53 protein-coding genes and 1 tRNA gene (2 of these 54 cut by a window edge) are annotated in these 56,781 nt (G+C 70.7%); 22 read left to right on the forward strand and 32 right to left on the reverse strand.

Going from position 1 to position 56,781, the window contains the following annotated elements; translation table 11 throughout:
• The 5 genes from DI005_RS16805 to DI005_RS16825 all read right to left on the reverse strand — a co-directional run.
• Positions 1–445, reverse strand: partial view of a S49 family peptidase gene (locus DI005_RS16805; RefSeq protein WP_112266035.1) — the 5' portion only. Its footprint begins 398 nt before the window's first position; only the first 445 of its 843 coding nucleotides appear in the window; it begins with the start codon at positions 443–445; its stop codon lies off the left edge, out of view.
• Positions 446–454: 9 nt separating this feature from the next.
• Positions 455–1,762: a histidine kinase gene (locus tag DI005_RS16810; protein WP_113642788.1), complete on the reverse strand. Its 1,308-nt coding sequence runs from the start codon at positions 1,760–1,762 to the stop codon at positions 455–457.
• Positions 1,763–1,851: 89 nt separating this feature from the next.
• The gene (locus DI005_RS16815; protein WP_113642745.1) at positions 1,852–2,706 is read right to left on the reverse strand and encodes an Fpg/Nei family DNA glycosylase; all 855 of its coding nucleotides are present in this window, start codon (positions 2,704–2,706) and stop codon (positions 1,852–1,854) included.
• 13 nt (positions 2,707–2,719) lie between these two features.
• A complete protein-coding gene (locus DI005_RS16820; protein ID WP_112266031.1) occupies positions 2,720–3,160 on the reverse strand; it encodes a DUF983 domain-containing protein in 441 nt (146 codons plus the stop codon).
• Positions 3,161–3,214: 54 nt separating this feature from the next.
• Positions 3,215–4,840, reverse strand: coding sequence for a sigma-70 family RNA polymerase sigma factor (locus tag DI005_RS16825; protein WP_112266029.1), 1,626 nt, complete (start codon positions 4,838–4,840; stop codon positions 3,215–3,217).
• Positions 4,841–5,031: 191 nt separating this feature from the next.
• Between DI005_RS16825 and DI005_RS16830 the strand changes: the two genes are divergently transcribed.
• Both DI005_RS16830 and DI005_RS16835 read left to right on the forward strand, forming a co-directional pair.
• Positions 5,032–5,104 (forward strand) — tRNA-Gly (locus DI005_RS16830).
• A gap of 196 nt (positions 5,105–5,300) precedes the next feature.
• Entirely contained in the window at positions 5,301–5,906 is a 606-nt protein-coding gene (locus DI005_RS16835) for a lytic polysaccharide monooxygenase (RefSeq protein WP_113642746.1), read from the forward strand.
• Positions 5,907–6,019: 113 nt separating this feature from the next.
• On the opposite strand, the gene DI005_RS16840 is transcribed toward DI005_RS16835, so the two are convergent.
• Entirely contained in the window at positions 6,020–6,874 is an 855-nt protein-coding gene (locus DI005_RS16840) for an NAD(P)H-binding protein (protein ID WP_113642747.1), read from the reverse strand.
• A 153-nt stretch (positions 6,875–7,027) separates the two neighbouring features.
• Here DI005_RS16840 and DI005_RS16845 point away from each other — a divergent pair, with 153 nt between their 5' ends.
• On the forward strand, positions 7,028–7,645 hold the full coding sequence (locus tag DI005_RS16845; protein ID WP_113642789.1) for a TetR/AcrR family transcriptional regulator: 618 nt from the start codon (positions 7,028–7,030) through the stop codon (positions 7,643–7,645).
• A 210-nt stretch (positions 7,646–7,855) separates the two neighbouring features.
• Here DI005_RS16845 and msrA read toward each other — a convergent pair whose 3' ends face one another.
• Positions 7,856–8,515, reverse strand: coding sequence for a peptide-methionine (S)-S-oxide reductase MsrA (gene msrA / locus DI005_RS16850; RefSeq protein WP_113642748.1), 660 nt, complete (start codon positions 8,513–8,515; stop codon positions 7,856–7,858).
• Positions 8,516–8,601: 86 nt separating this feature from the next.
• Between msrA and DI005_RS16855 the strand changes: the two genes are divergently transcribed.
• The gene (locus DI005_RS16855; RefSeq protein WP_113642790.1) at positions 8,602–9,609 is read left to right on the forward strand and encodes a hypothetical protein; all 1,008 of its coding nucleotides are present in this window, start codon (positions 8,602–8,604) and stop codon (positions 9,607–9,609) included.
• Here the strand turns inward: DI005_RS16855 and DI005_RS16860 are convergent.
• The 3 genes from DI005_RS16860 to DI005_RS16870 are packed head-to-tail and all read right to left on the reverse strand — an operon-like array spanning position 9,551 to position 15,423.
• Entirely contained in the window at positions 9,551–10,777 is a 1,227-nt protein-coding gene (locus DI005_RS16860; RefSeq protein WP_228713582.1) for an acyltransferase family protein, read from the reverse strand. The genes DI005_RS16855 and DI005_RS16860 overlap by 59 nt on opposite strands.
• A 20-nt stretch (positions 10,778–10,797) precedes the next feature.
• Complete coding sequence (locus DI005_RS16865; RefSeq protein WP_113642749.1) at positions 10,798–13,968, reverse strand: glycosyltransferase; 3,171 nt, start codon at positions 13,966–13,968, stop codon at positions 10,798–10,800.
• Positions 13,969–14,010: 42 nt separating this feature from the next.
• Complete coding sequence (locus DI005_RS16870; protein WP_112266756.1) at positions 14,011–15,423, reverse strand: cyclopropane-fatty-acyl-phospholipid synthase family protein; 1,413 nt, start codon at positions 15,421–15,423, stop codon at positions 14,011–14,013.
• 69 nt (positions 15,424–15,492) lie between these two features.
• On the opposite strand from DI005_RS16870, the gene DI005_RS16875 reads away from it, so the two are divergent.
• On the forward strand, positions 15,493–16,794 hold the full coding sequence (locus DI005_RS16875) for a hypothetical protein (RefSeq protein ID WP_113642750.1): 1,302 nt from the start codon (positions 15,493–15,495) through the stop codon (positions 16,792–16,794).
• A 191-nt stretch (positions 16,795–16,985) separates the two neighbouring features.
• Positions 16,986–18,239 (forward strand): flagellar basal body protein FliL, encoded by a 1,254-nt coding sequence (locus DI005_RS16880; RefSeq protein WP_112266017.1) that lies wholly within the window; start codon positions 16,986–16,988, stop codon positions 18,237–18,239.
• 402 nt (positions 18,240–18,641) lie between these two features.
• Here DI005_RS16880 and DI005_RS16885 read toward each other — a convergent pair whose 3' ends face one another.
• The 4 genes from DI005_RS16885 to DI005_RS16900 are packed head-to-tail and all read right to left on the reverse strand — an operon-like array spanning position 18,642 to position 23,474.
• Positions 18,642–19,313, reverse strand: a complete 672-nt coding sequence (locus tag DI005_RS16885; protein ID WP_113642751.1) for a response regulator transcription factor — start codon at positions 19,311–19,313, stop codon at positions 18,642–18,644.
• A complete protein-coding gene (locus DI005_RS16890; protein WP_233520165.1) occupies positions 19,310–20,419 on the reverse strand; it encodes a sensor histidine kinase in 1,110 nt (369 codons plus the stop codon). The genes DI005_RS16885 and DI005_RS16890 overlap by 4 nt, the downstream gene beginning before the upstream one ends.
• A gap of 9 nt (positions 20,420–20,428) precedes the next feature.
• The gene (locus DI005_RS16895; protein ID WP_112266011.1) at positions 20,429–21,313 is read right to left on the reverse strand and encodes a hypothetical protein; all 885 of its coding nucleotides are present in this window, start codon (positions 21,311–21,313) and stop codon (positions 20,429–20,431) included.
• 40 nt (positions 21,314–21,353) lie between these two features.
• Complete coding sequence (locus DI005_RS16900; RefSeq protein WP_113642752.1) at positions 21,354–23,474, reverse strand: molybdopterin oxidoreductase family protein; 2,121 nt, start codon at positions 23,472–23,474, stop codon at positions 21,354–21,356.
• 95 nt (positions 23,475–23,569) lie between these two features.
• On the opposite strand from DI005_RS16900, the gene DI005_RS16905 reads away from it, so the two are divergent.
• Together DI005_RS16905 and DI005_RS16910 are read left to right on the forward strand one after the other, a co-directional pair.
• The gene (locus DI005_RS16905; protein ID WP_112266007.1) at positions 23,570–24,094 is read left to right on the forward strand and encodes an RNA polymerase sigma factor; all 525 of its coding nucleotides are present in this window, start codon (positions 23,570–23,572) and stop codon (positions 24,092–24,094) included.
• Positions 24,087–24,974, forward strand: coding sequence for a VOC family protein (locus DI005_RS16910; protein WP_113642753.1), 888 nt, complete (start codon positions 24,087–24,089; stop codon positions 24,972–24,974). The genes DI005_RS16905 and DI005_RS16910 overlap by 8 nt, the downstream gene beginning before the upstream one ends.
• An 83-nt stretch (positions 24,975–25,057) precedes the next feature.
• Here DI005_RS16910 and DI005_RS16915 read toward each other — a convergent pair whose 3' ends face one another.
• Together DI005_RS16915 and DI005_RS16920 are read right to left on the reverse strand one after the other, a co-directional pair.
• Positions 25,058–26,833 carry a gamma-glutamyltransferase family protein gene (locus DI005_RS16915; protein ID WP_113642754.1) on the reverse strand — a complete coding sequence of 592 codons (1,776 nt, stop codon included), beginning with the start codon at positions 26,831–26,833 and terminating at the stop codon, positions 25,058–25,060.
• A gap of 33 nt (positions 26,834–26,866) precedes the next feature.
• Positions 26,867–28,174 (reverse strand): UDP-glucose/GDP-mannose dehydrogenase family protein, encoded by a 1,308-nt coding sequence (locus tag DI005_RS16920; RefSeq protein WP_112266001.1) that lies wholly within the window; start codon positions 28,172–28,174, stop codon positions 26,867–26,869.
• Between the two features lie 147 nt (positions 28,175–28,321).
• Between DI005_RS16920 and DI005_RS16925 the strand changes: the two genes are divergently transcribed.
• Positions 28,322–29,080, forward strand: coding sequence for an SDR family NAD(P)-dependent oxidoreductase (locus tag DI005_RS16925; RefSeq protein WP_113642755.1), 759 nt, complete (start codon positions 28,322–28,324; stop codon positions 29,078–29,080).
• A 5-nt stretch (positions 29,081–29,085) separates the two neighbouring features.
• Here DI005_RS16925 and DI005_RS16930 read toward each other — a convergent pair whose 3' ends face one another.
• Positions 29,086–30,723: a TM0106 family RecB-like putative nuclease gene (locus tag DI005_RS16930; protein ID WP_113642756.1), complete on the reverse strand. Its 1,638-nt coding sequence runs from the start codon at positions 30,721–30,723 to the stop codon at positions 29,086–29,088.
• Positions 30,724–30,734: 11 nt separating this feature from the next.
• Here DI005_RS16930 and DI005_RS16935 point away from each other — a divergent pair, with 11 nt between their 5' ends.
• On the forward strand, positions 30,735–31,229 hold the full coding sequence (locus DI005_RS16935) for a DUF6474 family protein (protein WP_112265995.1): 495 nt from the start codon (positions 30,735–30,737) through the stop codon (positions 31,227–31,229).
• 129 nt (positions 31,230–31,358) lie between these two features.
• Here the strand turns inward: DI005_RS16935 and DI005_RS16940 are convergent, their stop codons facing one another.
• The 6 genes from DI005_RS16940 to DI005_RS16965 all read right to left on the reverse strand — a co-directional run bounded on the left by DI005_RS16940 (position 31,359) and on the right by DI005_RS16965 (position 37,720).
• A complete protein-coding gene (locus tag DI005_RS16940) occupies positions 31,359–32,291 on the reverse strand; it encodes a TauD/TfdA family dioxygenase (protein WP_113642757.1) in 933 nt (310 codons plus the stop codon).
• A 148-nt stretch (positions 32,292–32,439) separates the two neighbouring features.
• Positions 32,440–33,402 carry a glycine betaine ABC transporter substrate-binding protein gene (locus DI005_RS16945; RefSeq protein ID WP_112265991.1) on the reverse strand — a complete coding sequence of 321 codons (963 nt, stop codon included), beginning with the start codon at positions 33,400–33,402 and terminating at the stop codon, positions 32,440–32,442.
• Complete coding sequence (locus tag DI005_RS16950) at positions 33,399–34,178, reverse strand: ABC transporter permease (RefSeq protein WP_112265989.1); 780 nt, start codon at positions 34,176–34,178, stop codon at positions 33,399–33,401. Before DI005_RS16950 ends, DI005_RS16945 begins: the two co-directional genes overlap by 4 nt.
• Positions 34,175–35,335 (reverse strand): ABC transporter ATP-binding protein, encoded by a 1,161-nt coding sequence (locus DI005_RS16955; protein ID WP_112265987.1) that lies wholly within the window; start codon positions 35,333–35,335, stop codon positions 34,175–34,177. The genes DI005_RS16950 and DI005_RS16955 overlap by 4 nt, the downstream gene beginning before the upstream one ends.
• Entirely contained in the window at positions 35,328–35,975 is a 648-nt protein-coding gene (locus tag DI005_RS16960) for an ABC transporter permease (RefSeq protein ID WP_110334393.1), read from the reverse strand. Before DI005_RS16960 ends, DI005_RS16955 begins: the two co-directional genes overlap by 8 nt.
• Positions 35,972–37,720: a BCCT family transporter gene (locus DI005_RS16965; RefSeq protein ID WP_112265984.1), complete on the reverse strand. Its 1,749-nt coding sequence runs from the start codon at positions 37,718–37,720 to the stop codon at positions 35,972–35,974. The genes DI005_RS16960 and DI005_RS16965 overlap by 4 nt, the downstream gene beginning before the upstream one ends.
• Before the next feature lie 251 nt (positions 37,721–37,971).
• Here DI005_RS16965 and DI005_RS16970 point away from each other — a divergent pair, with 251 nt between their 5' ends.
• The 5 genes from DI005_RS16970 to DI005_RS16990 all read left to right on the forward strand — a co-directional run bounded on the left by DI005_RS16970 (position 37,972) and on the right by DI005_RS16990 (position 43,045).
• The gene (locus DI005_RS16970) at positions 37,972–38,496 is read left to right on the forward strand and encodes a hypothetical protein (RefSeq protein WP_233520166.1); all 525 of its coding nucleotides are present in this window, start codon (positions 37,972–37,974) and stop codon (positions 38,494–38,496) included.
• Positions 38,497–38,549: 53 nt separating this feature from the next.
• Entirely contained in the window at positions 38,550–39,260 is a 711-nt protein-coding gene (locus tag DI005_RS16975) for a YcnI family protein (RefSeq protein WP_113642758.1), read from the forward strand.
• Positions 39,257–39,823: a copper resistance CopC family protein gene (locus tag DI005_RS16980; RefSeq protein WP_113642759.1), complete on the forward strand. Its 567-nt coding sequence runs from the start codon at positions 39,257–39,259 to the stop codon at positions 39,821–39,823. Before DI005_RS16975 ends, DI005_RS16980 begins: the two co-directional genes overlap by 4 nt.
• Positions 39,824–39,825: 2 nt before the next feature.
• Positions 39,826–40,848: a copper resistance D family protein gene (locus DI005_RS16985; RefSeq protein WP_112265978.1), complete on the forward strand. Its 1,023-nt coding sequence runs from the start codon at positions 39,826–39,828 to the stop codon at positions 40,846–40,848.
• A 190-nt stretch (positions 40,849–41,038) separates the two neighbouring features.
• A complete protein-coding gene (locus tag DI005_RS16990; RefSeq protein WP_233520167.1) occupies positions 41,039–43,045 on the forward strand; it encodes a tetratricopeptide repeat protein in 2,007 nt (668 codons plus the stop codon).
• A gap of 154 nt (positions 43,046–43,199) precedes the next feature.
• Here the strand turns inward: DI005_RS16990 and DI005_RS16995 are convergent, their stop codons facing one another.
• On the reverse strand, positions 43,200–44,087 hold the full coding sequence (locus tag DI005_RS16995) for a phosphotransferase family protein (RefSeq protein WP_113642760.1): 888 nt from the start codon (positions 44,085–44,087) through the stop codon (positions 43,200–43,202).
• Positions 44,088–44,104: 17 nt separating this feature from the next.
• Positions 44,105–45,412, reverse strand: coding sequence for a helix-turn-helix transcriptional regulator (locus DI005_RS17000; protein WP_228713629.1), 1,308 nt, complete (start codon positions 45,410–45,412; stop codon positions 44,105–44,107).
• A gap of 406 nt (positions 45,413–45,818) precedes the next feature.
• Here DI005_RS17000 and DI005_RS17005 point away from each other — a divergent pair, with 406 nt between their 5' ends.
• The 3 genes from DI005_RS17005 (at position 45,819) to DI005_RS17015 (ending at position 47,587) form a co-directional block, all read left to right on the forward strand.
• Positions 45,819–46,100, forward strand: coding sequence for a hypothetical protein (locus DI005_RS17005; RefSeq protein ID WP_228713627.1), 282 nt, complete (start codon positions 45,819–45,821; stop codon positions 46,098–46,100).
• Positions 46,101–46,113: 13 nt separating this feature from the next.
• The gene (locus DI005_RS17010; protein ID WP_113642761.1) at positions 46,114–46,566 is read left to right on the forward strand and encodes a hypothetical protein; all 453 of its coding nucleotides are present in this window, start codon (positions 46,114–46,116) and stop codon (positions 46,564–46,566) included.
• Positions 46,567–46,948: 382 nt separating this feature from the next.
• On the forward strand, positions 46,949–47,587 hold the full coding sequence (locus DI005_RS17015) for a TetR/AcrR family transcriptional regulator (RefSeq protein WP_112265970.1): 639 nt from the start codon (positions 46,949–46,951) through the stop codon (positions 47,585–47,587).
• A 41-nt stretch (positions 47,588–47,628) separates the two neighbouring features.
• Here the strand turns inward: DI005_RS17015 and DI005_RS17020 are convergent, their stop codons facing one another.
• Positions 47,629–48,816, reverse strand: a complete 1,188-nt coding sequence (locus tag DI005_RS17020; protein ID WP_112265968.1) for an amino acid deaminase/aldolase — start codon at positions 48,814–48,816, stop codon at positions 47,629–47,631.
• An 85-nt stretch (positions 48,817–48,901) separates the two neighbouring features.
• On the opposite strand from DI005_RS17020, the gene DI005_RS17025 reads away from it, so the two are divergent.
• The gene (locus tag DI005_RS17025) at positions 48,902–50,209 is read left to right on the forward strand and encodes a D-arabinono-1,4-lactone oxidase (protein WP_113642762.1); all 1,308 of its coding nucleotides are present in this window, start codon (positions 48,902–48,904) and stop codon (positions 50,207–50,209) included.
• Here DI005_RS17025 and DI005_RS17030 read toward each other — a convergent pair.
• From DI005_RS17030 to DI005_RS17050, 5 genes are read right to left on the reverse strand one after another with little or no spacing between them, the layout of a single operon-like run.
• A complete protein-coding gene (locus DI005_RS17030; protein WP_113642763.1) occupies positions 50,176–50,496 on the reverse strand; it encodes a hypothetical protein in 321 nt (106 codons plus the stop codon). The two genes, DI005_RS17025 and DI005_RS17030, sit on opposite strands and share 34 nt — an antisense overlap.
• The gene (locus DI005_RS17035; RefSeq protein ID WP_146770511.1) at positions 50,490–50,783 is read right to left on the reverse strand and encodes a hypothetical protein; all 294 of its coding nucleotides are present in this window, start codon (positions 50,781–50,783) and stop codon (positions 50,490–50,492) included. Before DI005_RS17035 ends, DI005_RS17030 begins: the two co-directional genes overlap by 7 nt.
• The gene (locus tag DI005_RS17040) at positions 50,776–51,147 is read right to left on the reverse strand and encodes a YbaB/EbfC family nucleoid-associated protein (RefSeq protein ID WP_112265960.1); all 372 of its coding nucleotides are present in this window, start codon (positions 51,145–51,147) and stop codon (positions 50,776–50,778) included. The genes DI005_RS17035 and DI005_RS17040 overlap by 8 nt, the downstream gene beginning before the upstream one ends.
• Before the next feature lie 40 nt (positions 51,148–51,187).
• Positions 51,188–51,850, reverse strand: a complete 663-nt coding sequence (locus DI005_RS17045) for an NAD(P)H-binding protein (protein ID WP_112265958.1) — start codon at positions 51,848–51,850, stop codon at positions 51,188–51,190.
• Positions 51,851–51,869: 19 nt separating this feature from the next.
• Positions 51,870–52,511, reverse strand: coding sequence for a hypothetical protein (locus DI005_RS17050; RefSeq protein ID WP_112265956.1), 642 nt, complete (start codon positions 52,509–52,511; stop codon positions 51,870–51,872).
• Between the two features lie 313 nt (positions 52,512–52,824).
• Between DI005_RS17050 and DI005_RS17055 the strand changes: the two genes are divergently transcribed.
• The 3 genes from DI005_RS17055 (at position 52,825) to DI005_RS17065 (ending at position 56,130) form a co-directional block, all read left to right on the forward strand.
• A complete protein-coding gene (locus DI005_RS17055; RefSeq protein ID WP_112266751.1) occupies positions 52,825–53,895 on the forward strand; it encodes a CoA ester lyase in 1,071 nt (356 codons plus the stop codon).
• Positions 53,892–54,752 carry a CoA ester lyase gene (locus DI005_RS17060; protein ID WP_255565711.1) on the forward strand — a complete coding sequence of 287 codons (861 nt, stop codon included), beginning with the start codon at positions 53,892–53,894 and terminating at the stop codon, positions 54,750–54,752. Before DI005_RS17055 ends, DI005_RS17060 begins: the two co-directional genes overlap by 4 nt.
• A 376-nt stretch (positions 54,753–55,128) precedes the next feature.
• Positions 55,129–56,130 carry an LLM class flavin-dependent oxidoreductase gene (locus DI005_RS17065; protein ID WP_228713573.1) on the forward strand — a complete coding sequence of 334 codons (1,002 nt, stop codon included), beginning with the start codon at positions 55,129–55,131 and terminating at the stop codon, positions 56,128–56,130.
• Here the strand turns inward: DI005_RS17065 and DI005_RS17070 are convergent.
• Positions 56,098–56,781, reverse strand: partial view of an amidase gene (locus DI005_RS17070; RefSeq protein WP_113642764.1) — the final stretch only. 699 nt of this gene lie beyond the right edge of the window; 684 of the gene's 1,383 nt are visible here — the last part of the coding sequence; its start codon lies off the right edge, out of view — the gene reads right to left on this strand; the stop codon is at positions 56,098–56,100. The genes DI005_RS17065 and DI005_RS17070 overlap by 33 nt on opposite strands.

A 56,781-nucleotide genomic window follows, 5' to 3' on the forward strand; every position in this document is an offset into this window, starting at 1 on the left:
CGAACCGGTCGAGCAGGCCGGTGAACCCGAAGCCGCCGCTGATCACGCCGATCGAGCCGACCAGCGAGGTCCGGTGGGCGAAGATCTCGTCGGCGGCGCACGCCAGCCAGTACCCGCCGGAGGCGGCGAGGTCCTCGGCGAACGCGAGCACCGGCACGTTCTTCTTGTCGGCCAGTTGCCGGATGCGCTCCGCGATCAGCCCCGACTGCGTCGGCGCGCCGCCGGGAGAGTTGATCTGCAGGGCGACCGCTTTGAGCCGATCATGATCGAAGGCCCTGGTCAGCGCGGTCTCCACCGCGGCGAGGTTGATCACTCCTCTCGCCAGCGGCGTCGGCTGTGGGTTGATCACGCCGTGCAGCTTCACGACGGCGACCACGTCCTTGCGGTCGGTCTTGTCACCGATCATCGGCAGGCGGGAGGTCAGCCGCTGTGTCGTCGTACCCATGCCCCCACACTAGCCAGCTTTGGGGGTGCTGGTCGGCAACGCGGACCGGGCGGTGGACCCGTTGCGCCTCGCCGGCTGGGCCGGGACGTCGGCGGCGAACTTGAGCATGTCCGGCCGCACGCCCCTGACGAACTTGGGCACCCGCATGGTCACCTTCATGCCCGCGCCGGGAGCGGTCTCGACCATCAGCGAGTACTTGTTGCCGAACACCTGGCTCATGCGGCGGTTGATGCCGGTCAGGCCGATGTGAGCGCTGCTGCGGGAGTCGCGCATGCCGTCGAGCAGCTCGGGATCCATGCCGACGCCGTCGTCCTCGACGCTGATCTCGGCCTCGGTGCCGTAGTCCTGCGCGGTGACCGTGACAGTGCCGCCGCCGGGCTTGTTGGCGATGCCGTGCTTGACGGCGTTCTCGACGAGCGGCTGGATGAGCAGGAACGGCACGACCACCGACTGCACCTCGGGCGCGATCTTGAGCCGCACGTTGAGCCTGCCGCCGTAGCGGGCGCTCTCGATCGTCAGGTAGCGGTCGATGTTGCGCAGCTCGTCGGACAGCGTCGTGAACGTGCCCTCGGTGCGAAAGCAGTAGCGCGTGAAGTCGGCGAAGTCCTGCAGCAGCTCCCTCGCCTCCTCCGGGTCGGTCCGGATGAGCGAGGAGATCGTGTTCAGTGCGTTGTAGACGAAGTGCGGGGAGATCTGCGCGCGCAGGGCCTTGATCTCGGCCTGGTGCAGCTGGTGCTTGGTCTCCTCGAGCCTGGCCGCCTCGAGCTGGGTGCCGACGAACCGGGCGACGGCGTCGGCCATGTGCACGATGCGCTTGCCGCGCGTACGGCCCACGACGATCAGCACGGCGTCGGTCTTGCCCTCGACGATCAGGGGCACGATCACCGCGGTGCGCATGCGGCACGTACCGCGGTGGTTGCAGGGCATCTTGTCGTGCGAGACGACCTCGCGGCGGTGCTTGCGGATCGCCGTGCCGATGGTGTCGACGAGGTCGACGTAGTGGTCGTTGGCCTCGCCGTCCCAGGAGAGCAGCGTGCCCTCGCCGTCGGTGATGCCCACCGCGATGCACTTGAGCAGCTGGAGCAGGCGGGTGGTGACCTTGTCGGCGACCGCCTGGTCGAGGCCCTCGCGCAGCTCCAGCGGGGCCTTGGACATCAGGTACACGGCTTCGAGGACGGCGTCGTCGATGGCGGCGTCGTCGATGGCGCCGCTCGGCTTGCGGTTCTTGATGAGAACGACAACCAGTACGACGACCGCGACCACGGCGACACCCCATGGGATGACTTGAGTGGTCAGCAGCCCGGACACGGCGTCAATGCTCTGCGCTCCACGGCCCCCATGCAAGGGTTAGCCGTACACTTTCTGTGCGTAATTCGCGACTGCGGGTTGTCACACACCGTTGCCACTCACTTGAGCAGTCGGGACATGCGCCGGTCGGCGAGGGGCTTGCCGCCGGTCTGGCACGTCGGGCAGTACTGGAACGCCTTGTCGGCGAAGGACACCTCGCGGACCGTGTCTCCGCACACCGGGCACGGCAGTCCCGTACGTGCGTGCACGCGCAGCCCCGAGCGCTTCTCGCCCTTCAGCCGGGCGGCGTCCTGGCCCACCGAGCGCTCGACGGCGCCGGTGAGCACCTCGCGGACGGCCTCGGCGAGCCGGTCGATCGCCTCGCCGGTGAGCTTCGCGGGCGTCGCGTAGGGCGAGAGGCGCGCGGTGTGCAGGATCTCGTCGGAGTATGCGTTGCCGATGCCGGCGAGCACGCGCTGGTCGGTGAGCACCGTCTTGAGTCGCGCCGTCTGGCCCTTCAGCAGCTTCGCCAGTCCGTCTCGGTCGAGGTCGAGCGCATCGGGGCCGAGCCGCGCGATGCTGTCGACCTCCTTGGGGTCCCGCACGATCCACACCGCGAGACCCTTCTTGGTGCCCGCCTCGGTCAGGTCGAAGCCGGGGCCGCCGAGGTGGACCCTGAGCGCGATCGGCCCCTTCCCGCCTGGCCGCGGCGGAGCGGGCGAGAGCGAGTCGGACCAGCGCAGCCAGCCTGCCCGCGCGAGGTGCACGATCAGATGCAGGTCGCCGCAGGCGAGGTCGAGGTGCTTGCCGTGCCTGCCCGCGCCGGTCACCTCCCGGCCGTGAAGCTCGGTCCACGGCGGGGTGACGGTCTTGAGCACGCTGAGCGAGGCGACGTCCACCCTCGTCACGGTGCGGCCGACGGCGTGCTCCCGCAGGTGGTACGCGAGCGCTTCGACTTCCGGTAACTCGGGCATGGCTCACTCCACGCTACTCGACGGGGTGCAGCGGCCCCTCGAAATCCGGCAGGTCGTGCCGGGCGATGGACTTGGCGACCCGGTTGATCTCGCCGCGCACGGTGAAGATCCCCCGGATGGTGCCGACCCAGCGCTCGGAGGGCCGCTCGCCGGTGACGTCGCCCTCGGTCTCGGCGACGACCGTCCACGGCCTGCGCAGCACCCAGCGCAGGGGGAAGAACAGGGCGACCAGCACGACGGCCAGCGGCACCCAGGAGGGCACCCGGACGTCGTCGGGCATCCACACCACGAGCACGACGGCGAGCGCGACGGCCACCGCCGCCATGACGACGCCGGGCGCGTAGCTCGCGGCGACGTCGTGTTCGAAGTCGTCGGCCGTGGCGGGGCGCCGCCACTCCATCTGGCCGCGAATGATCCATTCCCGGCCGTCAGAACCCCGGACCAGCCGGTTCATCGCTTCCTCCGCAAGCCCGCCCGAGCACGTTCCTCTGAGACGTTACCGTGATCTTCAGCCGCGCGGGAAGCCCGCTTCCGGCTGCTGTCGTTCACACGCCCAGTGGTGGTGACCGTTGGCGGGCGCCCAGGCCGGCGGTCCGCTCGGGCAGGACGGCATGGTCCCGGATGGTGTCGTGGTCGACTCAGGCGGCGACGTGGTGAGCCCAGGCGACGTCGAGTGTCCCGACGACCTCGAAGGCGGCTCGGTCTTCGAAGGCGGCTCGGTCTTCGAGGGTTTCTCCGGCTTGGCGGGCTTCTCCGGCTTCGACGAGCCAGGACCGGACGTCTCGGTGGTGGACAGCGGCGTGCCGGTGGTGGACCGGGGCTGTCCGGGCAGGTCGCTGCGAGGCTTGTCCTTCGCCTGCCCCGGCGGAACGTGGGTGCCGGGCAGCTCCGTGCTCTTGCCCCGCGACCGACCTTGGCTGGCCTCGCTCGCGATCTCCGCGCCGGGAGGCAACGAGTACTCCGTGACGCCCTGGTGACCGACCGGCTCCACCTCCCGGAGGACGGGCCCGGCTTCCGGCCTGCCCTGCTGAGGAGCGCCGGGGTCGGAGGACCGGCTGCCCGGCTCGGTCGACGGCAGCGGCGAAAGGGGATCCGAAGTGGACTCCGCGATCTGCAGCTCGACGGCGTTGCCGTCGCTCGGCAACCCGATCGGGTCCTGCATCCCGTCGTCGACCGGGCCCGCCGCGACCCCGACCGCGCCGATCGCGGCCGTCGAGGCGAGCGCGATCCCGAGCTTGACGTTGGCGCCGACCGCGGCGAGCGCGGAGCCGCCGATGCCGCCACCGGCCCCGCTCGCGATGGTGCCCGCCGCGCCGCTGACGGCGCTCACCCCGCCGACAGTGCCCGCGCCCGACCCGGCGCTGACGGCGAGGCCGACGCCGGGCACCAGCAGCACGATGACGCCGGCGTGCGCCCGCAGCGACGAGCACACCTCCATGAGCTCGTCGTGGGTCGACCGGCACGACGAGCAGGTGCCGAGATGAGTCTTGATCTTGCGGGCCTCGGAGCCGGTGACGCTGCCCGCGGTGTAGCCGCCGAGCTTCTCCATCACCGTGCGGCAGCCGTCGGAGCTCCGGTTGACCGCGAGGTGGGCCTGCAGGTACGCGGCGCGCAGGCCGAGCCGGGCCCTGCGCGCGAGCGCGGCGGTGGCGTTGGGGCTCAGGCCGAAGTGCGCGGCGGCGTTGGCGGGCTGAACGCCCTCGACCTCGGTCTGCCACAGCACGGTTTTCCAGCGTTCCGGGAGGGTGGAGAACGCGCGCGTGATGAGCGTCGCCTCGGCGGTGCGGTTCTGGGAATCGGCGCCTGCGCCGGCCCGGCTGGTCAGCTCGTCGTCGGTCACCGGGACGTCGCGGCGGGCCCCGTGCCACTCCCACGACACGCGGCGCGCGACGGTCAGCAGGTACGCGCGGACGTTGTCGCGGGGGCCGTTGCCCCTGCGCACGGCCTGCAGCACCCGGAAGAAGGTCTCGGCGGTGATGTCCTCGGCTTCCGACGCGTCGGAGGCCAGACCACGGGCGAGCCTGCGCACGGCGGCCGCATGGAGCTCGAACAGCTCGCCGAACGCGGCATCCTCGCCGAAACGCAGTCGGGCGAGCAGTGCCGGCTCATCGGATCCGGAAACCGCACGGTCCATCCAGCCAGGCACCCCCTCTGGGCCGTAGCCCTTTCGGTTGAACGTTGAACACCATACGGAGCCACGGCAGCGCCGTCACCCCTTGTACTACGGACGTGACCAAATGCCCACATTCAGGCATGGGCGGGTGCCTCGCAACCCCGGATCGGGGTCGGTATAGACTGTGCGGGCACCACCGGAAAGCGGTGCAGGCGGACGTAGCGCAGTTGGTAGCGCATCACCTTGCCAAGGTGAGGGTCGCGGGTTCGAGTCCCGTCGTCCGCTCTCACTCTTTCAAAGCTCCCCCGCGCGGGGGAGCTTTTTTGCTGCCCCGGCCCGGCCAATGGACTGCTCCATTCGCACTTGGTATGGACCAATCTGCCGAAGCGTCGCGTCTCCCCTTTGCTCCGGTTAGTGGTCTACACCAATCTGCGAGCTGAGGGAAAATCGCCGACATCGCTTCCGGTGAGAGGAGAGGACGATGTCCGGCACCCGCACCCGCCGCGCGGCGGCGATCGCCGCACTGGGCCTGATTCCGCTCGGCGCCTCCGTCGCTCTGGCGCCCAGCGCGTCGGGTCACGGTTACACGCAGAACCCGCCGAGTCGCTCACTGCACTGCCAGCAGGGCGCGGTGAGCGACTGTGGTCCGATCCAGTGGGAGCCGCAGAGCGTGGAGGGCCCGAAGGGCTTCCCCTCGGCGGGTCCCGCCGACGGCAAGATCTGCGCCGGCGGCAACGACCAGTTCGCCCAGCTCGACGATCAGGCGAAGCCGTGGCCGCGAACGCCGATGCCGAGCGGACAGAACTTCGAGTTCGAGTGGACGCTGAAGGTCCCGCACGCCACGTCGACGTTCCGCTACTTCGTGACCAAGAACGGCTGGAACCCGGATCAGCCGCTCACGCGCGCCCAGCTCGAACCGGAGCCGTTCCTGACGGTCGACTTCGGCGGCCAGCGCCCGCCGACCACGGTCAACCACACGGGCCGGCTGCCGGCGGGCAAGTCGGGCCACCACATGGTGCTGGCGGTCTGGGACGTCGCCGACACGGCGAACGCCTTCTACGCGTGCTCGGACGTGACCTTCAGCTGAGCCCGAGCCCCAACCCCAACCCCAACCGCAGTGAAGGCCACCTTGCCTGCGTTGAACGCAGTGATGGTGGCCTTCACTGCGGTTGGGTGACCCGCGCTGTTCGGCGAAGCGCTTCAGGCGGTGATGTCGGCTGCGAGCCGGTTGGCGACGCTGGCGGGTTCGCGGCCGAGGAGTTCGGCCAGCAGCGGACTGGCCTCCGCGAAGTAGTTGGCTCGGCTGGCCCGATAAAAGCTGAGCAGGAGTCGGGCCAGCTGCTCCGGGGCACCGCGTGCGATCCGGTCGGCGACCCACTGTTCGTCGCCGGGCACGACGCGCGTGATCGGGCGGCCGGTGAGAGCAGAGGCGATCCCGGCGACATCGGCGAAGGTGACGGCGGTCGGCGCGGTGAGGTCGACGGGGCCGTCCAAGGTTCGGTCACCTGTGAGGATGACCGCCGTGGCCTCCGCTATGTCGTCCCGGTCGGTATACGGGACGGGACCGTCCGCAGGCTGGGCGATCTCTCCGGTCTCCTGCCACGGGCCGAGCACCTGGTCGAGCGGGCCGTAGGCGCCGTTGCGGAGCGCCGTCCAGGCGACGGGTGACTCGGCGAGGATCGCCTCGGTGGCGACGTGAAGGGCTGACGGCGGGTACGGGTTGCCGGGAACAGCGCCCTGCTGACTCGTGTAGAGGATCCGGCGGACACCGGCCGCGACGGCCGCCTCGATGGCGTTGCGATGCAGGCTGACCAGATCGGCCGACGGATCGTTGCCGGACACCAGAAGCACCTGCTCGGCACCGGCGAACGACTCCCGCAATGCGGCCGGGTCCTCATACGAACCTTGCCGCACGCGGACACCGCGGTCGGCGAGGTGCTGCGCCTTGGCGACATCACGGACGCTGACGCCGATCCGGTCGGCGGGCATGCGCTTGAGGAGGTGCTCGACGGTGGCCCCGCCCAAACCCCCGGTGGCCCCGGTGACAACGATCATGCTTGCGGCCTTTCCCTGCGTACCCGCATCCGACCTGGCGTACGGCGTTCCCGATAAATTGACCTGGCAGGTCAATTTAGCGTTCCCTGGTCACGGTAGGTAAACTGACTCACGAAGTCAAATTACGGTGGCGAGGCGGGAGTGGTGCAGACGATGGCGGATGCGGCACCTTCCGAGCCTCGGCTGCGCGCCGACGCCAAGCGCAACGCCGAGCAGATCCGCCGTGCGGCGATCGGCGCTTTCCAGGGCCGTGGTCTCTCGGTGCCACTGGAAGCGGTCGCCGAGGTGGCCGGGGTGAGCAAGGGCACGATCTTCAACCGCTTCGGCGGCCGGATCGGCCTCATCGAAGCCGTCATCGAAGAGGTCGTCGCAGCCGAGCTGCACGCCATCATCGACCGCACCCGGTCCATCGCCGACGCCGGGCAACGGCTGGCGTACTACGTCACCGCAATCCGCGACCTGCAGTACCGCCAGCCCGCCGTCGTCGACACCATGCTGCAGACCTACCCCGACTCGCCGAGCCTCATGGAGATCTGCCGGGTCGGCACCGAGATGAACGAGGAACTCATCGCGGCAGGCCGGGCCTCCGGCGCACTGCGGCCCGAGCTGACGGCCGACGACCTGCAGGCACTGCTCCACGACAACGCACTCGCCCTCAAGCATGGAACGCGCCCGCGGCGGGACGACTACGACCGCCGCACCACGTACCTACTCGACGGCATCCTGGCGGGCGCCGGAGACCCGTCAACGAGCCGATGCCCGCCTCGGTGAGGAAGCCGTTCACATCCTCCTCGATCAGATCCTGGTCGAGCTCGGTACGCGACGCCAGGTGACCACCGACCGCACCGCCGCGCGGTCTGCCGATCCGGCTCGTCCCGCACCCTGTGGAGCGCGACCGGACCACGGTCGCCCGCCAAACCGCTCGGATCCGACACGCCGACCAGCCCGCAATCGCCCCAGCCGCCGGTCACCGCAGCCCCGCTACTCGCCGACGCCCAGCCCCACCGGGCAGGAGACGCCCGTGCCGCCGAGGCCGCAGTAGCCGTTCGGCACCTTGTGCAGGTACTGCTGGTGGTAGTCCTCGGCGTAGTAGAACTCACCGAGCGGGCCCAACTCTGTCGTGATCTCCCCATGGCCCGCCGCACGCAGGGCCGACTGGAACGCCTCGCGCGACGCCTCGGCCTCCTGGCGCTGGGTGTCGTCGGCGTAGTAGACCGCCGAGCGGTACTGGGTGCCGAGGTCGTTGCCCTGACGCATGCCCTGGGTCGGGTCATGGCCCTCCCAGAACACCTTGAGCAGCTGCTGGTAGGACACCTGCGCGGGGTCGTAGACCACGAGCACCGCCTCGGTGTGCCCGGTCAGGCCCGAGCAGACCTCCTCGTACGTGGGGTTGGGCGTGTGCCCGCCCGCGTAGCCGACAGCCGTCGAGAAGACGCCCGGCGTCTGCCAGAACAGGCGTTCCGCGCCCCAGAAGCAGCCGAGCCCGAACACCGCCGTCCGCAGGCCCTCCGGGAACGGGGGCTTGATCCGGCGATCGGGGAACACGGCGTGCAGGTCAGGCGTCCGCAGCGGCTCGGCGCGACCGGGAAGGGCTTCCTCGGCGGACACGAGCCTCATCTTGTCTCGACCGAACCACGACATGAGTCAATCCTAGGCGAGAGAATGTCCTTCAAAGGGGTGACGCAATACTGTGCATGCGCTCGCTCGTGTTGGTCAGGGGGTCCTGGATGACTTGGCAGGAAGAGTTGCGTCGCCTCGACGCCGAGCTCGCCGCCGGAACGATCTCCCATGATCTGCATCGGCGGCGCCGGGAGGACATCCTCGCGGAGGTCTCGGGCAACCCGGTGGTGTCGCCGTTCGCCTCGCCACGCGCCGAGGTCGGTGGCGGCGCCCCGCAGTGGCAGGCCGCCAACCCGGCCGCCGACGCACACCAGGCCACGCAGCCGCCTCCGCAGCCGCCCGCGCCGCAACAGCCACCCCGCGTCACGCCAGCGTCGCTGCTGTCGAACGGGCGGCCCACCACGGCGCCCAGCCCGGCCGACACCGAGCTGACCATGCCGATGAGCAGGTTGCAGGCCCAGCCGCTGATCGCGTCACCCCCGCCCCCGGAGAACCGGGGTCGCAGGCGCACGTGGCTGTACATCTCGCTCGGGGTCTTCCTCGCGCTCGCCGCCGTGATCGGCGGTGCGTGGTGGCTCGGCGGCATCGGCGGGCCGGGCGGCTCCGCGCAGGGCGACACCGCGCCGTCGTCGAGCCCCGCGCCGCCCGCCGAGGTCGCGCTGGAGGACCGTCTGCCCGTGCTGCCCGGCGAGCAGAACACCGACAACTCGACGATGTCGATCGCGAAGGGGGTGGAGCTGGGCCTCTACCCCGAGTCCTCCGGCAAGATCTTCACCGACGCCGGCGCGAAGGAGATCGTCTACCGCGCGTCCACCGACGGCGACACGGCGTACTTCATGCTCGTGATCCCGCTGGAGAACGCTGCCGCCGCGAACACCGTGGTCAACGACATGCGAGAGCTGATGCTCGGCGCGGGCTTCTCCGACGAGACCGCGCAGGACACCATGTCCGGCGAGCTCGGCGAACGCACGCTCAACGGCACCTGGTACGCCTCGGGCGACACGGCGGTGAACCTGTGGGTCTCACAACCCACCGCGGACTCCTCCGCCGAGCGGCTCAGCGAACTCGCATCGAAGGCGGTCGCCGACCTGCGTGCGGCCTTGCCACTGGGCTGAACCGGACGGTGTCCGCCTCGGCGAAGCTCGGTGGACGCGGCCGGGGCCGGGGCGTGGGTGGCCTCGGTTGCTGTGGCCGCTCGGGCGGCTTGGGCTTGACCAGGTATTTGCGCAGCCCGCGCTGGGTCGGCGCCTCCACGAGGCACCACGAGGCCACGCCGCACAGGTAGGCGGCGGGCACCGCGAGCGCCATCAGCACCCACTGGTCGCGCACCCCCGCCGCGATGATCATCTGCTGTACCGGGAACGCCCAGATGTAGAGCCCGTAGCTGCCGAAGACGAGCCTGCCGTCGGCTCGGAACCACGTCGGCCAGTGGTGGGCGATCACGATCGCGCCGTAGCTCGCCGAGATCGCCAGCAGGTACCGGTCGAGCGGGGTCCAGTGCGCCGCGATCCAGCCCGCGAACAGCACGATCGCCGCTGGCCCTTTGAGTGGGATCCGGTCGCGGAACGTGTGCATCACCATGCCGATGGCGAAGGGCACCATGAAGGACACCATCGAGCCGATCGGCACCTCGATGAGCGAGCCCGCGTTGCCCTGGAAGCCGAACGTCGCCTGGAACATCCCGTCCAGCACCATCAGCCCGGCCAGCACCGGCAGCACCACGTAACGCGTCACGCCGAACGCGACCAGCAGGCCGACCACGAGCACGAGGACGTAGCCCACCATCTCCATCGGCAGTGTCCACAGCGAACCGTTGACCGACCACGGGTACGGGTTGTCGTCGAACACGCCGGGCAGCAGGTGCTGCAGGAGGAACAGCAGCGACGTGCCCACGAGGTAACGCCAGGTCTGCTGGTCGGAGAAGTACTCGCCCACGGAGAGGCTGGTGAACAGCGGGCCGATCACGAGCGTCGTGACGAACACGACCGCGAGCAGCGGCGGCAGGATGCGCAGCAGGCGCCGTCCGCTGAACCGCCACCACGACGGGTCGCGTTCCCAGCTGTCGCTGATCTGCCAGCCGCTCATGGCGAAGAAACCCATGAGCGCCACGTAACCGGGGGAGGCTTGCCAGCTCGCGGGGAAGACCGTCAGCCGTTCGGGGTGCACGAGCGGCGAGCTGTGGTCGATCACGACCGTGATGGCGCCGAACAGCCGCAGCCACGCGAACCCGATGTTCGGGTCGGCGTACTCCTTCAGCTTTCGCCGCTTGCCCGTGCCGGCCACTCGTCCCCCCGATGCCGTCGTCAGTCCGCGCGCTCCCGCAGCAGTCCGGCGAGCGTCTCGCGGGCCACGCCTGGCCCGAACCGCCGGTTCACGGCCTCCTTGCCTGCCTCCGAGATCCGCAGCCACAACGCGTCGTCGGCGAGCAGCGTGCCGATGCGCTCGGCCAGCTGCGCCGCGGTCTCGCCGAGCAGCACCTCCTCGCCGTCGACCAGGTGCATGCCCTCGGCCGCGAGCGCCGTCGCGGCCACGGGCACGCCGCGCGCGAGCGCCTCGCCGACCTTGCCCTTGACCCCGGCGCCGAAGCGCAGCGGAGCCACCACAACGCGGGCCTGTTCGTACTGTGCGACCAGGTCCTCGACCCAGCCGTGCACGACGACGCCGTCGCGCGCGAGCTCGCCGATCTCCGGCGGCGGGTTGCTGCCGACGATGTGCGCCACCGCGTCGGGGTGGCGCCGCCGCACGAGCGGCATGATCTCCTCGGCGAGCCAGCGGGCGGCGTCGCGGTTGGGGATGTGGTCGAAGCTGCCGACGAACAGGACGCCCGAGCGACCCTCGACGGCGGTCCTCGCGACATCGGCCTCGTGCACGTTGGACAGCACCTCGACCTTCGCGGCGGGCACCAGCTCGGCGAGGAGCCGCTGCTCGACCTCCGAGACCACGAGCGTCACGTCGCACGCGCGCGCGAGGCCGAGCTCCATCTCCCGCAGCGCCTCGGCCCGCCTGCTCAGCGTGTCGCGCTCCGCGCTGTCACCGAGCTGGGCCGCGAGGTCGGCCTGCCGCTGCAGGCGCAGGAAGTGCAGGTCGACGGTGTCGTAGGCGACGACGCAGCCGGGCGCGTGCTGGCGCAGCGGCTCCAGCAACCGCCACGCCACCTGCGGCCGGGACAGCACGGCGAGCCGCAGCGCGCTGCCCGCGTCGCGCACGAACTCCTCCTGCTGACCCTGGTCGGCGATCACGGTGATGCCCTTGCGGTGCAGCGGCGCCGTGTACTCCTCGGGGATCGCGCCGTTCATGGGGAAGAACACCACGCGCTCGCCGAGGTCGACGAGCAGGTCGAGCAGCCGGGCCATGCGGACCGAGCCGGAGTCCTCTCTGGTGCGCGGCACCTGGTGGTCGGCGACGAGGACGAGCCCGCCACGGTGGCCGTGCGCGCCGCGGGCGCGGGCGAGCCACAGGTTGCCGGGGCTCGCTTCGGGCAGGTGGCCGGCCAGCGCGCTCGCCCACTTCTCGGCGAACACGGCGCGGTTGAGCTCCTGATGCCGCTTGACGCCGGAGCCGGTGTCGGTGCCGTTGGACACGCCCTCGTGGTGCACGACCACCGACTCCGGCTGCACGACGGTGCGGTAGCCGGCCGCACGCACGGCGAAGGCGAGATCGGTGTCCTCGTAGTACGCCGGCGCGTAGCGGGTGTCGAAACCGCCGACGCGCTCGAAGAGGTCACGGCGCACGAGCAGCGCGGCACCCGAGCAGTAGTCGACGTCGCGCATCGTGCGGAAGCGCGGCTCGTCCGGGTTGGCGCCCCTGCCGTAGTTCCAGCCGTTGCCGTCGCGCCAGACGATGCCGCCGGACTCCTGCAGCGTGCCGTCCGGGTAGACGAGCTTCGACCCGGCGAGGCCGACCGAGGCGTCGTTGTCGAAGACCTGCACCAGCTTGTCCAGCCAGCCGGGCCGCACCTCGGTGTCGTTGTTGAGGAACATGACCAGCTCGCCGCGCGCGTGCTCGGCGCCGAGGTTGCAGGCGCCGATGAAGCCGAGGTTGCGCTGCGCCCGCACGAGCCGCACCCCCGCACACCCGGCGACGCGGTCGGCCGTGTCGTCCGGCGAGGCGTCGTCGACGACGATGACCTCGAACGGCGTGATCGGCAGGTGCACCTCGATCGACTCGAGGCACCGGCGCGTGTAGGCCCAGTTGCCGTAGATCGGGATCACCACCGAGACGATCGGCTCGTCGCTGGTGGTGACGGCGACCGGCCCCGGCACGTCCTCGGCGGGGACGACCGGACCCGGCTGCCTGCCGAGCGCGGTCTCGTAGGCGTCGCGGCGGCGGGTGCCGCGAGGGGCGAGCTTCTCGACGGCGGAGCGGTAACGGCCGAGCAGCTTCTGGGCGAGCTCCGAGTGCTCGGCGGAGAGCCTGGCGTTCTCCCCCGCGAGGTGGTTGACGGTCTGGCGCAGGGTGCCGAGGTTGTCCGACAGCCAGCTCAGCCTCGCCGCGTCGCGGGTGGCCCTGCGGCGCAGCTGGTCGCCCTCCTCGACAGCCTTGCGGTAGCACTCGTTGACGCGGCGCAGCTGGGCCAGCGCCTCGTCCCGCTCCCCTTCGAGCGTCCGCGCCCTGGCCTCGGCGTCCTCGACGGCGGCGGTGCGCTCACGCAGCCGGGCCTCCAACGTGCTCACCGAGTCGGCGAGCCCCGCGATCTCGCCTGCCCGCGCCTCGCGCACCAGGGTCAGTTTCGGGTCGACCAGCACGGACGTGTGCGGCACCTCGAACGGCCGGTTCGACGCGATGCCGACGAAGTAGGTGTGCGGGGCGCCGCGGTCCACCGACCAGTCGTCGGCGGAACGCCTGCTCAGCGTGTAGGTCTCGCTGTCGCCACCGGACTCGCCGTCGTGGATCAGCGAACCGACGGCGACGTTCTGCTTCAGCAGCAGGACGTGCTCGAACCGCCCGCCGAGCAGCTCCCGGAACGCGCCCTCGTGCAGCTCGTGGACGTGATACGGGTTCTCGTTGCCGTGGTCGTGGGTGTAGACGTCGATGTCGGGTGTGCTACACAGGAAGATGCCGCCGGGCGCGAGCCGGTTGGCGACCAGCTCCATCAGCCGGTCCTGGTCCAGCACGTGCTCGACGGCCTCGAAGCACGTGATGACGTCGAAGGGCTCCTCGCCCTCGCACGCGCCGGGGTCGGTGATCGAGCCGACCTCGAACCGGACGTTGCCGAGCGGGTAGCGCTGCCGGGCGTGCTCGACGGTGGTCTCGTCGATGTCGATGCCCACGACCTGCGTGGCCTTGGCGGCCATCAGCGCGCTGCCGAAGCCCTCCCCGCTGGCGAGGTCGAGCACGCGCTTGCCCTCGGTGAACCGCAACGCGAAGGCGTACCGGTGGTAGTGCTCGTAGATGACCTGGAGGTCGTCGGCCCATGGCACGCACCGCTCCCCGGTCCAGTCGATGAGCCGCTCACCCCGAGGTCCCGTACCCATGCGGGGAGATTAGCGGTTCACACACTGTCCCCGGTGGCAGGTTCAGATTTCCCGCAATGTGATTCCGACCAGCACATAGGCCAGATTGCGCCGGTCGTCGCCGAGCCCGGAGTCGCTCGGGTTGACCGCCCAGTCGGCGCTCAGCGCCAGCTCGGCGGTGCGGTGGGCGGGCACTCGGACGGGGAGGCTCCGCTCGGTCAGTTCGGGCCCGACCTCGATCGAGCCCACCGGGGTTCCGTCCAGGCTCACGGTGACCTGCCCGGTGTACGGCATCCACTCCGGCACGTACGTGCGCAGCTCGATGCTCGCGACATCGGCCGTGGTCAGCACGGGAAAGCGCACGGTCCGGCCCGCCCACGCGTCGTGGAAGACGCCGTTCATCCGGCCCGCCGCCACACCGGCTCCGCGGACAAGGCCGCCGGGGTCGCTGCCCCTCGGGTCGAACGAGACGCGGCCCGCAGGGTCGAGCACCTCGGTGTTGCGGATCGACCGCGACGGGGTGCGCTCGCCATGCACGCGCAGCGGCTGCGGCGTGGGGTGGAACAGGGCCGTGAGCCGGGTCGGGGTGACGATCCCGAGGTCGATCAGGGTGTCGTCGAGCGTGCCGAGCTGGTCGATGAGAGCGCGGTGCGCGGGGTCGGCCATGTCGAAGTTGTGCCCGTAGATCCGGTCGATGAACGGGTCGATCACGTTGCCGAGCGCGAGGAAGAAGCCCGGGTGCAGGTAGTGCAGGAGCACCGGCAGCACGTCCTGCGCTCGGATGCCCTCGAAGCCGTCGACCGCGCAGTCGACGTCGGCGTAGACCTCGTCGACGGCGCCGGTGATGGCGTTGCGGCGCAGCTCGGCAGGCAACGTCGCCCAGATCCGCTCGACGACCTCAAGGGCTTCGGGCCAGCGCCGGTGCCCGTTGCGGCCGATCATGTCGTGCACCACGAGCACGCCGTCGCGCGTGAGGCTGTCGCGGATCTGGCCGTAGAGGTGTTCGAGGTCCAGCACGTGGTGCAGCACCTGGTAGCCCACCACCACGTCGTGCTGGGCGTCGGCGACCCACGAGTTGAAGTCGGCGACCACGGGCTCCACCCGGTCGGCGAGCCCGAGCGAGTCGGCGGCCTTCGCGGCGCGCTCCTGCATGTCGGTGTTGATCTCCAGCAGGCGCACGCGCACGTTGTGCACGCCCTCGTCGGCGAGCGTCCGCAACCAGCCGAGCTCCTGGTCGCCGTTGCCGCTGCCGAGCGAGAGCACCACGGCGTCCCGGTCCAGTCCGGCGGCCCTGCTCGCGATCTCGCCGGTGATCAGGTGGTCGATGCCGGACACGCCGAGCGCGTTCAGCTTGGGCAGCATGTGCCTCGCCGACCAGCGGTGCGCGGACTCCGGCAGGCTCCCGTGCAGATCGACCTGCTGCGCGAACGTCTCCCGCTCCGCGGCCAGCCGCCGCTCGTAGTCGACGCCGTGCATCACGCGTCCCTCCACTGATCGACCCGAACCGGCCCCCAGTTCACCCGGCCCGGCGATACGATACGGCGCGTGTCCGCAGGCCCCCGATCGCACCCGCCCGCGGGCGGGGGCCTTCCACCCACGCCGGAATCGTGGCTCCCGAACGAGCACAGCCTCTACCGGCCACGGCACAGCCCACGTCAGCGCACCGCCCTGACCTGCGCGGTCGTGTTCTTCCTCGCCCCGGCGCTCGCGTTCGTGCTGGGCGTGCGGCCGCAGGCGTTCGAGAACAGGGCGCTGGCCGAGTTCCCGAGCATCACCGACGGCTGGGGTTTCTTCACCGGCCTCTCCGCGTGGGCCACCGATCACCTGCCGTTGCGCGAGGCCGGTATCGACGCGGCGAGCGGCATCAGCACCGGGGTGTTCCGCGACCCGCCCGACATGGGCGGCGGAGCACGCGACACGGTGGGTGTCTCGCCGGGCAGCGAGCGGCAGGAGACGCCGCCCGACCTGTTCCCCGACGTGATCTCGGGCACCGACAACTGGCTCTACCTCGGCGAGGACGTGAAGGCCAGGTGCTATCCGGCGCGCGACGTGAACGGCGTCGTGACGCAGCTGAACAAGCTTCGCGAGGCCGTCGAGGCGTCGGGCCGGGAGTTCGAGCTGGTGATCGCGCCCGACAAGACGACGGTCATGCCGCAGCACCTGCCGGAGAGCTACCTCGGAAAGGAGTGCGCGCAGCAGCGGGCGGCCGAGTTCTGGCGCCGGGTGCCCGCCGAGGCCGGGGCCATCGACCTGCGCCCCGCCCTGCGCGACACCGAGCGGCAGACCGGGGAACCGCTGTACGACGCGATCGACAGCCACTGGAACTTCGCGGGCGGGCTGACCATGACCTACGCGCTGGCCGAGCGGATCGCGCCGGGCAGCACCGCGACGTGGCAGGTGGGGCCGGACGGCACGCAGGAGTGGCCTGCCGACCTGCCCCGGATGCTCGGCAGGCAGGAGCAACGTCAGCTCACCCGCTACACGCTCGCCCCCGACGGCGGCGAGGACCGGACGCGCTACCTCGCGAGCGACTTCCGCACCATGCTCGAGGTCGAACAGCGAGGCGACGCGGTGGAAGGCACGATCGAGGACAAGGTCGGCGTGATCGCCGACTCCTACACCCAGTTCGCCACGCCGTTCCTCACGGCCGCCGTTCGCGACCTCGCCGTCGTGCACGCCGAGACCGTTGCGGAGGCCTCGGTCGACCAGATCGCCGAGCTGCTCGCCGATCGCGACGTGGTGGTGGTCGAGTTCGTGGAACGGATCGTCACCGGCGGCGCGAGCGCGCTGCTGCACGACGACGCGATCCACCGGCTCGGCGCCGCGCTCGCGGCCAATCCCAGGTAACAACCAGGTGACAGCCATGATCGGGGTGCGGTCGCGGGCGGTGCCGGACCCGACGGCACAGTAGGTTACGTCTGGGTGGTCGCCACCGTGCGCCCCCGACACGAGGTGCACAATGTCCTCGGTTTTTCGTCGTCGATGTTCGCTGGAGCTGACGCGAGCATGCACAGAACTGTCCCGAAGGGGGGCCGGGGGTGACCTGGCAGGAAGAGCTACGCAAGCTGGACGAGAGTCTCGCGTCCGGCAGCCTGTCCGCGGACGAGTACAGAACCCGCCGGGACCAGATCCTGTCGTCGGCGGTGACCTCGACGGAGCAGCAGCCGCAGGGCGACCAGGGCGGCAACGCCGACTCGACGCAGATCATCGAGCCGCTGTCACCTCCGCAGGGCACCCCCCAGCAGCCCGCTCAGCCGGTACAGCCCCAGCAAGCGCAGCAGCCGGAAGCCACGCAGGCCGTACCGCCCTCGGCCGCCGGTGGCGAGCGCACGCAGGTCGTGCCCAACTGGCAGTCGCAGCAGCCCCGGCCGCCGCAGGCCTCGCCGCCGGCGGGCTTCCCCCAGCCGCAGCAGCAGTACCAGCAGCCCGCCTCCCCTCCCGCCGGGTTCGCCGGTCCTCAGCAGCAGTACCAGCAGCAGCCGTGGAACGCCGCGCAGGAGGACGCCACGCCGCCGTGGGGTGGAGGTGACTTCCCGCCGATCGCGCCGCAGGGCAGCTCCGAGTGGGGCGTGAGCCAGGGCCCCGAGTCCTTCGAGTCCGAGTCGAAGTCGGGCGCGGGCCGCAAGGTGCTGTTCTCCGTGCTCGGCGTGGTGCTGCTCGCGGGTATCGGCTTCGCCGTGTGGGCGCTGTTCATCAACGGCGGCAACGACAACCCCCAGGCGCAGAACCCACCCGCCAACTCGCAGTCGCAGGCCCCGCCGCAGCCAACCAGCTCGGCGCTGCCGGAGCCGCCCGCGCCGAAGGCCGTGCCCGCCGACAACGAGTCGGCGATCATCGACCCGCCCGGCCAGGAGCGCAACGGCGGTGGGGCGTTCAACCTGGAGCAGCTGAGGACCAACCAGATGCTGCCGGAGTCGATGGTCCAGGCGCTCGACGACGCCGGGATGACCGACGGCCTGCTCAAGACCACGCGCGACGGCGACGCCACGATCGGCATCTACGCGATCGAGGTGTCCAACGAGGACGCCGCGGCCGCGGCCGCGGAGGAGTACGGCGTCATCCAGCAGGAAGGCGGCATCCCGGAGGTCCGGGAGCTGTCGATGCAGGGTGTTCCGGTGTTCGGGGCGGGCAACGCCAGCTCCGACAGCGTCTACCGCGCGGTGTACGTGCTCTACAAGCGCGTGGTGATCATCGACGTGACCGGTCCGAACCGCGATCAGCTCGAGCCGGTGTTCACCGACCTGCTCGACGAGCAGATCAACCACGCGCCGCCCAGCACCACCGGCGACTGACTCTCATACCGCCGAACGGGTGAGGTTGGCCAACACGGCCAACCTCATCCCACGGTCACGCGCCCTCTGAGCGGAGCATCGGGCCCCGGAGAGAGGAGGCGTGATGTGGCTGCAGATATCCCTCGTCGCCGTGATCGCCGCGGTTTTCCTGGTCAGGGTGACGCGCGAGGTCATGCGATCCCGCCGCTCGGCTGACTGACCCCCGACCGACGCCCCCTGGCCTGCCGCCCGCCGCAGTGAAGGCCACCTTCACTGCGTTGATCGAACACAGCGACGCGGAGCGCCTCCGTTTGGGTGGTGGGGGGAGACGGGCGGGCGCAGGCAAGGTGGCCTTCACTGCGTTGAACGCAGGCAAGGTGGCCTTCACTGCGTTGAACGCAGGCATGGTGGCCTTCACTGCGGTCAGCTAGCGGCGCCGGGCTTGACCAGGCCCGACTCGTACGCGAGCACGACCAGCTGCGCGCGGTCCCTCGCGGCGAGCTTGGTCATGATGCGGCTGACGTGTGTGCGCGCGGTGGCCGTGGAGATGAACAGCTCGCCCGCGATCTCGTCGTTGGTCAGCCCGCCCGCGACGAGCGCAAGCACCTCGCGCTCGCGGTCGGTGATCTGCTGGATGGCGGCGGGGTCGATCCTGCGGTTCTCCGGCCTGCCGACGAACTCGGAGATGAGCCTGCGCGTGACGGTGGGCGCCAGCAGGGCCTCCCCCGCGGCCACCACGCGCAGCGCCCGCAGCAACTCCACGGGGTCGGTGTCCTTCAGCAGGAACCCGCTGGCCCCGCCCCGCAGGGCGTCGTAGATGTACGAGTCCACGTCGAACGTGGTCAGCACCAGCACCTTCACGTCGGCGAGCTCGGGATCCTCCGCGATCCGCCTGGTCGCCTCCAGCCCGTCGACGCCGGGCATCCGCACGTCCATCACCACGACGTCGGGCTTGTGCTCGCGCGCGAGGGCGACCGCCTCCTCGCCGTCGGAGGCCTCGCCGCACACCTCGAACCCGTCCTCGGTGTCCAGCAGCACGCGGAAACCGGCGCGCACGAGCACCTGGTCGTCGGCGAGCACCACCCTGATCGTCATGTCTGCCCCTCGATCGGTATCACGGCCCTGACCTCGAACCCGCCGTCGACCGGGCCCGCGTCGGCGGTGCCGCCCAGCGCCTCGGCCCGTTCCCGCATGCCGCGCAGCCCGTTCCCGACCTTCGGGGTGGCCGCGCCCGAGCCGTCGTCCCGCACGCTCAGGCGCAGACTGCCGTTCGCCCGCGACAGCCGCACCTCCACGAGCCTGGCCTGGTTGGCGTGGCGCACGACGTTGGTGAGCGACTCCTGGAGGATCCGGTACGCCGCGGCGTCGACGGGCGCGGGCAGCTCCCCGGCGTGGCCGCGCAGCCGTACCACGAGCCCCGCGGTCCTGGCGTGGTCGAGCAGCTCGTCGAGTTGCCGCAGGCTCGGCGCGGGCGCCCGGTTCTCGCCGGTGCGCAGCACGGCCAGTGTGGCCCGCAGGTCGGTGAGCGCCGACGCGCTGGCCTCCTTGATGTTGCGCAGGGCCTCCTTGGCCTGCTCCGGTTTGCGGTCGGCGACGTGTGCGGCGACCCCGGCCTGCACGTTGATCATGGCGAGGCTGTGGGCGACCACGTCGTGCACCTCGCGGGCGATGCGCAGCCGCTCCTGCTCGGCGAGCCGTTCGCGGCGCTCGGTCTCCTGCTCTCTGGCCGCGGCGAGCGCTGTACCACGGTTGCGCACGGCGGTGCCGATGCCGATCACGGCCGCGACGCCCGCGACGAGGCCCGCGGCCCTCGCGTCGGGCAGCCAGCCGAGCCCGGCGGCCACGAAGAACACGTACCCTGCCACGACCAGCACGGCACCGGCGATGCTCGCGACGAGGGGACCGCGCACCAGCGCGACCGTGTAGAGCGCCAGCGCGGGCAGCAGGATCGCGGGCCCCCCGGGATAGCCACTCCAGTAGTACGCGAGCGCGCACGCGATCGACACGGCGAACACGGAGACCGGGAACCGCTTGCGCGCCAGCAGCGGCAGCGCCGCACCGCACAACAGGCCGTAGCCCAGCACGTCGAGGTGCTGGGCATGCGGCTGCTGCGTGGCGGCGATGGTGGTGATGCCCAGGACGAAGGCGGTGAGGGCCAGCGGGCCGATCACGTCGGTGAGGAGCTTCCTGGGCGGGAACACGCGTTGAAGCTACCCCTGAGCGGCGGCTTCGCGCGTCGGCTGAAAAGCGCGTTCCGGCGCTACGCCCCGTGCGGTAGCCAGGAGGCCGAGGGCGAGCAGGACGCCGCCGAGCGCCTGGACGCCCGCCAGCACCAGATGCGCTGAGTCCGTGTCCCCGGCCATGGCGACCGCCGTGACCACCGCCCAGAACCCTCCCGCGAACATGGTGGCCGAACCGGTCCAGGCCAGCACGAGGCGACCACGCAGCCGCCTACCCGCCAGCGTGAGCACCGCGACGGCGGCCGCGATGGCGAGCACACCGCGTACGCCGTCGACGAACCGAGTGGCGAGCTGGGCACCGTCCTCGGGCACGAACGCCCACCACAGACGGGCCAGTCCGGTGCCGATGGCGAGCACCGCTCCCGCACCGGCCACGATTCCGACTGGTCCGTGCGGGACGGCGCCGGTGAACACGTGCGGCCAGCGGGTCCGCGCGTACAGCACGAACGCGGCGAGCAACGTGAAGCCCTGCCAGGCGAAGCTGCCGTAGACCATGGGCGTCACCCAGGTCGCCAACTCGGCCCCGTCGCCGGGGTCCATCGCCAGGTCCAGGCCGATCACGGGGCTCGACAACGCGATGGGGGCGAGCAATCCGGTGCCGACCCAGATCGGGAACAGCACGAGCCAGGCGGGCAGGCGCTGGCCCCAGTCGTAGGTGAACGCGAGCACCACGAGGACCGCGACGAGGTCCATGAACGCGGTGAAGGCATTGCCGGCGATCACCACCGGCTCCTTCAGGAACGTGGGGTCGGTGGCGCCGAGCGTGCCCCCGGCGACCCAGACGATCTTGAGCAGGAGGTAAGGGAGGACGCCCGCGATCGCGACGTAACAGAGGATGAGCCGTGCCTTGGTCATGCCATCAGCGTCGTCGCCCGCGCGGTCCGGCGGTTCCCGCTCAGGACTTGCTGAGCTCCCTCTCAGGAGTGAGCTCCACGGGGACCCCGGAGAGGGCGGCGGTGCCCGTCAGCGCGTCTACCAAACGTTCGTCGGTGACGTCGTTCGCGCTGACCCCGGCGTGCGCGGCGGCCACGCCGAGGCGCACGCCGTCGCGGTGATGTCCCCAGCCGTGGGGCAGGCTCACCACGCCCGGCATGATCGCGTCGGTGACCTCCACCGGCACCGCGATGGTCCCGCTCGCCGACGAGAGCAGCGCCCGGTCACCGTCGTCGAGTCCGCGCTCGCGCGCGTCGTCTGGGTGAACGAGCAGGGTACAGCGGGGTTTGCCCTTCACCAGCCGTTCGCTGTTGTGCATCCACGAGTTGTTGCTGCGCAACTGCCTCCTGCCGATCAGCACCAGCCCGGTGCGCTCGCGCTCAAGCAGGCCGCGCAGGCGGGGCACGTCGTCCAGGTAGGACTTCGGGGCCAGGTGGACCTTCCGGCCGCGTGTGGCGAGCCTGCCGGGCAGCCTGCGTTCCAGCGGACCGAGGTCGACACCGTGCGGCTCACGTTTGAGCTTCCACAACGACAGTCCCTTGTGGAGCTTGCGCAGGCCGTGCGGGCCCGCGAGCAGACCGGCCTCGAGCACGGCCTCCGGGCCGAGTCCGCCGAGCAGCCGTGCGGGCGCGCCGCCGCCGAGCACGCGGGTGGCCAGCTCCAGCACGATCTCCCAGTCGTGCCGCTGGTCGGGCCCTCGCCGGAACACCGGCGGCGAGTACTTCGCGACGTTGCGCACCGAGTAGTTCGCCAGCGCCAGCTCGTAGTGCGAACGTTCCAAGTGGACGGTGGGCGGCAGGATCACGTCCGCGTGGCGGGTGGTCTCGTTGAGGTAGGGGTCGATCGAGACCATGAAGTCGAGGCCGTCGAGCGCCCGCTCCAGCCGCGCACCGTTCGGAGTGGACAGCACGGGGTTGCCCGCCGAGGTGATGAGCCCCCGGATCCGTCCTTCTCCCGGCGTCTCGATCTCCTCGGCGAGCGCGGCGACCGGCAGCTCTCCGCCGAACTCCGGCAGCCCGCGCACGCGGCTGCGGTAGGTGCCGAAGCTCCCCCGGTGACCGGTGAGCGCCGCGAGCGGCAGAACGTCCACCGCCGGCGTGGTGAACATGGCGCCGCCCGGCTCGTCGAGGTGCCCGGTGAGCGCGTTGACCACCACCACGAGCCACGCGGCGAGCCCGCCGAACTCCTGTGTGCACACGCCGACCCGGCCGTACAGGACGGCCCTCGGTGTCTCGGCCAGCTCACGTGCCAGCGCCCGCACCCGCTCGGCCGGCACGCCCGTGACCGGCTCGGTGCGCTCGGCTGGGAACCCGCGGGCGACCTCTCGCAGGATGTCGACGCCGACCAGGTGCGGCGTGAGCCTGCCCGTGCACACCAGGTTCTCGGCGAACAGCACCTCGATGAGCGAGAGCAACAGCAGCGCGTCGGTGCCGGGCCGGATGAACAGGTGCTCGTCGGCGAGACCCGCTGTCTCGGTGCGACGCGGGTCGATCACCACGACCCTGCGGACGGCCTTGAGCCGCGCGCGCACGTTCGGCGCGGTCATGATGCTGCCGTTGGACACCGCCGGGTTGCCGCCGAGGCACACGAACAGGTCCGTGCGGTCGATGTCCGGCACCGGCATCAGCAGCTGGTGACCGAACATCTCCAGCGCGGCGAGCATGTGCGGCAGCTGGTCCACCGAGGTCGCCGAGTACAGGTTGCGGGTGCCGAGCGCGCGGAAGAACGGCAGGCCGTAGGTGAGCAGGCCGAAGTTGTGGGCACTGGGATTGCCCTGGTAGACGGCGAGCGCGTCCTTGCCGTGCCGCTCGCGGACCTCGCGCAGCCCCGCGGCGACCAGCTCGAACGCGGCGGGCCAGCTCGTCTCCACCCACTCGTCCCCGAACCGCACTAGCGGGGTGCGCAGCCGGTCCGGGTCGTGGTGGACGTCGGCGAGCGCGGTGGCCTTGGGGCAGATGTAGCCCCTGGACAGCGGATCGGCCTCGTCACCTCTGATGTCGGTGACCCGGTCGCGCTCGACCGTCACCGTGATACCGCAGGTGGCCTCACAGAGCGTGCAGCTGTGGCGATGGGTCGTGGCCATGCGATCGAGACTAGCGGCGCGGTGCGCCTCCGCTCGGGACGAAAAAGTCGGCGGGAAGGCGTCGGAGTGGTGGCCCGCCGAACGACGATAGGGGTGTGACGGAACCACGGATACGGCCCGATCCGGCGTTCGCGCTGCTCAGCATGTACGAGGACGTGCTGCCGGAGGTGTACGGCTACCTGTTGTCCCGTTGCGGGAACCGGACGCTCGCCGAGGAGCTGACGTCGGAGACGTTCCTCGGCGCGGTGAGCGCGTGCCGCAGGCCGGGCGCACCGCCGGTGAGCACGGGATGGCTCATCGGCATCGCCCGGCACAAGCTCGCCGACCACTGGCGCGCGCAGGAGCGGGAGGACCGCAAGCTCCGGCTCGTCCACGACGCCGGGGACGAGCGCGTCGATCCGTGGGAAGCCGAGCTCGACGCGCTGCGGGCCCGGCAGGTGCTCGCGCGGCTGCGACCGCAGCACCGGGCCGCGCTGACTCTGCGCTACCTCGACGGGCTCAGCGTTCCCGAGGTCGCCGAGCACCTGGCGCGCACGGTGCACGCCACGGAGGCACTACTGGTGAGGGCCCGGACCGCGTTCCGACGCCACTACGAGGGGAAGGAGGGTAGCGATGACTGACGCGTTCGATGCCCTCTTCCGCCCGCACCAGCCCATCGAACCGGACCCCGGCTTCGCCGCCGAGCTGCGCGAGGCGCTGCGGGCCGCGGTACTGCAGGAAGGAAGGGACGACGACATGACCACCGCAGAGGCACCCGCGCGGGCCGAGACGCACGCGCTGACCCCCTATCTCGCCGTGACCGATGCGCGCGCGGCGCTGGACTTCTACGTCGAGGTGTTCGGCGCGAGCCGCCGCGCGGAGCCGATCGTGATGCCGGACGGCAAGGTCGGCCACGCCGAGGTCGCGATCGGCGACTCGGTGCTGATGCTCGCCGAGGAGTTCCCCGAGATCGGCCACACCGTCGCCACGTCGGGCGGGGCGTCGATCCGGGTCGAGGTCGAAGACGTCGCCGCCGCCGTAGAGCGCGCGGTGGAGCTGGGCGCCGAGCGGCTCGGCGAGGTGGAGGACCGCGGGCACGGTCTGAACGGCCGGATCCGCGACCCGTTCGGGCAGCGCTGGCTGCTCGCGCAGGCGCCGAGGCGATCGTCGGCGGGCGCACCGCGGCCCGCGCACGGCCACGCCGCGTACTTCACGTTCACCATTCCCGACGACGAACTGGCGAAGACGTTCTACGGCACGGTGCTGGGCTGGCAGTTCGGCGAGGGCTCCGTGGCCAGGGCGTGGCGCGTCGAGGGCAGCGGCCTGCCCGACTCGGGGCTGTGGGGCGGGCAGCCGTACGCGGGCTGGAAGATGATGTACGCCGTCGACGATCTCGACGCGGCCGTGGAGCGGGTGCGCACGGTCGGCGGCGAGGTGCACGAGGTCAAGCAGGAGCCCTACGGCCGCACCGCCGACTGCGTCGACAACCAGAACGTCGAGTTCTGGCTCTGGCAGCCCTAGCCCCGGCACCCACCCCTCCCCTGCAGTGAAGGCCACCTTCACTGCGTTGAACGCAGGCATGGTGGCCTTCACTGCAGACGGGGCTAGCGGCCGACGGCGTAGCCCTGCATGCCCCTCGCGTTGGCGGCGGCGCGCAGGATGCCGGTGGCGCGGTCGCGGGACACCGCGGAGAGACGGCCGAGCGCCCACGGCCCCGCGTCCACCACGTCGTGCCCGCGCTCGCGCAGCGCCCGCAGCGCGACCTCGCCGACGCGCGACTCCACCACGAGCTCCTTCGGCGTCCACGCCCTCGGGTAGAAGGAGCTGGGGAACGCCGTGGTGTGCCACGCGGGCGAGTCGATCGACTCCTGCAGGTTCAGTCCACCGAGGGTGTGGGCGAGCCAGAAACACAGCTGCCACTGATCCTGCTGGTCGCCGCCGGGCGTGCCGAACGCGATCACCGGCTCGCCGTCGCGCAGCGCCATCGAGGGCGACAGCGTGATTCTGGGCCGCTTGCCGGGGGCCAGCGAGTTGGGCAGGCCCTCCTCGAGCCAGAACATCTGTGCCCGCGAGTCGAGACAGAAGCCGAGCTCCGGGATGGTCGGCGACGACTGGAGCCAGCCGCCCGACGGCGTCGCGGACACCATGTTCCCGTCGGCGTCCACCACGTCGATGTGCACGGTGTCGCCGCGCACCTGCCCCTGCGGGCCCACGGTCGGTTCTCCGATCGCGCCGCCGCCCGCCGGCACGCCACACGTCTCGGCGATGATCTTCGGCAGCGTCGGGTCCGCGCCGCCGGGGCGCAGCTCGCCGCTCGCCTCGTCGCCGATCAGCGCCCTGCGCTGCTCGGCGTACTCGCGGGAGAGCAGCCACTCCAGCGGCACGTCGCCCGTATCGCCGTAATAGGCCTCCCGGTCGGCGAACGCGAGCTTCGCCGCCTCCGCGGCTAGGTGGATGGTCCGCGCGGTCGGCACACCGTCCACATAAGACAACTCGTCGCGGAGCCCCTCCAGGATGCGCAGTTGTTGCGCGAGCACGGGGCCCTGCGTCCAGCCGCCGCACTTCACGAGGCTCCACTCGCCGAAGTCGGTGACCAGCGCGTCCTCGTAAGAAGCCTCCCAGCCCGCGAGGTCGTCGGCCGTGAGCAGGCCTGGGTGATCGCGGCCGGAGTCGTCGCGGAAAGCGGTGCGGCTGAAGGAGTCCACCGCCTCGGCGACGAAGCCGTGTGACCACGCGCGGCGCGCGGCGTCGATCTGGGCCTCGCGGCCGGACACGGCCTCGGCCTCGGCAAGCAACCTCTGCCAGGTGCGCGCGAGCGTCGGGTTGCGGTGCAGCGAGCCGGGGGCGGGCGCCTCACCGCCGGGCAGCCACAGCTGCGCCGAGGTGGTCCAGTGGTGTGCGAAGAGCTCGGCGACGGTGTCGATGGTCTCGGTGATGCGGCCGACCACCGGCACGCCGTTCCAGGCGTACGAGATCGCGTGGCCCAGCACCTCGCGCAGGCTCTTGGTGCCGTGGTCGCGCAGCATGAGCAGCCACGCGTCCCACGCGCCGGGCACGGTCGCCGCGAGCAGCCCACTGCCGGGGATGAGGTCGAGGCCCAGGTCGGCGAAGTGCCGTGGGGTCGCCGCGGCGGGCGAGACGCCCTGTCCGCACAACACCTTGGGCGTGCGGTCGCTCGCGGTCACGAAGATCGCGGGCACCTGCCCACCCGGTCCGTTGAGGTGCGGCTCGGCAACCTGCAACACGAAGCCTGCCGCCACGGCCGCGTCGAAGGCGTTACCGCCGTCCTCGAGGACGGCCATGCCTGCGGCGGAGGCGAGCCAGTGGGTCGAGGCGACCATGCCCCGCGTACCGGCGAGCTCAGGTCTGGTGGTGAACACGTCCTGAACCCTACGGGCGGACGCTTCGTTCGCTCAACTAACGGAAGTGACGCGTGCCCCGGCTCGCGGTCGCCCGACGCCCTGCCAGCTCAGCCCGGCGTCGAGCACCGTGCGGGGTTCCAGCAGGTTACGGGTGTCCACAACGGCGTCACCGTGCATCAACTCCGCCACGTACGCCCAGTCGAGCCGGGTGAACTCTGGCCATTCGGTGAGCACGACCACAACGTCGGCACCCTTCGCCACCTGGTAGGCGTTGTCCACCACGAGCATGCCGGGCAGCTCGCCCTTCACCGCGGGGTCGTACGCCGTCACCTCGGCGCCGTGCGCGCACAGCACCGACGCGATGGACAGCGCGGGCGAGTCACGCAGGTCGTTGGTCCCGGCCTTGAACGCCAGCCCCAGCAGACCGATGCGGGCGCCCGAGAGCCTGCCACCGACCGCGCCCGCGATCTTGGCGATCACGCGGTCGCGCTGGGCGATGTTCTCCTCCACCGCCGCGTCGAGCAGCTCGAAGTCGAACCGCACCGACTCGGCGATCCTGAGCAGCGCGCTGGTGTCCTTCGGCAGGCACGAGCCGCCCCAGCCGGGCCCCGGCCGCAGGAACGACCGCCCGATGCGCCGGTCGTAGCCCATCCCGAGCGTCACCGGCTCGATGTCGGCGCCGAGCCGCTCGCACAGCTCGGCGATGGCGTTGACGTAGGAGAGCTTCATCGCGAGGAAGCAGTTGGCTGCGTACTTCACCAGCTCGGCACTGGCGGCATCGGTGACCACAGCGGGCGCGCCGAGGTCGGCGTAGAGATCGGCGACCCAGTCGGCGGCGCCAGGTGTGTCGGAGCCCACGACGATCCGGTCGGGCCCGAGGAAGTCGGACACCGCGGTGCCCTCGCGGAGGAACTCCGGGTTGGAGACCACCGGCAGGTCCGGCCTGCCGGTCAGCTCCTGGATCCGGCGGGCGGTGCCGACGGGCACGGTCGACTTGGTGATCAGTGCGCACCCGCTGGGCAGCACGTCGGCGATCTCGGCCACCACCTGCTCCACCGCCCGCAGGTCCGCCGCGCCGCCCGCGCCCATCGGCGTCGGCACGCACAGGAAGACCCCGTCGGCGTCGCGCACGGCCTCTCTGGCGCCGACGACGAAGGACAGGTTGCCGCTGGTGAGACCGCGGGCGACCAGCTCGGCCAGGCCCGGCTCCATGATGTCGACCCTGCCCGCGGCGAGCCTGGCGACCTTCGATTCGTCCACATCGGCGCAGGTCACCAGGTGACCCAGACTGGCAAGGCACGCACCGGTGGTGAGTCCGACGTAGCCGGTGCCCACCACCACGATTCGAGCTGCGCTCATATACCGACGGTCACACCCGCAGTTGACCTGCGAGCGAACACGGGGGGAACCAGCAGGCGGCCATTCGTCAACGAATGGCCTCGGGACCCGTCACGCGAACGAGCGTTAACCTGGTGCCGGATTCAGCAGGGGTGAGAAAGGAAGACCATGCAGATCACCGACACCGCGGCCATCGTCACGGGTGGCGCGTCCGGCCTCGGCGGCGCCACGGCACGGGCACTCGCAGAGCAGGGCGCGCGCGTCTTCGCGCTCGACCTCGCCGCCGCGATCGAGAAGGCCGAGCAGGTCGACGGCGTCACGTACGTCGAGGCCGACGTGACCGACCCCGAGCAGGTGCGCGCCGCGGTAGAACAGGCGGCGGGCTCAGGCGTTCCGCTGCGCACCGTCGTGAACTGCGCCGGCATCGGCCCCTCCGCGCGCATCCTGTCGAAGAAGGGCCCGCACGACCTCAACCTGTTCCGCAAGGTCGTCGAGGTCAATCTCATCGGCACGTTCAACGTCGTCACCGTCGCCGCCGAAGCGATGGCCAAGACCGAGCCGCTTGCCGACGACCAGCGCGGCGTCATCATCAACACGGCGTCGGTCGCCGCCTACGACGGGCAGATCGGCCAGATCGCCTACTCGGCCTCCAAGGGCGGCGTCGTCGGCATGACCCTGCCCGCCGCGCGCGACCTCGCCTCGCACGGCATCCGCGTGATGACGATCGCACCCGGCATCATCGACACCCCGATGCTGGCGACGGTGAGCGACGAGTTCCGCGCGGGTCTCGCCGCGGGCGTGCCGTTCCCGAAGCGGCTCGGCCGTCCCGACGAGTACGCGCAGCTGGCGCTCTACATCGTCCAGCACGACTACCTGAACGGTGAGGTGATCCGGCTGGACGGTTCGCTGCGGATGGCGCCGCGCTAGACGGCCTACAGGTCTCCCATGAAGGGGACGTCCCGCATGGCCGGGCCGGTCATCCACTCGCGGAGGGTGTGGGTGGCCAGCACGTCGTCCTCGTTGTAGCGCAGCAGCCGTTCACGCTGGGCGGGATCGGGAACCCCGCCGTCCATGCCCACCGCGTCGCGGTACCAGCGCATCGACGCCTCGCCGCCGGCTTCCGGGTCCCGCCACCGGAAGCCGGCGACGGGTGCGACGACCTTGAGTCCCTTGCCGTGTGAGCACAGGAACTGGTCGGAGACGCTGCGGAAGAGGTCCACCCACTCCTCGGAGTCCACGAAGGACCGCAGCTCGTCCTTCGACGGAACGCCTGCCATGCCCGCGAAACGCTCGACCGACGCGAACAGCCAGCGGTTCTCGGCGAGCGCGTTGTAACAGTAGGCGCGGAAGCTCAGCCCCGCGGCAGCCGTTCGCGCACGCACGTCGGACAGCCACGTCCAGAACTCCGCGAACGAGCGCGCCTCGTCCACAGTGGGCAGTGGCTCCCACGTCGCGAAGGCGCGGTAGCCCGGTTCCACGCCGATGTCGGCGCCGCTGAGCAGGCAACCCCACAGGTACGCGCCGGAGTCGCCGAAGCTCTCCATGTCGATGTCCACCTCGACGTCGGCGCGTGGCACGGTGACGTCGGCGACGCGGCGCACCACCGTCAGGTCGGCGAGCCAGGCCCGCGCGAGCGCGACCGCGTCGACGAACGTGGTGCCCGTCCACTGGATCGGCGACTCGTCGGCCACGTCCAGGGCGGCGAGCTTGTCGACCGTGCCGACGCCTGCCTTGCGCAGCTCCACCGCGTCCTCGCCGCGCACCACGAGGCTCACGTCCCTGATCCGCGTGAGATCCGCCTCGCACACCGGCCACCACGGACAGCGGCGGCACTCCAGGACCCGCGACGGCTCGGCGAGGGCTTCCCGGCGCTCGGCGGCGGCGCGGGCGACGGCGAGCCGGTCGGCGAAGCGATCGTCGTACTCCTCCAGTGTGCTGCGGCCGCCCGGCCACGTCGGTGCGCCGAGGTCGTGCCACACCACCACGTCGGCGTCGAGCCCGATGACCCCGCCGAGCGCCCTGCCGCCCTCGGCGTGGCCCGCGGCCTCCAGCAGGCGCCGGAGGTGGGCGAGGCGGAGCTGGTCACGTGGGTGCGAACGGAGCTTGCGCTCCGGGTCGGTGCGCGCGTTGTCCGGGTCGAGGTCGGTCATCGGCGCCGTGCGCGCGCCCTCGCCGGGGTCGGTGATGCGGTGCCGCACCACCAGGACCGGCACGTAACCCCCGGCCGTGCGCACGAGCAGCTCGACACCGCCGCGCCTGCCGCCCTCGGTGTCGACCGGCAGCAGCCCACCCCAGACGAACGGGACGCGCTCCTCCAGCGCCGTCATCGTCAGGCCCACCCGATCGGATGGCGGCAGGTCGGGCGGAACCACCGTCCACGGCGCGCCGGTGGCCGCGCGCAACCGCTCCGCGATCTCGGCGCGGTGAGCCCTCGCGTCGGCGATCCGCTGCTCAGCGGCCGGATCCGGCGGGGCGAGCGGGACGTCGCGCAAGCTCGGATCATTGTCGAGGTGCACGCGCCGACGGCAGCGGGTCACCACTCCCGCGTCCAGCAGCACCTCGTTTGCCATACGCTCACTGTATGAGAGGGCACCGACACTCCCGAGACAAGGCCGCCGAGCCCGCCGGAAACGTCGAGCACGAGTCCGCACTGACGCCGAAGAAGGCCAAGAACGCCGTGCGCGTGGCCAAGGTGATCATCCCCGCCGCGGTGCCGGTGGTGGCCCCGCTCGCCGTCCGGGCGGCCGGTGCCGCGAGAGACGCCTACGACCGCTACCAGGCGCGTCGCATGGGGATCAGCGTCGAGCAGCTCAGCGAGTACACCGGCCGGGGTGGCGCGCTGCTCGCCCGCATCGCGGGCGCCGCAGACGGGCTCACCGAGCTGCGCCGCTCCCCCAAGGTCACCGACGACGACCTGACCTTCGCCGAGCGCGGCCAGTCGACCCTCGAACAGCTCGCCGCGTCGGTGCGGGCCGCCGAGCGGATGCCCGCCGCACGCCGCAAGGCCGCCCACCGGGCCGTCGCCGCGGAGCTGGAACACATCGAGTCCCAGCTCCTCCACCGCCTCGGCATCTAGCCCAACATGCAGTGAAGGCCACCTTCACTGCGCCCACCCGTCTCCCCCCACCGCCCAAGAGGAGACGCTGCGCGCCACTGCGTCAATTCCACGCAGTGATGGTGGCCTTCACTGCAGTCGGCAAGTGGGCTAGAAGGGGCGGTCGCCCGCGATGGCGACCCGCTCGGCGACGCGTGGGTGCGGCGCGTAGTCGTTCACCGCGTAGTGCTGGGTGGCGCGGTTGTCCCAGAAGGCCACCGCGTTCTCGGTCCAGCGGAACCGCACCTGGTACTCCGGCACGTGCGCCTGCGTGAAGAGGTAGTGCAGCAGGCGGTCGCTCTCGTCCCGGTCCATCCCCACGATGTGGGTGGTGAAGGACTGATTGACGAACAGCGTGCGCCTGCCCGTCTCCGGGTGCCTGCGCACAACCGGGTGCTCGACCGGCGGGAACTGCTCCTGCCAGCGCGCGAGCACCTCCGGGTCGGAGAACCGGTCGAAGCCTGGCAGGTAGTCGTGCACCGCCTTGAGGCCGTCGATGCGGGCCTTCACGTCCTCGGGCAGGTTGTCGTACGCCGCCGCCATGTCGGCCCACATCGTGTCACCGCCAACCGGCGGCACGGTCACGAGCCGCAGCACCGAGCCCAGCGCCGGGTTGGGCCGGAACGTGACGTCGGTGTGCCAGATGTTCTCGAAGCCCGGCATCGCGGCGCTGCGCTCGAACCGCGTGACCTCTTCGGTGTCGCCCGCCGGGATGAACGGATTGGTCTCCAGCGGGCCCCAGTTGCGGGCGAACGCGCGCTGCTGCGCGGGCGTGATGTCCTGGTCGCGGAAGAACAGCACCTTCCACTCCAGCAGCGCGCGGTTGAGCTCCTCCCGCAGTTCGGGCGTCAGCGGCTCACCGAGGTCCACACCATCGATCTCGGCGCCGATGACGCGCCCGAGCGGACGCACCCCGAACAGCTCGTATGGCCTGGGCTCGACGCCCTCGGGCAGCCGGTTCAGCACCCGAGGGCCTTCGAGAATCCCGCCGGCGGGCACTCGTGCTTCGCGCAGGGCAGAGCGATCAGACAATTCCAGAGTCATGCGAATTTATTCCTTACTGTCAAAAACAAATGGGATCCGGAATGGCCTCAGCACGGCGGCGAGCCGAGGCGGCCGCGCCGCAGCAGCAGGGCACAGATTCCGGAGTGCTCCCAGACAGCAGGCATGTCGCCATGATTCCAGAGATCGCTCAGTTGATGAAGCCCTTCTCGATCATCCAGTCGCGGGCGACCTTCGCCGGGTCCTCCCCGTCCACGTCGACCCGCTTGTTGAGCTCGATGATCTCGTCGTTGTTCAGCGCCTCGGTGACCGGCGCCATCACGTCCGCGATCTGCGGGTACTGGTCGAGGAACTCCTTGCGCAACGTGACGGACGCGTTGTACTGCGGGAAGAACTTCTTGTCATCCTGCAGCACCCGCAGGTTCAGCCCCGCGATCCGGCCGTCGGTGGTGAAGACCTCACCGAACTTGCACGTGCCGCCCGCGATGGCGCTGTAGATCGCCCCGGTGCCGAACGTCTTCGTGGTCGTGACGTCGAAGCCGTACGTCTTCTGCACGCCGGGCATGCCGTCGGGCCTGCTCGCGAACTCCGTCTCCACGCAGAAGACGCCCTCCTGCGGGTTCTCCTTCAGGAAGTTCGTCATGTCCGTCGTGGTCTTCAGGTTGTGCTTCTGCGCGAAGGCCTCGGTGGTCGCGAACGCGTAGGTGTTGTTGACCTCCGAGTACGGCAGCCACACGATGCCGTTCTGCTCCAGGTCGGCCTTGCGCACCGCCTCGTACTGCGCGTCCTCCTCCGGCAACGGCTTGTCGTAGCCGAGGTAGGAGAGCCAGCCCGTGCCCGTGTACTCCCACTGCAGGTCGATCTGCCCGTCGATGAGGGCGTACCGGGAGCTGTTGGAGCCGTTGATGTTCGTCAGGTCGATGGCGTTGGCCCCTGCCGCCTCCAGCGCGAGCTCGGCGATGTAGCCGAGGATGATCTGCTCGGTGAAGTCCTTGGACCCCACTGTGACGTCGACGCCCTCCAGCTCCGGCACCGGCCGGATGGAGCCCGGCTGCACGTCGAACGGCAGCGCGGCGTTGACGGTGAGCCCGCACGCCGAGGTGGTGGCCATCAGCAGCGCGGCACCGAGGACCGCGCGCAGCTTGCGCCTCATGTCAGTCCCTTCGGTCCCAGGTACTCCTCCAACAGGGCGCCGACCCAGTCGACCAGCAGCGCAAGGCCGACCGCGAGCACCGCGCCGACGACGAGCACCGAGACCCGGTTGAGCTTGTAGCCGGTGTCGACGAGCTCGCCGAGCCCGCCGCCGTTGACGAAGAACGCCAGTGTGGCCGTGCCGACGGCGAGCACCAGCGACGTCCGCAGACCGGCGAGGATCAGCGGGACCGCCAGCGGCACCTCGATGCGGAACAGCACCCCGGAGGACGACATGCCGATGCCCTTGCCGGCGTCGACGAGCGCGGGGTCCACCGACTGGATGCCGACGATGGTGTTTCGCAGCACCGGAAGCAGCGAGTAGAAGGCGATCGGTAGCGCGGCGGCCCAAAGGCCGTCCCACTCCGTCCACAGGAAGAACAGCACCAGCACACCCAGCGCGGGCGCGGCCTGCCCGATGTTGGCGATGGCGATGAAGAGCGGCGCGACGGGCCTGGCCCACGACCGCGTGAGCACCATGCCGAGCGGCACGCCGATGCCGACGACGATCGCGGCGACGACGAGCGTGATCAGCACGTGCTCCCACGTCTTGTCGAGCAGCACGCCCGCCTGGATCGACTCGGCCTCGATGCTGTCGTTGGAGCGCGTGAACGCCCACACCAGCACGAGGCCGACGATCACCACGACCGCTACGGGCTGCGCGAACAGCCGCACCCGATCGGCCCGGCGCGAGCCGGACTCGGTGGAGAAGCCCTGGATCTCGGTGGTACTGCTCACGAGGCCGCGCTCCCGGCGTCGTGCTCCTCGCGCAGCTGCTGGATGGTGTCGGTCACCGTCGTGATGTCGATGGTGCCGACGTATTCGCCGCGCGAGCCCGTGACCACCGCGTTGCCGCCCTCGGACAGGATCGCCTCGAGCGCGTCCTGCAACGTGGACTGGGTGCTCACCATGTCGCCGACCGGCCTGCCGACGCTCGCCAGCGTGCTCGCCGTCGACAGGTCGCGAACGTGCACCCAGCGCTGCGGGCGTTTCCGCGCGTCGAGAACCAACGCGTAGGTCTTGCCCTTCTCGGTCATCTGCCTGCGCAGGTCCGACGGCGAGCTGTCCGGCGCGACGACCGTGAGCGCGTCGTCGTGGTAGTCGACGTCACGCACGCGCAGCAGCGTGAGCTGCTTGAGCGAGGCGCCTGCCCCTACGAAACCGGCCACCATGTCGTTGGCCGGGTTGGCGAGGATCGCCTCGGGGGTGTCGTACTGCTGGATCGTCGACTGGTCACCGAGGACGGCGATCTTGTCGCCGAGCTTCACGGCCTCGTCGAAGTCGTGGGTGACGAACACGATCGTCTTGCGCAGCTCCAGCTGCAGGCGCAGCAACTCGTCCTGCAGGTTGCCGCGCGTGATGGGGTCGACCGCGCCGAACGGCTCGTCCATCAGCAGCACCGGCGGGTCGGCCGCGAGCGCCCTCGCCACACCGACGCGCTGCTGCTGCCCACCGGAGAGCTGGCGCGGGTACCGGTCGCGGTACACGGCGGGGTCGAGTCCGACGAGGTCCATCATCTCGTCGACCCGGTCGGAGATCTGCTTCTTGTCCCAGTCGAGCAGGCCCGGCACCACCGCGATGTTCTGCGCCACGGTGAAGTGCGGGAACAGCCCCGCCTGCTGGATCGCGTAGCCCACCTTGCGGCGCAGGGCGTCGCCGTTGAGCTTGAGCGCGTCCTCCCCGCCGATGGTGATCCGGCCCGAGCTGGGCTCGATCAGGCGGTTGATCATTCGCATGGTCGTGGTCTTGCCGCAGCCCGAGGGGCCAACGAGGATCACGATCTTGCCGGCCGGGATCGTCATGGTGAAGTCCTTCACCGCGGGCTCCCGGGTGCCCGGGTAGCGCTTGGTGACGTTCTCCAGCTGGATCTCGACGCCACTGACGTTCTCAGCCACGGATACCCCTCGAGATGGTGAAGCGAGCGATGAGGAAATAGACGCCCTCGAGCAGCAGGGCGAGGATGACGACACCGAGCGTGCCCGCGAGCGCCTGGTTGGTCGCGTTGGCGCTGCCGGCCCGCGTCAGGCCGGAGAAGACCTCGCTGCCCAGGCCGGGACCCTTGGCGTATGCGGCGATCACCGCGATGCCCATCAGCATCTGGGTGGACACGCGCATCCCGGCAAGGATCGCCGGCCAGGCGAGTCGCAGCTCGACCCTCGTCAGCACGGCGGTCCGGCTCATCCCGATGCCCTTGGCGGCATCGGTAACGGCCGGGTCCACGCCGGCGAGGCCGACGATCGTGTTGCGGGTGATCGGCAGCAGCGCGTACAGCACGAGCGCGATCACGGTCGGCAGCGCCCCCAGCCCGAAGACGGGGATGAGCAGGCCGAGCAGCGCGAACGACGGGATGGTGAGGATCGTGCTGGCCAGTGCTGTGGCCACGGCAGAGCCGATCGGGCTGCGGTACACCGCGACGCCGATCAGCACGCCGATGACCGCGGCGATGAGCGTGGACTGCACGACTTCGCTGACGTGCAGCCACGCTTGCAGGGACAGCCGATCCCACCGGTCGGCTACGTAGTCGAGGAGATTCACGGCCTGCGGCTCCGGAACGGACGGCGCTTCCGCTTCTCCTCATCCGTCCGCTCGGCGTGGATGGCCTCGAGCGAACGCATCATCTCGTCCTCCTTGATCATCAGCGGGTCGTGCCGGAGGTCCCGATACACCGAGATACACAGACCCAGCATCACGATCACGAACGGAACGGCGACGAGGATCGTCAGGTATTGCAGACCCGTGAGCGCGCTGTCCCCGCCGACGAGGAGCATCACGGCGGCCACCGCACCGGTGAGCACACCCCAGAAGATCACCACGTTCTTCTTCGGCTCCACGGTGCCCTTCTGCGACAGCGTGCCCATGACCACCGACGCTGCATCGGCCCCGGACACGAAGAAGATCGACACGAGGAGCATCACGACCACGGCGATCGGCACGAACCACGGCAGGTGCTGCAGCAGTTCGAACGTCGCGGCCTCCTCACCGCCTGCGCCCGCGATGTCGACGCCGTTGCGCTGCTGGTCGATCGCGGCCCCACCGAAGATCGCGAACCAGATCAGGCTGACGACGCTCGGCACCGCGATGACACCGATGATGAACTGCCTGATGGTGCGGCCACGCGAGATGCGGGCGATGAACATGCCGACGAAGGGCGTCCAGGAGATCCACCAGGCCCAGTAGAAGACGGTCCAGCCGCCGAGCCAGGTCTGCATCTCCTCGCCGCCGGTGACGCCGGAGCGGCCGGACATCTCGGCGAGTTCGCGGAAGTAGTCGCCGATCGCGTTCGGCACGAGGTTGAGGATCAGCACCGTCGGGCCGACCACCAGAACGAACAGGGCGAGCACGGCAGCCAGCACCATGTTGATGTTGGACAGCCACTGGATGCCCTTGGCGACACCGGAGACAGCGGAGGCGATGAACGCCACGGTGAGCACGGCGATGATGCCGACGAGCAGGCCCGTGCCGGGGTTGTCGATCCAGTCGACGGCGGCCATGCCACCGCCCACCTGCAGTGCGCCGAGGCCGAGCGACGCGGCGGAGCCGAACAGGGTGGCGAAGATCGCCATCACGTCGATGGCCTTGCCGAGCGGGCCCTCGCTGCGCCGCTTGCCGATCAGCGGCTCGAACACGGCACTGATCAGCTGGCTGCGGCCGCGGCGGAACGTGCTGTAGGCGATCGCGAGACCCACGACGGCGTAGATGGCCCACGGGTGGACGGTCCAGTGGAACAGCGTCGTGGCCATCGCGGTGTGCACGGCCTCGTCGGAGTTCGGCACCGCGCTGCCCGGGGGCGGGCTGGCCAGGTGCGAGACCGGCTCGTACACGCCGAAGAACATCAGCCCGATGCCCATACCGGCGCTGAACATCATGGCGATCCACGACGCCGTGCGGAACTCGGGCTTCTCCTTGTCCTGGCCGAGCTTGATCCGGCCGTAACGGCTTATGGCCAGACACACGGCGAAGACGACGAACCCGGACGCGGTGAGCACGAAGGCCCAGCCGCCGTAGGGGATCACGGCTTTGTTGAGCAGGGTGTCGGTCACCGAGGCGAGACTGCTCGGCGAGGCGATGCCCCAGCCGACGATCGCGAGGGCGAGCACCGCGGCGATGCCGAACACCGTGCGGTCGGTCTCGGCGGGTCGGTCCGCCGCGACGACTGGAGGCACGTGCTCGTCTGGGCCGGGCCCGGCGGCGACGCCGGTCTCCTCCGGTGCGTTGGCCCGGTCGCCGTCGTCCACCACCGTCCGTGCCGCCAACCTGTCTTCTTCAGACTGTTCAGACATATGCACGCGCCTCGAGGAGGCGCGGCCTCCTTTCATAGCCGTTAACCCGTTCGGGTTAACACCCTAGGCCCCTGGGGGCGTTCCACAATCAGGTATGGGGCAGGACCCCGGCCGCCGATGTGGACATACCGTTGCCTATCCAGCGGAAATCAGCAACTGAGGACGCGCGGAATGTTGCGAAGTTTCGACAATCGGAATAGAGCGGCGGGTAGTGGCGTCGGCCCCGTTCCGCCCTCCAATACCCTAGGCGAGTGAGCAGATCCAGGCATTCTCGCAGCGCGTTACGGTTCGCGCGCGGCGTCCTGCTCGCGATCTCGTCGGCCGCGCTCACCACGAGTGCGCACGGTCTCGCCGATGGTGACCTGCCGCACCCCGCCACAACGGTCTTGCTGAGCGTGCTGATCGGCTGGGTGTCCACAGCGGCGGCCGACCGCACCCGTGGCCTGCCCGGCATCCTGTTCGTGCTCGGCAGCGCCCAGCTGGTGATGCACCTGGTGCTCACCGAGCTCTCCGGCCACGCGGCCAGTGGCGCGGGCATGACGCTGACCCATGCGCTCGCGACCGTAGGCACGGCGCTGCTGCTGGCCCACGCCGAGTCGATGCTGCTCGTGGCCGTCGCCACGCTGCGCCTGCTGCTGCCGAGGGTGTGGTCGCCGGCACCGGTGCCTTCCGCCACAGTGGCTCGCGCCACCGTCCGGCCCGCTGGTGGCACGCAGGTAGTCGACGTGCTGCTGCGCCGTGTCCACGGCAGGCGCGGCCCTCCGGCTCTCTCCTGAACACCTGCTTCGCCTTTCCCAGGATCCGAATTCGTTCAGGAGAGAACCCCTACATGTCGACACATCGATTCTTTCGGCGTGCGCTCGTGGCCTCGGCCACTCTCGGCGCGACCGGGCTCGCGACGGCCGGGATCGCCTCGGCGCACGTCACCGCCGACGTCTACGGCAGCCAGCCGGAGAAGGGCGGCTACGGCGCGATCGTGCTGCGCGTGCCCAACGAAGAGGCGCAGGCGGGCACGGTCAAGCTCGAGGTGACCATCCCCGCCGAGTACGCGATCAGCTCCGCCCGCACCAAACCCGTACCGGGCTGGAATGCGGAGGTCACCAAGAACGACGTGGTCAGCAAGATCACGTGGACCGCGCAGCCGGGCAACGAGATCCCGGCGGGCACCACGTCCTACCAGGAGTTCGCCTTCACGGCGGGCCCGCTGCCCGAGGACGTGGACACGCTCGTGCTGCCAGCGGCACAGACCTACTCCGACGGCAGCGTCGCCAACTGGAACCAGGAGGCCAAGGGCGACGAGGAGCCCGAGCACCCCGCGCCCACGGTCGAGCTGGCCGAACCCTCCGGTGACGGGCACGGGCACGGCGGCAGCGCAGAGCACGCCAGTACCGAGTCCGAGGCCGCCGAGGACACCCAGGCGGCGGCGAGCACCGACACCACGGCGCGCTGGCTCGGCGGCGCCGGCCTCGCCGTCGGCGCTCTCGGCGTCGGCTTCGGCGTGGGCGCGACCCTGCGAGCGCGGAAGCAGGGCCGGTCATGAGGCGGGCACTGGTCGTCGCGGGCATCGCGGTGCTGGCGCTGTTCGGCGGCGCCGGGGCCGCGGCCGCGCACAACACGCTCATCTCGTCCGACCCGGCCGAGGGCGCGCAGGTCGAGAGCGCGCCGAGCACGATCACGCTGACCTTCGACCAGGCCGTGCAGGAGGGCGACGTCAACGAGGTCGCGGTCACCGGGCCGGACGGCGGTCAGTACGCCGAGGGCACGGTGCGGGTCGAGCGCAACGTCGTGACCGCACCGGTGCGCCCGCTCGGCCCCGCCGGTGAGTACGTGATCGGCTACCGCATCCTGTCCGCAGACGGGCACCCGGTCTCCGAGGAGATCCGGTTCACCCTCACGCAGGCCGGTCAGGGCACGGGCGGCCCGCAGCCTCCGTCCTCGGTGGCCGCGGCACCGGACACGCCGCAGACGCAGGCGAACCAGGGCGAGGTCGCCGACTCGTCGTCCGGGGTGCCGGTGTGGGTGTGGATCGTGCTCGCCGCGGCGCTCCTCGTTGCCGGGGTGACGATCGCGCTGCGCATGGGCCGCGCACCGGAGAAGAAGTAGTCATGACCAGGGCCGAGACCACCTCGCCCGCCACGGCCGGCGTCCTGCTCGGCGTGCTCGCCTCGGCGCTCGCCGGTGTGCTCATCGGCATCGCGCTCACGGCGACCTCGCCGGTCAGCGGCATCACCGAGGTCAGCGAGGTGGTCTCGGTCGGCATCCCGATCGTGCGGGTGCTGCTCGACATCTCGGCGGTCACCGCCATCGGACTGGCCCTGCTGTCGGTGCTCGTGGGCTACGACCGGCCCAAGCTCACCGAACCGGTGCTCCGCCGCGCCCGCCCGGCCGCGGTCGCGGCGTCCCTGGCGTGGGCGGTCACCGCGCTCGTCACCCTCGTGCTGCAGACCGCCGAGTACCGGCCCGCGGCCGGCACGGTCGGCTTCGGTGACATCGCCGAATACGTCGGCGCGGTCGGGGCCGGCAAGGCGCTGCTGATCGTCGCCGTGCTCGCACTGGGGCTCATGGCGCTGAACGTGCTGGCCGTTCGCCACGGCGAGAAGGTGCCCGCCGAGGTCCGCGTGGGGCTCGGCTTGTTCGCGCTGCTGCCCCTTCCGGTCACCGGGCACGCCTCGAACTGGTCGTTCCACGACTACACGATGATCTCGATGGAGCTGCACGTCATGAGCGCCGTCGCCTGGACGGGCGGGCTCGGCGCGATGGCGACGCTGCTCGTCGGCAACCGCACGCTGCTCGCGTACGCCCTGCCCCGGTTCTCCAAGCTCGCGACGCTGTGCCTGGCGATCTCGGCGGCGACCGGGCTGTTCAACGGCCTGGTCGAGCTCAACCTCAACCCGACGATGGACCTCTGGACCGCGCTGTTCACCACGCCGTACGGCCAGCTCGTGCTGCTCAAGCTCGCGTGCACGGCAGCCATCGGCTGCTTCGGCGCGTACCTGCGCTTCCGGCTGCTGCCGAAGATCATGCGGCACCAGCGCACGGCGCTCGCGACGTGGGCGACGCTCGAGCTGATCGTGATGGGGCTCGCCTTCGGCTTCGCGGTGGTGCTGACCCGCGCGCCGGTCGCCTAGGCCGGGCGGTCTCACCTGCTGCGCCGTTCAGCCCAATTTGCTCTCTTTCGCGTATCCACACCCGCACTCTGGGCGATGATCGCGCACGGCGAAGTGTGCCTTCGGAGGAGTACGCGTGACGATCGACCGGTCCTTGCCACGGCAGCGAGGAAGCTCTGAAGCGACCGCCCCGAGAGGCACCGATTCGATCGTGCCGCGCCAGCTCAAGCGGCCACCGGCGCGGTTCACCAACCGCGCCGAGGAGCTCCAGCGCCTGCAGGACGCGCTAGCCTCGGCGGGCGGCCGCACCGTGGTCCAGGTGATCAGCGGCCCCGGCGGGATCGGCAAGACGGCCCTCGCGCTGCACTGGCTCACCGAGATCGAGAACCAGTTCCCCGGCGGCGCGCTGCAGGCGAGCCTCGGCGCGTTCGACCCCACCGGTCCCGTCGCCGTCGGCGAGGTGCTCGGCCAGTTCCTGCGTGCGCTCGGCGTGCCGGGCAGCCGCGTACCCGTCGACGTCGAGGAGCAGGGCGGGCTGTACCGCACGCTCACCGCGTCGGTCCCGATGCTGGTGCTGCTCGACAACGCGGGTTCAGAGGCGCAGGTGCGGCCGCTGATCCCGGCCGCGCCCGGCAGTCTCGTCGTGGTCACCAGCAGGCGGCCGCTCGGCGGTCTCGCCGTGGACGAGGGCGCGGAGCTGCTCGCGCTGGATCCCCTGAGCGCCGAGCATTCCATGACCCTTTTGCGGGACACACTCGGCGTCGATCGCGTGGATACTGAACGTGCACATGCCACGACGATCGTCCGTCTCACCGCGGGCCTGCCGATCGCGCTGTGTTCGGTGGCTGGGCGGCTGGTGGCCAAGCCGAAGGCGACGCTGGCACGGACTGCCTCCGAGCTGAGCGTGGGCCGGCGACGGCTCTCGGTGCTCTCGGCGGGCAAAGAGGGAGACTCCGTGCAGGCGTCGTTCGATCTCGCCTACCAGGCGCTGCCGGCGGAGGCCGCGAGGGCCTACCGCTTGCTGGGGCTGCACCCGGGCGCCGAGTTCAGTGAGGGCGTGGCCGCAGCCGCCGTGAACGGCTCCGTCGCGGCGACGCGGCGGCTGCTCGACGAGCTCGTCGAGGTCAACATGGTCACCGAGCCGGAGGACGGCCGCTACGCCTTCCACGACCTGTACCGGCTGCACGCCGTCGAGAAGGCCGAGGAGCACGAGAGCGGCGACGAGCGAAGGGACGCCCAGCTGCGGATCCTCGAGTGGTACCTGCGCGCAGCGCGCTCGACCGCTCATCTCGTGACCCCCGACCAGGAGCCGCTGCCCTACGAGTACGCGAGCAGGCGGCCCGACGCCGCGTCGCTGCCCGCCGAGGACGAGGCACTCGACTGGCTGGAGCGCGAGCGCACCAACGTCTTCGCCGCGATGCAGGCGGCTGCCCAGCTCGACCACCCTGAGCTGGCCTGGCACCTCGGCGACGCCATGTGGCCGCTGTTCCTGCTCCGCAAGCACTACCGCGACTTCCTGACCGTGAGCCAGCTCGGCGTGCGGTGCGCTCAGCAGTGGGGCAACGCGGACGCCGAGGTGATCATGCTCAACCGGTGCGGCGCCGCGTGCCGGGGCGCCGGCCGGTTCGACGAGGCCGTCGAGCACTACAGCGCCGCGCTGCGAAGGCTGCGACCGGACGGCGACCAGGTACCCGGGATCAGGTCGGTCGAAGGGCTCGGCCTGGTCGCGCTGGCGCAGGGCAGGCTCGAGGACGCGCACCGCGAGTTCACCGACGACCTGCGCCGCTCCCGAGAGCTGAAGCGGCCACACGATGTCGCGCTCGCACAGGTCAACCTCGGCGTGACGCTGACGAGGCTGGGCCGGACCGGCGAGGCGATCGAACAGCTCGAACAGGCCAAGGCACTGCTGGCCGAGCAGGGCGACGGCTACAACGTGGCCAGGGCCGGGATCGACCTCGCCCGCGCGCTGGCGCTGGACGGCCGGACGGCCGAGGCGACCGAGCACGTCACCGAGGCGCGCGAGGTGATGCGGCAACGCGGGTCGGCGTTCGAGGAGGCCAGGGCCATGCAGGTGCTCGCGGAGGTGGCCGAGTCGGCGGGCCGTGCGGACGAGGCCAGGCAGCGCTACGAGGCGGTGCTGCCGATCTACACCGAACTCGGCAGGCCCGAGGCGAGCGAGGTGCGGGAGCGGCTACGGCAGGTGGAAAACCCCAGCTAGTGACGCTGTGTGGCTGCAAATTGCACCAGTTGGCGTCTCGTCAACCGTTCGAAGTGATCAGTCGGGGTGAAATTGTCACCCTGCGCAACCTGGAAAATCGCAAACGACGAGCGGTCAGATCTTGTCGTTGAACGAAAGCAAAAACCGTCCCCGTTCAGCGGTACCGCACCCACCGGGTGTGCTGTCGGCCCGCCCTGAGGTCCTCCAGCCTGCGACGTAGCTCCCGCCGCACGGCCGGATGGCTGCGCATGATCGGCAGCACGCTGGTGGTCAGCTTGAGCTCCCTGGCCGCCCGCAGCACGCCGAAGCCCTCCCAGGACGTGACGTCGAAGCCGTACGTCAGCGCCAGCGCCCGGTACCAGGCCGAGGGGTCCCCGAAGCGCTGCCTGCCCACAGCCAACGGGACCAGATCCCATTCGGGCGGGCCCGCGCACGCGGAGTCGAAGTCGCACAGAACGGGGCCGTCGTCGCCCACGATGACGTTGCCCGGATGGGCGTCGCCGTGCACGAGCGCCGTGGGCAGCACGAACTTGAGCTCGGCCAGCTCGGCCTCCACCTCGCGGCAGCGCTCGAGCAGGAACCGCCGGTCACCGGGAGCGAGCTCCTCGGCATCGGACACCCGCGCACGCACGTCGGCGAGCGGTTGCCAGGGCCCGACGCCGTCCGGCGGCGGCAACTCGTGCACCTGGCGCAGGAGCACGGCGAGCTGGGCGGACGTGGCCCGCGTCCCGGTGCCGGGGACCTTCTGCCAGACCGTCACCACGTGCTCGTCGATGTGCAGCGGCTGCTCAACACCCGCGACGAGCCGGATGGCGGGCACCTCGTGCCGCGCGAAGTGCTCGGCGACGGCCACCACCTTGCCGGCCCGGTGCCGGAGCGCCCGTGATCCGACGATGCGCACCACGACGGGGTCGTTCACCAGGGAGTACACCGCGTTGTTGGTGAAGCGCAGCAACGTCGCGCCGCGATGGTCCAGACCGAGGCGGGCACACGTCTGCCGCAGGACCTGGTCCAGCTTCTCCCTGGTGAACCGCCCGTTCAAGGATCCTCGGCGCCGGTCTACGCGAAGAACGTGGTCATCCGCTCCACGAGTTCGCGAGCGTCGGAGTTGTTGCTGCGCCGCGCCGCTTCCTCCTTCAGTGGGCGCATGCGCTGCTCGATCCTGGCCGACTTGAGGCCCTCGGCCGCGTCGAGCGCCTTGCCTCCGACCTTCGCGCCGTGGTCGATGTCGCCGTCGATCATGTGGTTGGTGGCCAGCATGCTCAGGTTGAACGTCCGGCTGCGGGCCATGTCGTCGCCGTAGTCGCCGATGGCCCTGGTCAGGGCGGGGATCGCGTACTTCGTGTGCGCCGTGTCCGCCTGCTGCGCGAGTGCCGTGTGGACGGTGCCGACCATCGCGTAGACGTCGGTCTCGTTGAAGAACCGCACCCACGACTCGGCGTTGGCGAGGTCGGCGCGCGCGAACTCGTCCCGCGTCCGGCCCAGCAGCTTGATGGCCTGCTCGGCGTTGCCCATCATCGCGTAGGCCCACGCCTCGTTGGCACAGAGCACGGCCACCGCGAGTTCCGAACCGGACTCCTGCGCGGCGATCTGCCCCAGCTGGAACAGCTTGAGCGCGTCGTTCGGCGCCTCCTGGTGCAGGTAGACGCGGCCCATTCGGTACAGGATGTTGGCGACCAGCGGGTGGTTCTCGCCCTGTTTCGCCAGGTCCAGCGCGTTGGCGAAGTGCCCGCGCGCGGAGTCGATGAGTCCGATGTCGAACGAGGTCCAACCCGCGAGGCTGTGCAGGTCGGCGAGCGCGACGTAGAGCCGGGACTTGACCAGTTCGGTACCGCTGGCCTGGAGCATCTGCTGTCCCCAGGACAGCTGGGCGACGACGGCGTCCCGGCAGAAGCCGCCGCCGTACTGGTAGTCGAGCGCGCGGAGCGCCCTGGTTGCCGCTTCCACCTGCCGGACGTCGGTCATGCCGATCCGCCCAGGTGCGGGTGTCCTTGCGGGACTCGCCGCCCAGGCGTCGGATGCGGGCCCGAAGACCGCGGCCCCCATCGTCACCTGTGCGGCGTGCGCGAGGAACTTCCGCCGTTTCACGGACTCGTCCTCCTCAGCCTGCTGCTCGTCGGCCGCGCCGACGACCTGAATCTCCGTGGCCTCGTCGTAGGCGAGGCCCATGTATCCACGTGGGATGCCCAGGCCTGCGGAGATCCGGGAGAGGACGTCGTAGGCCATGACCTGTCGTCCCTTGAGGATCTCCGAGACCTCGGACTGCGACTGGCCGGTCATGGCGGCGATCTGACGCTGCGAGACACCGTGTTTGCGCAGCTGGCGGTAGACCTCGCTGATGTTTCTGCTCGCGAGGGCATCCCTCATCTCCGGGGCTTCCCAGAGCTTCGGGTTGATCCGGCCCTGCTTGGCGTCACCTGTGTCCACGTGCGGCCCTCCACAGTCCTGTCGGGCGTCGGTAAGCAGCGTAAGCACCCCTATTGAACCCTGCGAAACGCTGTTTGTGCGCCCTGATCGGCCCGGCCGAAGTCCCCCGACCGCTTAACGTGGAACTCGGGCCGGTCGCCGCTATGACGCCCACCAAGCCTTCTTTCGGCGTTCTTTTCGTCGCAATGTAGTTCGCAGATCTCTGTGGCCGGGTGAACACCCAGCGCAGTCACGGAGAGCTACCACAGCGAGGAACAGGCTCGCGCCTGTCGCCGGGAGAGCGGAGAGGAACGTGGAGTTCGTGCACTCGATCACAGCAGGACGTGCTGCGACCGGCACGACGCCCGTGCACCGGTCTCCGGTCGGCGAGAAGGCGCGCCAGCCGCTGTCGTCAGCGTCGACGGCAGACCCCCGCGCCGCCGCTGTCCGCAGGTACGAGGGCGGGCAGCTCGTTTGGCGTGTGCAGTGCGGCGACCTGATCAGTCGTGAGCGTTGCCTGACGGTGTTCGTAGACGACGACGAAGTGGTGCTCGTCGGGCCTCCCGGCGAGACGGCGCGGCTCACGGCAGGCCAGCTCGGCCAGCTGCGGGCCGCGCTCAACGAAGCCGCCAAGCTGGCGGAAAGGTGACGGTGAGTTCCAGGTGGATCAGATCCTCGGACAGGTGCTCCGCAACGCGGTGTGGGAACGCCTCGACATGCTCTCCGATCTGGCGAGCCGCGCGGACGCTCCCTCGCTGGTCTCCGTGGCGCGGTCCGAACTGCCCCGGCTGACCGAGGGCTGGCGCGCCATGTTGCGCTCGCACGAGCCGGACGAGCGGGGCGACTGCCCCACGTGCTCGACGCGGTGGCACAAGTGCAAGGCCCCCTGCACGGTCTGGCAGGTGGCTCACGAGCACCTGGTCGCCGGCGGGCTGGCGCCCCAGCAGAACACGCGACGGAGGGGACGCCGCCGGGCGGCCCCGGCCGCCGCGCAACAGTCTCATGCGGTCCCCACGCCGGCTGAACCACAGCCGGTCCCGCAACAGAAGGGCAAGCACGCCCTGGTCCCCGTGCCGGCTGGCCGGCACGCCGTCACCGGGAGCCCCGCCCGGTAACGGACACAGGCGGCGAGATGTTCTCGCCAAGGTCGGCGACCGGCTCGTCCGTACCCCCGAGCGAGATGAGTCGGTCGCCGGTCGCAACCGGTCGGCGATTAATCCAAATAATGCGCGTCAGCCTCTGGCGAAAGTGGTAATCCGCCGGTTAGGTTGAGCGCCAAGTGATCGCCGCACAACTACACATCGCATGCTGTGAAACCCCGCCCACAGTGCGGCCCCGATACTCCGCGGGCCGGTGCCGTTGCACTCCCCCTCCCCCGACCGGCACCGGCCCGCGGTTCCCATGTCACCGGCTTCAGCCGATGCGTAGTGTTCACTCGACCGTGAAGCAGGTCACCAGCACGATAAAGTCGCTGGCCTGCACAGCGAGGAGCACGACGTGTCCGAGAACCAGGCCGTGACGCCGAACGAGACGACGCCCCTGCGTCGGCAACCCGTCCAGCAGCGCAGCGCCAAACGCGTCGAACGCATGTTGGACGCCAGCGCCGAGCTGCTCCAGGAGGTCGGGTACGAGGCGCTCACCACCACCCTCATCGCAAAGCGAGCCGGGGTCGCCGTGGGCTCGCTGTACCAGTTCTTCCCCGACAAACGCGCGGTCGTGCAGGCGCTGACCCAGCGCAACCTCGACCGGTTCGTCGCCGCGGTCAGCGAGCGGCTGGGCGGTGGCGAGCACGAGCACTGGTGGGACGTCGTCGACTCGTTGCTCGACATCTACCTGCAGATGCACCGCGAGGTGCCGGGCTTCTCCAGGGTGCATTTCGGCGACGTCGTGGACGTGCGCCTGCTCGACGAGCAGCGCACCAACAACCGCGTGATCACCGACTCGCTCGCGGCGCTCGTCAGCAAGCACGTCGACCTGGATCCGGAGCAGCTGACGCTCCCGATCTCGATCGCGGTGGAGGCGGCCGACGGACTGCTGAACTTCGCCTTCCGCAGCGATCCCCAGGGCGATCCCGAGGTGCTCGCCGAGACGAAAGCGCTGATCAAGGGCTATCTGGCGAGCCGGTTCGGCGAATGACGAACCGAGTTGTCCACAGGCTTCCACACGCTGTGGACAACTCAGCCGAAGGCGCGACCCTCCCCCCGGTACGTCGGCGTCGCGCGCTCGACACGGTCACCCCGCACGAGGTGGTACTGGGTGAAATGTTCCGCCAGCTCGCCCGACTTCGCGTGCCGGAACCACACCCGGTCACCGAGGCGCAGGTCACCCGCGGCGGCACCGGCGACCGGCGTCTGCACCTCACCCGCGCCCTCGACGCCGAGCAGCCGCAACCCGGCGGGCAGGTACGGCGAGGGCAACCGCGAAACGCCCGCCTGCCCCGACGCGACGTAGCCCCCGGCGAACACGGTCGCGATGCGGCGGGCAGGTTTGCGCACGACGGGCAGCGCGAACAGGGCGGCGGGCCGGGGCGTGAACCGCGTGTACTCGGAGAACAGCGCCGGCCCCAGCAGGCCGGAGCCCGCCGTGACCTCGGTGACCGACCGCTCGGCGCTCGTCGTCTCGAGGCTGCCGGTACCACCGCCGTTGACGAACTCGAGGTCCGCCACCTCCCGCACGGCCTCGACCGCCTTCGCGCGGCGCCCGGCGAGCTCGGCGGCGGAGCGGCGCTGCATCCAGCGGACCAGCCCGCCACGCAGACCGGGCGCTCCGTCGGGAACGCCGGCGATCTGTCCCTCGTAGGCCATCATCCCGACCAGGGAGAAGCCCGGCCGGTCCACGATCCTGCGGGCGAGCTCACCCGCCTGTCGCGCGGTGAAAACCGGCGAGCGGCGCGTGCCGATGTGCACGCCTGGCAGCGGTCGCCACGACACGTCGAGCTCGAGGGCCACCCTGATATCGGGGTGGTGCCTGCCGAGCGCCGCCTCGACGAGGTCGAGGTGCTCGTCGGCGTCGACCATGATCGTGATCGCGGCGCGGGCGGCGTCGTCCTCGGCCAGTTCCCGCAGCGCGCCGTGGTCGGCGGTCGGGTAGGCCACCACGAGGTCGGTGCTGCTGCCCTGGCGGAAGAGCCAGAGCGCCTCGGCCAGCGAGTAGCTGAGCACGCCTGCGAAGCCCGGCAGTGCGAGCGCCCGCTCCAGGAGGTACCGGCAGCGGATGGACTTGCTCGCCACGCGCACCGGGAGGCCCGAGGCGCGGCGCACCAGGTCGGCCGCGTTGGCGTCGAACGCCTCGAGGTCGACGATTGCCAGCGGCGGGTCGAGATCCTTCGTAGCGAGGTCGTACGGCGCGCCGTTTCCCGTGGTCACGGCGCGTACGTTACGCCAGGAAACCTTGTAACGCGAATCGTATTCACTTATCGTGGCCAAACCCAGACCATCGTGGAGGCAGCCGTTGTCAACGTGGACGAACTGGGCGGGCACGGCCGTGGCGCATCCGCGCCGCGTCCATCGGCCGCGGAGCACCGCCGAGCTCGCGGAGGTGGTCACCGACGCCGCCGTCGAAAGGCGGCAGGTGCGCGCACTCGGCAGTGGCCACTCCTTCACCGACATCGCCGCGACCGACTCCGACGCGATCGACCTCGGCGCCTGGACGGGCATCGTCTCGGCCGACCCCGAGACCGGCCTGGTCACCGTGCGCTCGGGCACCACGCTGCGGACACTCAACGCGGAGCTGGCCGCGCGCGGCCTCGCGATGACCAACCTGGGTGACATCGACGCGCAGACCATCGCGGGCGCGATCGCCACCGGCACCCACGGCACCGGGGCCCGCTTCGGCGGGCTCGCGACACAGGTCGCGGCGCTGGAGCTCGTGCTGGCCGACGGCTCGGTGGTGTCGTGCTCGCCGGAACGCAGGCCGAACCTCTTCGCCGCCGCGAGGGTCGGCCTCGGCGCGCTGGGCGTGCTCAGCACCGTGACCCTGCGCTGTGAACCGGCGTTCGTGCTGAGCGCGCAGGAGGGTCCCGAGCCGCTGGAGCAGGTTCTCGACGGGTTCCACGAGTTCGCCAAGAGCAACGACCACTTCGAGTTCTACTGGTTCCCTTACGGCCGCAACGCTCTGGTCAAGCGCAACAACCGGCTCGAACCGGGCGCTCCACCCGAGCCGCTTTCGAACCTTCGCCGGTTCGTCGACTACACGATCATGGAGAACGCGGCGCTCGGCACGCTGTGCCGCGTGGGCCGAGCTGTTCCCCGGCTCATGCCGTCGCTGGGCCGGCTCTCCTCGGCGGCGCTGTCCGGGCGGGAGTACAGCGACGCCTCGCACCGCGTGTTCGTCACCCAGCGTTCGGTGCGGTTCGTGGAGTCGGAGTTCGCCGTGCCGAGGGAATCGGTGCACGACGTGCTCGGCGAGCTGCGCGCGCTGGTGCCGACGCTGGCGGATCCCGTGGCGTTGCCAGTGGAGGTGCGCGTCGCGGCGGCCGACGACGTCTGGCTCTCCACCGCCTACGGCCGCGACTCCGCCTACATCGCCATCCACCAGTACGTCGGCATGCCCTACCGCGAGTACTTCGCGGCGTTCGGAGAGATCGCGGGCGCGGTGGGCGGCCGTCCGCACTGGGGCAAGCTGCACGACCTCGACGCCGCCGCACTGCGCGAGCGGTACCCGCGGTTCGACGATTTCCAGGCCGTGCGCAGGGAAGTGGACCCGTTCGGCCTGTTCAGCAACGCCTACCTCGACCGCGTGCTCGGCCCGCTCAGCTGAGCGGCCTGCGCGGCGAAGTCGGCGAGAATCCGCGTCGCGGCGCCCACCTCGGCGAAGAGGAAGTCGGCCCGGTCAAGTTTTCCGACCGCCTCGAGGAGCCTCGCGGCGACGTCGCACACCAGTCGCCGCGCGGCATCGGCTGTGTCTGGTGTGGACAGTGTGCGCAGTTCTCCGAACACTTCCGATACGGGCCCGTCAAGCCCGATCTTGGCAGCGATGTGGAGGATGGCCCGCTCCGCCTCGTCCGTCGACGCTCCCGTGTGGACACCCCGCGCGGCACTCAGCACTCGTCCTCCTCCCGCATCGGGTCGGCACCGAGCACGATCTCCCGCAGCTCACCGGCCTTGCGCTCCGCGCGATGGACGGCGGCCGTGACCAGCTCCGCCACGCGCTCCTCGGCCAGTTCGGGCAGGAGCCGGTGGTCGAGCTCGATCGCTCGCAGGGAACCGCAGATGTCGACCTGCACGACGCCCAGCCGGTGCTCGATCTTCTCACCGATGATCTTCGCGTCGGCCTCGGCGCGGCGCTTTCCGGCCTGCGCCATTCGGTTTCGGCCCTCGTCCAGCTCAGTCATCGCTGCCCTCACTACTCACCCCGTCGAGGCCGCTGTCGTACTCCGACGAGCCGATCAGCGCGTCGGCCCGCTTGCCACCGATCACGGAGGCGAGGCGGTCGCGGCTGTCCAGCGTCGCGGCCCTGCGGGCGGTGTTCACCGCCGTGACGAGCTGGGAGCCGAGCCCGGCCGTGCGCAAAGCGCCGTCCGCGAGGGTGATGCCCATCAGGGCTCCGTTGCCGTCGACCGTCGCGCGGACCAGGCCGTCGGGGCTGGTGTAGGTGAACCGCTCGGTCGCCAGCTCGGCGCGCGCGGCGTTGATCCGGCGCAGGAGCGCACCGGTCTGGGTGCGGGCGCGGTCGATCCCGGGTGTGCTCGATTCCACGGAGGCAGAACCTACCGGGAGGGTCCGACCGAAACCGGCGTCAGACCCGGCTGACCGCTTCCTCGATCGGCGTGTTGCCACCGGTGAGTTCCAGGACCCGGCGGTTGGAGGCCGACGTGCCGTCCTCGGTGAGCAGCTCGACGATCACCGCGGCGACGTCGTCGCGCGTCACGTCGGCCCTGGGCACGGACTCGGCGAGATGGACGAGGCCCGTACCGGGATCGTCGGTGAGCCTGCCCGGCCGCAGGATCGTCCAGTCCAGTTCTCGCTTGCGCAGGTCCTCCTCGGCGGCGGCCTTCGCGCGCAGGTAGGCAGCGAACACCTCGCCCACGGCGGCCTCGTCGATGGGCCCCGCGGCGCCCATGGAACTGACCTGCACGAGCCGTCTCACGCCAGCGCGCTCGGCGGCGTCGGCGAACAGCACGGCGGCGCCGCGGTCGACGGTCTCCTTGCGCGCGGTGCCGCTGCCCGGCCCGGCGCCGGCCGCGAACACCGCGGCGTCGGCACCTTCCAGCACCGCGGCGACCTCTTCGATCGTGGCGGTCTCGAGGTCGAGCACCGCGGGTTCGGCGCTCACGTCCCGTAGGTCGGCGGTGTGGTCGACGTTACGGATGATGCCCACGGCGGTGTCGCCGTTCGCGGCGAGCAGCTTCTCCAGCCGCAGCGCGATCTGTCCGTGTCCACCGGCGATAACGACTCGCATGGCACCGAGCCTAATGAGATCAGTGCGTGTCGGCAGGGGTCTCCAGCGCGAGCAGCTGCTCGTAGACGACCTCGTTGACCCAGCGGGACACGGCGTCCTCGCCGAGGGTGATGCGCTCGCCGCGGCCGGAGAGGTCGAGCCCGACGGCCGCGTTCTCGTCGGCGGTGACCACGGCGAGGCCGTAGGCGCGGGCGCGCGGCAGGCAGTTGTCGACGTAGTCGTGGCTCAGCGTCGCCGAGTGCGGCAGCACCATCGCCGCGTCGCCGTAGCGCGCGAACGGAACGGTAGCGGCGAGGCCGGTGCGCCAGTGCCTGGCGACGGCGAGCACACCGACGATCTCCGCGGCGGGCGGCGGCGCGCTCGCGGCCAGCTCCGGCCACGTCCACGTCGACACGCTCGCCCTGTCGGTGACCGGGCCGATGCCCAGCGCGATCCGCTCGGCATGCGCCTCCGGCCGGAGCCTGGCCACCACGTACACCCTGCGGCCGAACATCGTCAGCCGGGGAAGCAGCACGCCGTCCCAGCCCAACTGCGCCGCCGCCTCGGCGGCCAGCTCGTCACTGGAGGCAGGCAGCTCGATGGGTGCGACGATGCGGCTCGGAGCCGACCTGGTTCCGTTCGAACCGCTCGTCACCGCGGTGTGCCCAGGTGTTACCGCCACGAAGTCCGCCTCCCTCTGCTGTTTCTGCGACTCACGCGTGCTCGGTGCGTCCTGGCGGGAAGCACCCCAACTTAAGTACCAGCGGAAACGGGCCGCAGTCTGCCGGTAGGACGAGTAGCTGCGATCGGCGGCGCCGAACGGTCGGTGATCGGTCGGTGGACGGTAATCGGACTTCGGTCCGGCAGTGCCGCCGGATGGGTGACGTGCGGCCGAGCGGTGCTTCTCAGAGTGGAGCGGTGACGTGTACCGCAGCCCTGGGCCGGGCAGCCGGGATAGGGTCGCCGGGTATTGACCGCCAGTGCTGGAGGACCCGATGCGCTCGCCGAAGGACTTCTTCGCCCCGCTCGCCGTGGGTGCGCCGGAGCCGGTCAGGCAGATCCCGGCCCTGCCGTCGAGGATGATTCATTTCTTCGATCCGAGCAACGAGAAGATGGCCGCCAAGGCGCCGGACATCGCCAAGAAGGTCGACGTGCTGCTCGGCAACCTCGAGGACGCCGTGAAGGCCGATCGCAAGGAGGCCGCCCGCGAGGGGCTCGTGCGGGTCGCCAAGGAGAACGACTTCGGCTCCACCCAGCTCTGGACGCGCGTCAACAGTCTGGACTCACCGTGGGTGCTCGACGACCTGATCACGCTCGTCACCGAGATCGGCGACAAGCTCGACGTCATCATGGTGCCGAAGGTGGAGGGCGCCCAGGACATCCACTACGTCGACCGCCTGCTCGCGCAGCTGGAGGCAAGGGCCGGGCTCGAGAAACCGCTGCTGGTGCACGCCATCCTGGAGACCGCGAGCGGCGTCGCCAACGTGGAGGAGATCGCCGGCGCGAGCCCGCGCATGCAGGGCATCTCACTGGGTCCCGCCGACCTCGCCGCCAGCAGGCGCATGAAGACCACCCGCGTCGGCGGTGGGCACCCCGGCTACCTCGTGCGCACCGACCCCGTCGGCGACGACCTCACCGAGGGCCGCACCACCTACCAGCAGGACCTGTGGCACTACACCGTGGCGCGCATGGTCGACGCGTGCGTCATGCACGGGATCCTGCCGTACTACGGGCCGTTCGGCGACATCCGCGACGTCGTGGCCTGCGAGGACCAGTTCCGCAACGCGTTCCTGCTCGGCTGCGTCGGCGCGTGGAGCCTGCACCCGGTGCAGATCGACATCGCCAAGAAGGTGTTCTCCCCCGCGCCCGAGGACGTTGCGTGGGCCCGCAAGGTGATCGCCGCGATGGGCGACGGCACCGGTGCGGTGATGATCGACGGGAAGATGCAGGACGACGCGTCGGTGAAGCAGTGCAGGGTGGTCGCCGAGCTGGCGGACGCGCTGGCGGCGAGCGACCCCGAGCTGGCCGAGGCCTACGACGCGGCTACGAAGGAGGCACTCGCGTGAAACCGCGCCGTTCCGTTCTCTACATGCCCGGCGCGAACGAACGGGCGCTGGAGAAGGCGAAGACGCTGCCGGCCGACGCGCTCATCCTCGACCTGGAGGACGCCGTCGCCCCCGACGCCAAGGAGGCCGCGCGCGAGCGCGTGTGCGCGGCGGCGGCCTCCGGCGAGTACGGCTCGCGCGAGGTGACCATCCGCGTCAACGGGCTGGAGACCGAATGGCACGACGCGGACCTGCGAGCGGCGGCGCAGGCCGGTCCCGCGGCCGTGGTGGTGCCGAAGGTGAACTCCGCTCGCGACGTGCACAACATCGAGCGCGCGCTGGAGCTCGGCGGGGCGCCTGACGACACGAAGATCTGGGCGATGGTCGAGACCCCGACCGCGATGCTGCACGCCGAGGACATCGCCTCGGCCAGCGAGCGGCTCACCGTGCTCGTCATGGGCACCAACGACCTCGCCAAGGAGCTGCACGCCGAGTTCGTCCCGGGCCGCGCACCGCTGCTCGGCGGGCTCTCGCTGTGCCTGCTGGCGGCTCGTGCGACGGGCAAGGTGATCCTCGACGGCGTCTACAACGACGTGAAGGACCTCGAGGGCTTCGAGGTGGAGTGCCTGCAGGGCAGGCGGTTCGGTTTCGACGGCAAGACCCTCATCCACCCCGGCCAGATCGAGCCCTGCAACCGGGTTTTCGCGCCCTCCGAGGAGGAGGTCGCGCAGGCACGCAAGATCATCGACGCGTTCGAGGAAGCCAGGAAGGCCGGTCGCGGAGTGGTGACCGTCGACGGGCGGATGATCGAGAACCTGCACGTCGACAACGCCAAGCGCGTGCTGGGTCTTGCGGAGGCGATCGGGGCGCTCGGCTGAAAATCCGTTGCCCCGCGTGGGCGCTTGCGCTGTCGTGAGCGGATGCGGAGCGGACAACGGACGCCGCTGGGGGCGGACTTCGCGAAACTGTGGACGGCCAACGCCTTCACGAACATCGCCGACGGCATCGCGCTCGCCGCGGGCCCCCTGCTGGTCGCGTCGCTGACCGACGACCCGGCCCTCGTCGCGAGTTCCCCCTTCCGGCCCGCGAGTCCCCCTTTCCTGCCCGCGAGTCCCCCTTTCCGAAGCCCACGAATGCAGAAGTCGCGTGCGGGAGCGCAGAACTCGTGGACCGGAGCGGGGAACTCGCGCACCGGAGCGGGGGACTCGCGGAATTCGGGGCGCTGGGCACGGCGTTGCACCTCGTGTGCAGACGTTGCCGGTTCCGCTGTCCGTCCTCGACCGTTCCAGCACGCGCACGGGCCAGGACACCTCGGCGGCCGTGCGCGAAACGGTCCGCTTCGCGCAACAGGCCGAGGAACTGGGCTACCACCGGTTCTGGGTGTCCGAGCACCACAGCGTGCCCGGCGTCGCCGGGTCCGCGCCCACCGTGCTCGCCTCCGCGATCGCGGCGGCCACCTCGCGCATCAGGGTCGGTACGGGCGGGGTGATGCTGCCCAACCACCAGCCGATCGTGGTCGCCGAGCAGTTCGGCACCCTCGAAGCGCTCCACCCCGGCCGGATCGACATGGGCCTCGGGCGCTCGGTCGGCTTCACGGGCGGCGTGCGCGGCGCGCTCGGCCACGGCAAGGACGACGCGGACCGCTTCGGCGAGCAGGTGCGGGAGCTGCTCGGCTACTTCACCGGCGACCAGCAGGAACACCCCGGCGTGCACGCCTACCCCGCGGAGGGGCTCCGGGTGCCCGCGTTCGTGCTCGCCACCGGCGCCGGTGCCGACCTCGCCGCCGACCTCGGGCTCGCGCTCGTGATCGCACCCGTCGCGGGCATGGACGCCGTCGCCAAGCGGATCGCCGCCTACCGCGAGCGGTTCCGCCCGTCCGAACTGTGGCCATGCCCGTACGTGGTCGTGTCGAGTGCCGTCGCGGTCGCCGACACCACCGAGCAGGCCAGGCGGTTGCTGCTGCCCGAGGCGTGGTCGATGGTCCACGCCCGCACGCGCGGGGTGTTCCCGCCGCTGCGGTCGGCCGCCGAGCTGCCCACGCCCACCGCGCGCGAGGCGAAGCTGCTGGAGCAGTCGCTGCGCGGGCAGATCCACGGCACGGCCGGGCAGGTGGGAGCCGAGCTGGCCGACCTCGTCGAGCGGACAGGCGCCGACGAGCTGCTGATCACCCTGAGCACCTTCGACCGCGCCGAGATGCTCGACTCCTACGCCCGCCTGGCCGAACTAGTCGGGCCAGGCGCGTTGCGCGGGGCGTAGCCGTTCGAAGGCGGCGGCCGCGCGCAGCACGCCGAGGTCGTCGAAGCGGCGCCCGGAGAGCTGCAGGCCGATCGGCTGGTCCTCCCGCGTGTACCCGCAGTTGACCGACACCGCGGGCTGGCCGGACATGTTGTACGGCACGGTGAATCCGATGTGCTCGAACGGCCGCGCCGGGTCGTTGGTCGGCGAGGCCCAGTCGAACGGCGGCGCCGACACCGGGCACGTCGGCGACAGCACCACGTCGAAGGGCTCGCTCGCCCGCAGGGCGGCCACGGTGATGGCCTCCATCTGCGCGAACCCGCGGTAGACGTCCGCGCCGGAAAGCCCTTCGCCACCGGCCACCCACTCCGCGATGTAGGGCAGGATCCGTTCCCGTCGCGGGGCGGGCAGCTCCTCGGCGTCCACGACGAACCGGGTGCGCCAGAACCGGTCGAGCCCGTCGAGCATCTGCCTGGTGAGGAACGGTTCCACCGGCTCGACGTGCGCACCGGCCGCCTCGAACAGCCGCGCGGCCTCCTCCACGGCGGCGCGCACGTCCGGCTCGACGGCGAGGCCCACCCCGGCGTCGAGCTGCACCCCGATGCGCAGCCCGGCCGGGTCCAGCGCGAGCTCGTGCCACGGGATCTCCTCCGGCGGCAGGCACAGGTGATC

The organism is Prauserella sp. PE36, from assembly GCF_003311655.1.
GTDB classification, from domain to species: domain Bacteria; phylum Actinomycetota; class Actinomycetes; order Mycobacteriales; family Pseudonocardiaceae; genus Prauserella_A; species Prauserella_A endophytica.

What these genes read in the sequence shown, in the direction of transcription:
- DI005_RS16910 (WP_113642753.1), top strand. Translation starts at nt 24,087, where the DNA reads ATGACTGACGCGTTCGATGCCCTCTTCCGCCCGCACCAGCCCATCGAA.
- DI005_RS17000 (WP_228713629.1), bottom strand. Translation starts at nt 45,412, where the DNA reads ATGAGGGATGCCCTCGCGAGCAGAAACATCAGCGAGGTCTACCGCCAG.
- DI005_RS16855 (WP_113642790.1), top strand. Translation starts at nt 8,602, where the DNA reads ATGACTTGGCAGGAAGAGTTGCGTCGCCTCGACGCCGAGCTCGCCGCC.
- DI005_RS17035 (WP_146770511.1), bottom strand. Translation starts at nt 50,783, where the DNA reads ATGACTGAGCTGGACGAGGGCCGAAACCGAATGGCGCAGGCCGGAAAG.
- DI005_RS16945 (WP_112265991.1), bottom strand. Translation starts at nt 33,402, where the DNA reads ATGAGGCGCAAGCTGCGCGCGGTCCTCGGTGCCGCGCTGCTGATGGCC.
- DI005_RS16985 (WP_112265978.1), top strand. Translation starts at nt 39,826, where the DNA reads ATGACCAGGGCCGAGACCACCTCGCCCGCCACGGCCGGCGTCCTGCTC.
- DI005_RS16835 (WP_113642746.1), top strand. Translation starts at nt 5,301, where the DNA reads ATGTCCGGCACCCGCACCCGCCGCGCGGCGGCGATCGCCGCACTGGGC.
- DI005_RS16820 (WP_112266031.1), bottom strand. Translation starts at nt 3,160, where the DNA reads ATGAACCGGCTGGTCCGGGGTTCTGACGGCCGGGAATGGATCATTCGC.
- DI005_RS16845 (WP_113642789.1), top strand. Translation starts at nt 7,028, where the DNA reads ATGGCGGATGCGGCACCTTCCGAGCCTCGGCTGCGCGCCGACGCCAAG.
- DI005_RS16885 (WP_113642751.1), bottom strand. Translation starts at nt 19,313, where the DNA reads ATGACGATCAGGGTGGTGCTCGCCGACGACCAGGTGCTCGTGCGCGCC.
- DI005_RS16920 (WP_112266001.1), bottom strand. Translation starts at nt 28,174, where the DNA reads ATGAGCGCAGCTCGAATCGTGGTGGTGGGCACCGGCTACGTCGGACTC.
- DI005_RS16935 (WP_112265995.1), top strand. Translation starts at nt 30,735, where the DNA reads ATGAGAGGGCACCGACACTCCCGAGACAAGGCCGCCGAGCCCGCCGGA.
- DI005_RS16815 (WP_113642745.1), bottom strand. Translation starts at nt 2,706, where the DNA reads ATGCCCGAGTTACCGGAAGTCGAAGCGCTCGCGTACCACCTGCGGGAG.
- DI005_RS16870 (WP_112266756.1), bottom strand. Translation starts at nt 15,423, where the DNA reads ATGCACGGCGTCGACTACGAGCGGCGGCTGGCCGCGGAGCGGGAGACG.
- DI005_RS16965 (WP_112265984.1), bottom strand. Translation starts at nt 37,720, where the DNA reads ATGTCTGAACAGTCTGAAGAAGACAGGTTGGCGGCACGGACGGTGGTG.
- DI005_RS16895 (WP_112266011.1), bottom strand. Translation starts at nt 21,313, where the DNA reads ATGACCAAGGCACGGCTCATCCTCTGTTACGTCGCGATCGCGGGCGTC.
- DI005_RS16975 (WP_113642758.1), top strand. Translation starts at nt 38,550, where the DNA reads ATGTCGACACATCGATTCTTTCGGCGTGCGCTCGTGGCCTCGGCCACT.
- DI005_RS16980 (WP_113642759.1), top strand. Translation starts at nt 39,257, where the DNA reads ATGAGGCGGGCACTGGTCGTCGCGGGCATCGCGGTGCTGGCGCTGTTC.
- DI005_RS16825 (WP_112266029.1), bottom strand. Translation starts at nt 4,840, where the DNA reads ATGGACCGTGCGGTTTCCGGATCCGATGAGCCGGCACTGCTCGCCCGA.
- DI005_RS16940 (WP_113642757.1), bottom strand. Translation starts at nt 32,291, where the DNA reads ATGACTCTGGAATTGTCTGATCGCTCTGCCCTGCGCGAAGCACGAGTG.
- DI005_RS17045 (WP_112265958.1), bottom strand. Translation starts at nt 51,850, where the DNA reads ATGCGAGTCGTTATCGCCGGTGGACACGGACAGATCGCGCTGCGGCTG.
- DI005_RS16930 (WP_113642756.1), bottom strand. Translation starts at nt 30,723, where the DNA reads ATGGCAAACGAGGTGCTGCTGGACGCGGGAGTGGTGACCCGCTGCCGT.
- DI005_RS17055 (WP_112266751.1), top strand. Translation starts at nt 52,825, where the DNA reads ATGCGCTCGCCGAAGGACTTCTTCGCCCCGCTCGCCGTGGGTGCGCCG.
- DI005_RS16840 (WP_113642747.1), bottom strand. Translation starts at nt 6,874, where the DNA reads ATGATCGTTGTCACCGGGGCCACCGGGGGTTTGGGCGGGGCCACCGTC.
- DI005_RS16925 (WP_113642755.1), top strand. Translation starts at nt 28,322, where the DNA reads ATGCAGATCACCGACACCGCGGCCATCGTCACGGGTGGCGCGTCCGGC.
- DI005_RS16865 (WP_113642749.1), bottom strand. Translation starts at nt 13,968, where the DNA reads ATGGGTACGGGACCTCGGGGTGAGCGGCTCATCGACTGGACCGGGGAG.
- msrA (WP_113642748.1), bottom strand. Translation starts at nt 8,515, where the DNA reads ATGTCGTGGTTCGGTCGAGACAAGATGAGGCTCGTGTCCGCCGAGGAA.
- DI005_RS16900 (WP_113642752.1), bottom strand. Translation starts at nt 23,474, where the DNA reads ATGGCCACGACCCATCGCCACAGCTGCACGCTCTGTGAGGCCACCTGC.